Below are 55,464 nucleotides of genomic sequence, written 5' to 3'. Positions count from 1 at the left end.
AGGCCTTCTCGCTGTATGGCGAACTGACCGTGCGGCAGAACCTGGTGCTGCACGCGCGCCTGTTCCATGTGCCGGAAGCCGAGATTGCGGGCCGCGTGGACGAGATGGTGGCGCGCTTTGACCTTGCCGACGCGCTGGACAGCTTGCCCGAGAGCCTGCCAATGGGCGTGCGCCAGCGTCTGTCGTTGGCGGTGGCCATGGTGCATAAACCCGAACTGCTGATCCTGGACGAACCCACCTCGGGCGTCGACCCGGTTGCGCGCGACAATTTCTGGCGCTTGCTGATTGCGCTGGCCAGGCAGGACCAGGTCACCATCTTCATCTCGACGCACTTCATGAACGAGGCGCAGCGCTGCGACCGGATGTCATTGATGCATGCGGGCAAGGTGCTGGTCAGCGCATCGCCCGCCGAAATTACGCGCTTGCGCGGCGCGAAGACGCTGGAAGAGGCGTTCATCGCGTATCTGATCGACGCCGGCGCCGGCACGCAGCCCGAAGCCGGGGCCGAAGCGGCCGATGCCGCGCCCGCCGACGCGCCCGCCCCGGCGCCGCATCACGGCTTCAGCTTCCAGCGCGCCTTGAGCTATATGTGGCGCGAATCGCTGGAGCTGCGGCGCGACCCGGTGCGCGCCACGCTGGCCCTGGTGGGATCTCTGCTGCTGATGTTCGTGATGGGATACGGCATTAGCCTGGATGTGGAAGACCTGCGCTACGCCGTCATGGACCGTGACCAGACCACGCTAAGCCAGAACTACAGCCTGAACCTGTCCGGCTCCCGCTACTTCATCGAGCAGCCACCCATCAAGGACTACCAGGACATGGATGCGCGCATGCGCAGCGGCGAGCTGTCGCTGGCGATCGAGATCCCGCAGGGTTTCGCCCGAGATGTGGCGCGCGGCAAGCAGGCGCAGATCGGCGTCTGGATTGACGGCGCCATGCCACAGCGCGCCGAAACCATCCGCGGTTATGTGCTGGGCATGCATCAGGGCTGGCTGATGCAGCAGGCTCGCGAACGGCTGGGGGCCAACGCCACGCAGCCAGTCAGCATCGAAACGCGGTTCCGCTACAACCCCGACGTGCGCAGCCTGCCGGCGATGGTGCCGGCGGTGATTCCGCTGCTGCTGCTCATGATGCCCGCGATGCTGACGGCCCTGGCCGTCGTGCGCGAAAAGGAACTGGGATCCATCATCAACCTGTACGTCACGCCGGTCACGCGCCTGGAATTCCTCCTGGGCAAGCAGGCGCCCTACGTGGCGCTGGCGATGCTGAATTTCCTGCTGATGACCTTGCTGGCGGTCACGCTGTTCGGCGTCCCCATCACCGGCAGCTTCGCAACCTTGCTGGCGGCCGCGCTGATCTACAACGTGGTGGCCACCGCCATCGGTCTGTTGGCCTCGACGTTCACGCGCAGCCAGATCGCGGCGCTGTTCTTCACCATGATCGGCACGCTGGTGCCCGCCGTGCAGTTCGCCGGCCTGCTTAATCCGGTGTCGTCGCTGGAAGGCGGCGGACGGTTGATCGGGCAGGTCTACCCCGCCACGCACATGCTGACGATCAGCCGCGGCGTGTTCAGCAAGGCGCTGGATTTCACGGCGCTGCAAGGGTCGTTCTGGCCGCTGTTGGCCGCCATCCCGATCATCCTGGGCGCCTCGGTGCTCCTGCTGAAGAAACAGGAGGCATGAATGAGACACCTGGCCAATATCTTCCGTCTGGGCGTCAAGGAGCTGTGGAGCCTGGCGCGCGACCCGATGATGCTGATCCTGATCGCCGTGTCGTTCACGCTGATGATCTATACGGCGGCCACGGCGATGCCCGAAACCCTGCACAACGCGCCCATTGCCGTGGTGGACGAGGACGCCTCCCCGCTATCCGCGCGCATCGCGTCGGCCTTCTATCCGCCGCACTTCACGCCCCCCGCATTCAACACCTCGGCCCAGGCCGATGCCGGCATGGATGCGGGCAAGTACACATTCTCGGTGAACATCCCCCCGAACTTCCAACGCGACGTGCTGGCCGGCCGTCCGGCGGAAATCCAGTTGAACGTGGACGCCACCCGCATGAGCCAGGCGTTCACCGGCAGCAGCTACATCCAGCAGATCGTCACCGACGAGATCAACGAATTCGTCAAACGCTACCGCGCACCCACCGAACTGCCGGTGGAGCTGGCCGTGCGCATGCGCTTTAACCCTAACCTGACGCAGGCATGGTTTGGCGCGATGATGGAAATCATCAACAACGTCACCATGCTGTCCATCATCCTGACCGGCGCCGCGCTCATTCGCGAACGCGAACACGGCACCATCGAGCACCTGCTGGTGATGCCGGTCACCCCCACCGAAATCATGGTGGCGAAGGTATGGTCGATGGGGCTGGTCGTACTGGCCTCCGCTGGGCTATCGTTGACTTTCATCGTGCGTGGCCTGTTACACGTGCCGATCGAAGGGTCCGTGGCGCTGTTCCTGGCGGGAGCGGCGCTGCACCTCTTCGCGACGACCTCCATGGGCATCTTCATGGCCACGCTGGCGCGCAGCATGCCGCAATTCGGCATGCTGCTGGTACTGGTCCTGTTGCCCCTTCAAATGCTGTCCGGCGGCACCACGCCGCGTGAAAGCATGCCGGACTTTGTGCAGCACATCATGCTGGCCGCCCCCACCACGCACTTCGTGGAACTCGGCCAGGCAATCCTCTACCGCGGCGCGGGCTTAAGCGTCGTGTGGCAGCCCTTCCTGGCGCTGGCGCTGATCGGCACAGTCCTGTTCGCGTTTTCTCTGGCGCGTTTTCGCAAGACCTTGAGCCAGATGGCTTGAGACTGATTCGTTACCCCTTACCACTCTCTTAAAAGGACGGATGATGAAGAAGACTACTGCCCCCACGACCCAAGGCATCGCCGGCGCCAATGCCGCTTACTGCCAACGGCTGGCCCAGCTTGCGCAAGAAAGCCAGCAACGCTGGATGGAACTTGGCCGCCGGTTGGCCGACGACAACGCCGCCCGGTACCTGGACACCCTCGGCCCGCTGAAGCAAGGCGGAGATTGGCAACAGATCGCCCCGGCCCTGGGCGAGATCACGCGCAAGCAATGGCAATGCCAGCTGGAAGCCAGCCAGGCCATCACCCACGCCGCGCTCGAAGAGCAGGCAGCGCTGGCGGCCGGGCTGGGCGAGGCCATGAGCGGCTGGTTCAAGAGCGCCACCGGTGCCGGCATGGCCGCCGGCACGTCGCCCCTGACGCAGATGTGGTCCACGATGTCGAACCAGATGGCCGCGGCTTGCTCGGCCATGCGCGACGCCAGCCAGCCGGGTGGGCGCCATGACGGCTAAGCGCACGGCGCTGGTCACCGGCGGCGGCGGCCTGGGGCGGGCCATCGCCCTGGCACTTTCCGACGCCGGCCATGACGTCATCGTCACCTACCACGCCAGCGAAGACGCCACGCGCGCCTGGGTCGACGAAGAAGCGGCCAAGGGACGGCGCTTCGCCATCTATCAGGTGGACGTGGGCGACTACGCCTCGTGCCAGGCGCTGATGCGGCGGCTGGAACGCGACGGCCGCCAGATCGACATCCTGGTCAACAACGCCGGCATCACCCGTGACGCCCGGCTGCGCAAGATGAGCTTCGAAAACTGGTCCGAAGTGATGCACAGCAACCTGGATTCGATGTTCAACATGACGCAGCCCTTATGCGGCGGCATGGCGGACCGCGGCTGGGGCCGCATCGTGAACATCTCGTCCGTGAACGGCAGCAAGGGCGCGTTCGGACAGACCAACTATGCCGCATCGAAAGCCGGGATACACGGCTTCACCAAATCGCTGGCGCTGGAGCTGGCCAGCAAGGGCGTCACGGTCAACACCGTGTCGCCCGGTTATCTGGACACGCGCATGGTGCAGGCGGTGCCCGAGGAGGTATTGAAGGAAAAGATATTGCCGCAGATCCCCGTGGGCCGATTGGGCCAGCCCGAGGAAGTCGCGGCGCTGGTCGCGTTCATCTGCAGCGACCTGGCGGGCTTTATGACCGGTAGCAATGTGGCCATGAACGGCGGCCAGCACATGTATTGACGCCTGGCGGGCGCGCGGCGGTCAAGGCTGGCGCGCGCCCAATTCTTCCACCAGGAAATCCACAAACGCGCGCACCTTCGCCACCATGTGGCGGCGCGACGGATAGACGGCATAGACGTAAGTCTCGACCGGTAGCCAATCGGGCAGCACGGCTTGCAGCGCGCCGCGGTCGAGATCTTCCTGCACATATACGCGCGGCACGAGGCTGACGCCAAAGCCCGCCCGCAACGCATCGCGCACCGCCAGACTGGAACTGACCTTGTACCGCCCATGCACGGGCACGCGTTGCGTCTGCCCCGCGCGCGTGAAGACCCATTCATCGGCGTGGCCCGACAAGGTGAACTGCACGCGCTCCATGCCCCGAACGGCCTCGGGCGACGCCGGCACGCCCACGCGCTTGAAGTAGGACGGCGCCCCGCACAGTACGTGATCCAGCGTCATCAGCTTTCGGGCCACCAGGCTGGAGTCTTCCAGCCGGTCGGTGCCGCGGATCGCCAGATCGAAACCTTCCTTCACGATGTCGACGCGCCGGTCTTCCAGGTTCAGGTCCAGCGACACCTGCGGATAGCGTTCCAGAAACGCGGGAACGGCGGGACAGATGCGAAGCAGGCTCAGCGACATGGGTGCGCTCACGCGCAAGAGTCCGGCGGGTTCGCGCTGCATGGGGCCCAGCGACTGTTCGGCCTCTTGCAGATCATCCAGGATGCGGGCGACCTGCTCGTAGTAGCGCGTGCCGGCTTCCGTCAGGCTCATGCGGCGGGTCGTGCGGTTCAGCAGCCGCGCGGCGACGTGGCGTTCAAGCTCGGCGATGTTCTTGCTGACGGCGGCAGGCGACAAGCCCAGTTGGCGCGACGCCGACGCGAACCCGCCCTGCTCCACGACCTGCCTGAAGACCTTCAACGCCGTTAGATGATCCATTGATTATTCACCTACAGTGAATGATATTGCTAATGGAATGGATATTATCTTATGGCGACGATTCAATTAGTCTGTAGGCCTGAGCCAAACGAGAACGACCATCATGAGCCGCAGTTCCGATCTTCTGCTGACCGCCCTGGCGCCCGCCATCTGGGGCAGCACCTACGTCGTCACCACCTTGATGCTGCCCGCGGACTATCCGCTGACCGTCGCCATGCTGCGTGCGCTGCCGGCCGGCATCCTGCTGCTGCTGGCCGTGCGCCAGTTGCCGCAGGGCATCTGGTGGCTGCGCGCGTTCATCCTGGGCGCGCTGAATTTCTCGGTGTTCTGGGCGCTGCTGTTCGTGGCTGCGTACCGCCTGCCCGGCGGCGTGGCTGCGACCTTGGGCGCAATCCAGCCGCTGGTGGTGATCCTGCTGGCCCGCACGTTGCTGGGCTCGCCGATCCGCAGCCTGTCCGTCGTGGCGGCGCTAAGCGGCCTGGCCGGCGTGGCGCTGCTGGTGCTGACGCCCAAGGCCGCGCTGGATCCGGTGGGCATTGCCGCCGGCTTGGCCAGCGCCGCATCCATGGCGCTGGGCACCGTGCTTAGCCGCCGCTGGCAGCCGCCCGTGTCCGCGCTGACCTTCACCTCGTGGCAATTGACCGCCGGCGGCATCCTGCTGCTACCTGTGGCGTTGCTTGCCGAACCCGCCTTGCCTCCGCTTACCGCCTTGAACGTGACGGGCCTGGCCTATCTGGGGCTGATCGGCGCGGCGCTGACCTATGTGCTGTGGTTCCGCGGCGTCGCAAAGCTGGAACCCGCGGTGGTCTCGTCACTGGGCTTTCTCAGCCCGATTTCGGCGGTGCTGCTGGGCTGGGGCGTGCTGGGCCAGCGCCTCTCCGCCGCGCAATTGGCCGGCATGGCGATCGTGGTGGCCAGCGTGTGGCTAAGCCAGCGCGCCCAGCGGCTTCCGGCCGCCCCGCTCGCCGCGCGGCCATCGCCTTGACCCGCAGCGCGCGAGCGTCAGCCTTCTTGCCGCATGCGGTGCATGGCGACGAGGTTCTTCTTCGTCTCAAGAATGTGTGCTTGAACCAGGCTTGCCGCCAACTCGCCGTCCTGCTTGCGGCAGGCCTCCAGGATGCGGTGGTGATCCGCCTGCGGGCTGTCCATGCCCGCCGCTTGCGACATCACCTCGTAGGTGTAGCGGGCAGTGTTCAGGCCGTACTCCTCGATCAGCCGGCGCAGGCGCGTGTTATTCGCCGGGGCGCACAGAGCCAGGTGGAAACGGCGTATCGCGTCAACCCGATCCGGCACGGAATCCGCTTCGTCGTAGGCGCGTAGCAGGGCTTCCAAGGCTTCCAGGTCGGCCCGCGCCATGTTCGGCACGGCGGCGCGCACCGCATAGCCTTCCAGCGCGATCCGGATGTCCAGCAACTCGCAGATCTGATCCACGTCCATGCGGATGACGACCGCGCCGCGGTTCAGGGGATACGCCACCAGGCCTTCCGTTTCCAGTTGGCGCAGCGCCTCGCGCACCGGGATGCGGCTGGCCTGGAAACGGGCGGCCAGTTCATCTTGCTTGAGCGGCGTGCCCGCAGGCAAGGCGCCGGTCAAGATATCGAAACGCAGCTGATCGCGGATCCGGTGCGGCAAAGCCTGGGCTGGATTGGACGAGCCCTTCTTCTGGGTAATGCTCATGACGATCGGGTGTCTCTGCGGCGAAGGACGACGGCCTGCGCCAAATGTGGGGGTGGCTCCGACGGGCGGGCCCCCATCGTAGCCCAGCGGGCAAGGTGGGCGATTGCCGCGCCTGCCGGCATTCGCAAGCGCGCGCCGCGATAGCGAAATTTGATGATGCGGCGCGCGCTTCCCGGGCATGATCGTTGCTCTTGCCCCACTGGAGACACATCATGAGCAGCAAACCCAGCATCATCCTGGTCCACGGCTTCTGGGGCGGTGCGGCCCATTGGGCCCGCGTCATTCTGGAACTGTCGCGCAAGGGCTATCAGGACCTGCACGCCGTCGACATGCCATTGACCTCTCTGGCGGATGACGCCGAACGCACTCGCAAGATGATCGCGCAGCAGAAGGGGCCCGTCCTGCTGGTGGGCCACTCCTATGGCGGCGCCGTGATCAGCGTCGCGGGCAACCAGCCCAATGTCGCGGGCCTGGTCTATATCGCCGCATTCGCCCCGGATGCCGGTGAAAGCCCCGGCGGCATCACGCAGGAACACCTGCCCGCCGCCGCTCCCCATCTGGCCCCCGATAGCGACGGCTACCTGTGGGTCCGGGCAGACAAGTTCCACGAAAGCTTCTGCCAGGACTTGCCCGCCGACGAAGGGCTGGTCATGGGCATTACTCAGAAGGCGCCGCTGGCAAGCACCTTCGGCGACACCGTCGCCACGCCCGCTTGGCGCAACAAGCCGTCGTGGTACCAGATATCCAGCCAGGACCGCATGATCGCCCCCGAAAACCAGACGCGGATGGCCAACCGGATGCAAGCCCGCAAGGTGATCACGCTGGATGCCAGCCATGCCTCGCTGGCCTCGCGCGCGGCGGAAGTCGCCGGCTTGATCGACGAGGCCGCGCAGGCCTGCGCAAGCTAAGCCCTCGGCAGGGAAGGCTTGCCTTCCCTGCCTGAGCGGATCAGGGGACGCACCCCGCTATCTGTACTGTCTTTTTTGTAACGTCGACGAATCCGAAAAACTGAGCTGGCGGCATTTTTCCTATGAAAGAGCGAGCTATCGCGTGGATTCGCCCTAACTGATCCGCTTTTTTTCTCAGATTCTGAATCTGTACCAATCAGCGCACATATCCTAACTTCGTGGTGCAGGTTCAACACCCGTCTGCGCCTGCCGTCTTGTGACGGAACCCTCGCGCCGGCGACGAAGTCAGGAAGACCGCTATGGATAGCGACGCGCTATTGCTTGCCCGAATACAGTTCGGCTTCACCATTTCTTTTCACATCGTTTTCCCCGCCATCACCATCGGCCTGGCCAGCTATCTGGCCGTCCTGGAAGGCCTGTGGCTGCGGACGCAGAAAACCGTCTATCGCGACCTCTACCATTTCTGGACCAAGATCTTCGCCGTTAACTTCGGCATGGGTGTCGTGTCCGGCCTGGTGATGGCCTATCAGTTCGGCACGAACTGGAGCTTCTTCTCCGATTTCGCCGGCAGCGTCACCGGACCGCTGCTGGCCTATGAAGTGCTGACCGCCTTCTTCCTGGAAGCCGGTTTCCTGGGCGTCATGCTGTTCGGCTGGTCGCGCGTGGGCCCGGGCCTGCACTTTTTCTCGACCGTCATGGTGGCGCTGGGCACGCTGGTGTCGGCCACCTGGATCCTGGCGTCCAACAGCTGGATGCAGACACCCGCCGGCTACGAGATCCTGGACGGCCGCGTGGTGCCCACCGATTGGCTGGCCGTGATTTTCAACCCCTCGTTCCCGTACCGCCTGGCGCACATGGGCATCGCCGCCTTCCTGGCCACTGCGCTGATGGTCGGCGCCTCCGGCGCCTGGCACCTGCTGCGCGGCGACCGCAGCCCGGCCGTGAAGAAGATGTTTGCGATGGCGATGGGCATGCTGCTGCTGGTTGCGCCGCTGCAAGCCGTGGTGGGCGACATCCATGGCTTGAACACCCTCAAGCATCAACCCGCCAAGATCGCCGCCATCGAAGGCCATTGGGAAAACGAGCCGGGCGCGGGCGTGCCGCTGACGCTCTTCGGGATTCCCGACATGGAGCGCGAAGAAACGCGCTTTGCGCTGAACGTGCCGCGCCTGGGCAGCCTGATCCTCACGCATAGCTGGGACGGCCAGTTCCCCGGGCTGAAGTCGTACCCGCCCGAAGACCGGCCCAACGCGACCGTGGTGTTCTGGTCGTTTCGCATCATGGCCGGGCTGGGCACGCTGATGATCCTGCTGGCCGGCTGGGCGCTGTGGACCCGGTGGCGCGGCCGCTTGTATGAGTCGCGTGCGCTGCAGCGGTTTGCGCTGTGGATGGGGCCGTCGGGCATCATCGCGATGCTGGCTGGCTGGTACGTCACCGAGATCGGCCGCCAGCCCTGGATCGTCTATGGCGTGATGCGCACGGCGGATGCGGCCACGCCCCACGGGTTGGGTGAACTGACCCTGACGCTTGCCCTGTTCGTGGTGGTCTATCTGCTGGTGTTCGGCGCCGGCGTGTCGTACATGCTGCGCCTGATCCGCATGGGCCCCAGCCCCGCACCGGGCCACGCCCCGCTGTCCGGCGGACCGGGCGAACCGCGCCAGCCGTCGCGCCCGCTGTCCGCCGCGTCCACCCTGGCGGGCACCGAGCCCGCGCAACGCAAGCATTCAGGAGTCTGAGGCCATGGGCATCGATCTTGCACTGATATGGGCCGTCATCATCCTGTTCGGCGTGATGATGTATGTGGTGATGGATGGCTTCGACCTGGGAATCGGCATCCTCTTTCCGCTGATCCGCGACCGCGATGAACGCGACGTCATGGTCAACACCGTGGCGCCCGTCTGGGACGGCAACGAGACCTGGCTGGTGCTGGGCGGCGCGGGTCTGATGGCGGCGTTTCCGCTTGCGTACTCCGTCATCCTCAGCGCGTTGCACCTGCCCCTGGTCTTCATGCTGCTGGGCCTGATCTTCCGCGGCGTGGCGTTCGAATTCCGCTTCAAGGCCGACGAGCACCATCGCCCGCTTTGGGACCGCGCCTTCGTCTTCGGCTCGGTGTGCGCCACCTTCTTCCAGGGCGTGACGCTGGGCGCCTACATCGAAGGCATCCCGGTCGTCGACCGCGCCTATCAGGGTGGCGCATGGGACTGGATCAGCCCGTTCTCGATCTTCACGGGCCTGGGGTTGCTGGCGGGTTATGCGCTGCTGGGCTGCACGTGGCTGATCATGAAGACCGAAGGCCGGTTGCACCGCCACATGTGCGACATCGCGCGGCCACTGACGCTGGCGCTGCTGGCCGTCATCGCCGTGCTCAGTATCTGGACGCCGCTGGCGCAGCCGCAGATTGCGCAGCGCTGGTTCAGCCTGCCCAACATGTTCTGGTTCTTCCCGGTGCCCGTGCTGGTGGCGGCCGCCGGTTTCGACCTGATCCGGCGAGTGCGCGGCATGCCCGCCGCCGGGCCCTTCATGCTGTCGCTGTGCCTGGTGTTCCTGGCCTACAGCGGGCTGGGCATCAGCATCTGGCCGGCGATCATCCCGCCTGACGTGTCGATCTGGACCGCAGCTGCGCCACCGCAAAGCCTGGGTTTCGCATTAGTGGGAGCCTTGCTGATCATTCCCATTATCCTGATGTACACCGCCTGGTCGTACTACGTCTTCCGCGGCAAGGTCCGCACCGGCGAGGAGTTCCACTGATGAATGCGATGAACAGCCCCTCTCACCCGCTACCGTCGTGGCGCAGCCGGCTGTTGTGGCTGGCGCTGATCTGGGCAGGCAGCGTCGCGGCGCTGGGCGTGACCGCCTACGCGCTGCGCTTGGTCATGCGGGCCATTGGTATGTCGCTGTAAATGCCCCCACGCTGCACACGCTTCGCGTGCTTGCTGCCCCCCGAGGGGGCGCTTTTTACCTTGGGGCGGCCCGGCGGAAAAAAGGGCCCCCACGCTGCACACGCTGCCCGTGCTATCTGAACCGCGCAAATAGGACCTGCCATGAAGCGCTATGAACGGCTGACAGAAGACATCACTGCCTCGATCCGATCGGGCCTGCTGCAAGTGGGCGACCGCTTGCCCTCGGTGCGGCAGACCAGCACCAGCCGCGGGGTCAGCCCGTCTACGGTGTTCAAGGCCTATTACCTGCTGGAAGCGCGCGGGCTGATTCGCGCGCGCGACCGTTCCGGCTACTACGTGCTGCGCGACCCGCATGGCGCCCTGCCCGAACCCGAGGCGCTGTCGACCGCCAGCGCGGGCCGCCACCCCGTGGACGTCAGCGACAACGTGCTGCAGGTGCTGAACGCCACCTTGCGCCGCGACATGATCCCCTTCGGCTCGGCCTTTCCCAGCCCGTCGCTGCTGCCCTACGGCCGACTGGCCAAGTTCATGGCGTCCACCGTACAGCGGCTGGATCCGTGGGGCTCGATCGATGACCTCAGCCCCGGCGATCCGGCGCTGCGCCGCGCGATCGCGCTGCGCTACCTGGCCGACGGCGTGTCCGTGCCGGTGGACGACATCATCATCACCAACGGCGCGCTGGACGCGCTGAACCTGAGCCTTGCCGCAGTCACGAACCCGGGCGACGCGGTGATCGTGGAATCCCCCACGTTCTACGCCGCGCTGCAATCGCTGGAACGCAATCAACTGCATGCCATCGAAGTGGCGACGCATCCGCGCGAAGGCATCGACCTGCAAGCGCTGGAGCAGGCCATCCTGCAGCACCGCCCGCGCGCCTGCTGGCTGATGACGACGTTCCAGAATCCGTTGGGCAGCCTGATGCCCGACAGCAAGAAGGAAGCGCTGGTCAAGCTGTTGACCAAGCACGGCGTGGCGCTGATCGAAGACGACGTCTACGGCGAACTCTACTTCGGCGAAACGCGGCCACGTCCGGCCAAGGCGTTCGACAAGGAAGGCATCGTGATGCACTGCTCGTCTTTTTCGAAGACGCTGGCGCCGGGCTATCGCGTAGGCTGGGTGGCGGCCGGCCGCTACACGCGCAAGATCATGCGCAACAAGCTGACCACCAGCCTGGCCACCGCCGCGCCGACCCAGGCCGCCATCGCGGCCTATCTGGAAAAAGGCGGCTTCGACCGCCACCTGCGGCAATTCCGGCAGACGTTGGCCTTGCAGCAGGGCGAACTGCTGCAAGCCGTGGCCCGCTACTTTCCCAAAGGCACGCGCGCGACCCGGCCGGCGGGCGGCTACTTCGTGTGGGTGGAACTGCCCGCGCATATCGACACGCTGAAGGTGCACCGCGCCGCGCTGGACCATGGCATCAGCATTGCGCCGGGACCCCTGTTCTCGTCGTCGGGCGCGTTCGGCAATTTCCTGCGCTTAAATCACGGCCACCCGTGGAGCGTGGACCTGGAACAAGGTATGGCGACACTCGGCAAGCTTCTGGGCAGTGCGTGATGGGCAAGTGACTAACACGTTCAAGACATGAAATTCCGATTCGTGATGCAGATCGACACCGGCACTGCCGCAGCCATCCTTTAGAGTTTGAGGCCTTTCATTTTCCCGCGGTGCCGCGTCGCGGCCCCAGGCCTATGACCGCCTCATTTCCCCGCGTCAAGTGTCTCAAGCGTGCGTTCGGCCCAGCCGCGCCCGTCAACGAGAACACCTGCGTCAACCAGAACTACGTGGGCATCCCGACCGCCAAGCAGATCCAACTGAAGACCTCGTTGCCGGACAGGAAGCGCGTGCTGATTTCAGCGATGGCGCTGGAGATCAACGGCGACGGGTATCTGCCGCTGCGCGATGCGTAGCAGGCGCGGTAACGCGGACTGAAGTGACCTGTGCGACGCGTTCGCGCAGTTGCGGTACAAGTTCCAGGCCCGGCGCCTATCGCGTTGTCGTCGGGGCGGCAGCGCGCGTCGCCTCGACCTCGCGCATCAGGGAAGCCGCGTCCGGCCGCAGCGGCAGGACAAGCCGGCCCTGCCGGTCGATCGCACCCCACTCGCCGCCCGACATGAAGCTGTGTTCGCCGTCTGGCGTGAAGGTCTTGCGGCAGTCTTCACACACCACGGCCAGGCCCGCGCTGTAACGGTCGACCCATTCGTAAGGGGTGGCCAGCACGCGGTTGAGCTGCGTATCGTAATAGGCCATGCCGCCGGACCAGGGACCGCGCGTCAGGCCGTCTTCGAAATAGTCTGCCATGTTGTCGTAGGTGATGACGGCGGCCGACTTGCCATCGGGCCGAACCCAATACCAGGACCGATTCGTGAACACCGGCGACAAGCCATCGGCGTCGAAATCCATCTGGCCCAACAGGCCGGGGCGGAACACCAACGTGTCACCATCCACGCGCGCGCAATGTTCGGCGGAATTCAACATTCCGCCTTCGTCTTTTTCCGCGATCATGCAGTTCAGGTCGAACGTGACGGCGGCATCCGCCGACGTCACCGTCAGCAAAGAGAACAACAGAGTCGTCAACATGGCGGGCATCCTAGCATGCGAATACGCTCGGCCGGGATAGGCGCGCCATGTTGAAGAAAGGCGGCTTGCGCCCCCCGCGTCAGTTCGCCGTTGCCCCTGAGTCCTTCACGGCTTTCGCCCAGGCCGCGATCTCGGACTGGATGAACGTGCCAAACGCGGCGGTGTTCAGGTTGGAGGCGGCTGCGCCCTCTTCCATCAGGCGCTGCTTGACGGCGGGCGCGGCCAAGGCGCCGCCCAGCGCCGCATTCAGCGTGGACACCACCGCATCCGGCGTGCCCGCGGGCGCGACAATGCCGTGCCACGACACCGCCTGGAAACCGGGCAGGCCGGATTCCGCCATCGTCGGCACATCAGGCATCGCCGGCGACCGCTCGGGCGAAGTCACGGCCAGCGCGCGCAAGGTGCCCGCCTTCACGTGCGGCAACACGCCGGGAATGGTGGTGAACATGAAATCGATCTGACCGCCGATCAGGTCAGTGATGGCCGGGCTGCCGCCCTTGTACGGCACGTGCGTGAACTGCAGCTTGGCCGCGCTCTTGAACATCTCGCCGGCCAGATGGCCCGGGGTGCCGGCGCCCGCCGACCCCATGTTGGTCTTGTCGCCCTGCGCGCGGATGTACGCGATCAGCTCCTGCACATTGGCGGCCTTGACGTTGGGACCGATGACCAGCACGTTCGGCACGGTCGCCAAGAGCGTGACGGGTTTGAAGTCCTTCACCGCATCGTAAGAGATGCGCGAGTACAGCGACGGATTGATGCCGTGCGTGCTGGCGGTAGCCAGCAGCAGGGTGTAGCCGTCCGGCGCCGAGGAGGCCACCTGCTTGGCGGCGATGGTGCCGTTGGCCCCGCCCTTGTTGTCGATGACGATGGTCTGGCCCAGCGTCTTGGCCGCTTCGGCCGCGACCGTTCTTGCCAGGATGTCGGACGTGCCGCCGGCCGAATGCGGCACCACGAGCGTGATGGGTTTGGTGGGGAAGGATTGCGCGTGCGCCGCCGGCAATGCCGGCGACAGACAGGCGGCCAGCGCAACGCGCGCCAGCAGTCGGGTACGGAACATGGAAGTCTCCTGGGTTGTTGTTGAATGCGGCGCCTTCAAAGGACGCCGTCATGCCCGCGCGGGACGGGTCCGGTCAATCGGACCCCAGTTGCAGCTTGTTGGGCTGGCGCTTTTCAATGGACCACTTGAGCAGCGCGGCAGACCGGTAGATGCCGTGCGCGAACTTGCCGTAGGGCAGCGTCAGGAACAGCGCCATCACCACGCCCAGGTGTATCGCCAGCAGCAAGGCCATGGCACTGCCGTCGCGTCCGGCAAGCAGCGCCAGGCCCGTGGCGCTGGTCAGGAACAGCAGCATGATGAAACCGCGGTCCATCGGTTTTTGCGCCGCGTCGCCTTGTTCCGGATGCCGTTTGACGTTCAGCCAGAGCAGCCCCGCCGGCCCGATCAGAAGGCCGATGCCGCCCGCCGTGCCCAGCAGCACCGGCGCGCTTAGCAAGGGATACGGCGCCTGCTGCCCCAGCAGGTAGTGATAGAGCGTCGCCACGCACGTGGCCGCGAAGCACAGCATGAAGCCGTAGAACGTGAAGTGGTGGAAGCGCCGGCGCCACAAGGTGAAGGCGTCGTCCGCGTTGTTGCAGCCTTTGCCGTGCCCGCCATCCAGATAGCGCAGGCGCAGCGCGTCGTGCGCCGCTTCTGCCACCGCGGCGCCGGACGCAGCCCCCGGGCTGACGTTGCGCCAGAAGCGCGTGACCCCCACGCCCAGCGCCAGCATCGAAAAGCCGAACACCACGCCGAACATCAGCGCCAGCGTGTTGTGCGGGAACACGGCGTAGAAGTTGCCGGCCATCGGCGCGTGGAACAGGCCGCCCGCCATCAGCACCGCCAACACCAGGAACAACGCCAGGCCGCCTGCCGTGGCCAAGGACAAGGCCAGGCCATTGCGCTTGTACAACGCCCCCAGCGCAGCGGGCCAGGCGTAGTCGGTATAGGTCTGCACCCGGACGCGGGCCATGGCCTGCGGCACGTTCACCGCGAATTCATGCGGCGGCGCATACTGACAGGCGTGCAGACAGGCGCCGCAGTTGTGGCACAGGTTGGCCAGATAGTTCAGGTCGGCCTTGCCGAATTCCAGGCGGCGGGTCATGGCCGGGAACACCGCACAGAAGCCTTCGCAATAGCGGCAGGCGTTGCAGATCTGCATGACGCGGGCGACTTCGGTTTCGTCGGCGGTCAGCAATTCCGCTTGAGGCTTTGCCTGCTTGCCCAGCCAGCGCACCGGCTGCTCGGTCATGGCAGGCGCGGCCTCGACATGCGGGGTGGAAAAAGACTGCGCCTCGCGGGCCAGGGCTTCAAGCTGCTTCATGGGGTGCTCTTCGCAAGGGTCTGGGCGCGCGCGGCGGCGGCGGCCCGGGTGCCGGCAATGCGGCCGAACGCCGTGCCGATGGACATGCCCACCCCGGCCGTGTAGCCCTTGCCCAGCACGTTGCCGGCCATCATTTCGCCGGCCACGAACAGGTTGTCGCTGGGCACGTCGTTGAACCGCACCGCGGCGGTGTCATCCACTTTCAGGCCCAGATAGGTGAACGTGATGCCGGGGCGCAGCGCGTAGCCGTAGAACGGCGCGGTGTCGATTGGCCGCGCCCAGTGCGTCTTGGCGGGCGTGACGCCCTCGGTATGGCAATCGTCCAGCGCGGTGTGGTCGAACGTGCCGACCCGACAGGACGCGTTGTAATCGCCCAGGGTCTGCGCGAACGTGGCGGGGTCCAGGCCCAGTTTTTCAGCCAGTTCGGGCAGCGTATCGGCCTGCACGCCCGGAAACACCGGCGGCATGAAACGGCCGATGGCCTTGGCGTCGATGATGGAATAGGCAATCTGGCCAGGCTGCATGGCGGTCAGGCGGCCCCAGATGGCGTAGCGCTTGGGCCAGAAATCCTCGCCTTCGTCGTAGAAACGCACCGCATCGCGATTGACCACCACGCCCAGCGACACGCAATCGATGCGGGTACAGATGCCGCCGTCGTACAGGGGCGCTCGCGCATCAATCGCCACGCAATGCGATTGGGACGGGTCGCCGATGCTGTCGGCGCCCGCGTCCAGCATGAATTTCAACAGCACGCCCATGTTGAAGCGCGTGCCGCGGATCAGGAAATTGTCGGCCGGCCATTCGCCGCGCTCGTTCTGGCCCCACGCTTCGCGCAGCCATTCCCGGTTGGACTCGAAGCCGCCCGCGGCCAGCACACAGGCGCGCGCCTCGATGCGTTCGTCGCCGATGCGCGCCGCCTTGAAGCGGCCGTCTTCAAGCTCCAGGGCGTCGACCGGGGCGTTGTAGCGGATCTGCACGCCCAGCGCCTCGGCGCTGCGGTAATAGGCATTCACCAGCGCCTTGCCGCCGCCCATGAAGAAAGCATTGGTGCGCGCCACGTGCAGCGCGCCCGACAACGGCGGCTGGAAGTTCACGCCATGCCGGCGCATCCAGTCGCGGCAGGTAGCCGATTCGCGGATGACCAGGCGCGCCAGATGCTCATTGGTCAGCCCGCCAGTGACCTTCAACAGGTCCTGCCAGTATTCCTCTTCGGGATAGGCGTCGGTCAGCACGTCCTGCGGCGCGTCGTGCATGCAGCGCAAATTGCGCGTGTGCTGCGAATTGCCGCCACGCCATTCACGCGGCGCCGCTTCCAGCAGCATCACGCTTGCGCCGGCCTCGCGCGCCATCAGGGCCGCGCACAGCGCCGCATTGCCCCCTCCCACCACCAAGACGTCCACCATGCCATCGTCCCCGAATCAAGGGACCGACTGTACCCAGCGGGTGGCGGTTGCGATATCAGCCGGGCGTCAATGGGTGTTCACGATTCGTGAAGGGCCACCACCGCCCACTTGCCGTCGCGTGCCAGCGTGCGCGACACGTCCGCCAGCACCAGGCGCGCAGCCAAACCGGCAGGTGACAGCTCGTCGTCGGACAGGCTGGCCAGCAGATTGGGGCGGAACAGGTGGGCATCTTCAATGCGCGCCATGTGCAGCTGGCCGGGCGCAATGCGGGCCGTGGCCGAACTGGGCTGGATCGTGGCGGCGTTGCCCAGCTGTACCACGTCCATCAGCAACGACAGGCCATCGACTTCAGCCACCACGCGCGGCGTCTGCCCCATTTGCTGGAACGCGTTGTTGACCAGCGCTCGCAAGCCGTGCCGGCCGCTGGGCAGCACCAGCGGCAGATGCGCAATGGCGTCCAGCCGCGTCGTGTCGCCGTCGGGCACGCCCGGCATGTCGCGCCGGGCGCAGAGGTACAGCGGTTCGTCCAGGAGCGGCATGATGCTCCAGCGCCGCGCGGACTCGGCGTGAAACACGATGGCCAGGTCCAGCAAGCGGCCGTTGAGCATGTCGGCAAGGTGGCCCGACAGCGCCTCGACCAGATGCAGGCGGATGTCGGGATAGCGCTCGTTCATGGCTTGCAGGAACGGTGCGCCCAGAATGGCCGCCGTGGTGGATGGCAGGCCGACGCTGACGTGCCCGGCCAGCCGCGCCTGCTGGGCGGCCGTCACCGCATCGTCGGCATGGCGCAGGGCCAGTTGGGCCTGGCGGAAAAACGCCAGCCCCGCGTCCGTCGGCACGACGCCGCTGGCGCTGCGCTGCAGCAGCCGGGTCGAGAGTTCGCCTTCCAGCCGGCTGATCTGCTGGCTAAGGGCCGAGGTGACCATGCCCAGGGACATGGCCGCCCGGCCGATGCTGCCCGCCTCGACGACGCGGACGAAGTAACGCAACTGGCGCAGTTCCATGGCGACCCGGGTTCCTGGAAGAATGACAGGGCCGATTGTAGAAGCTCAGTAGCGCGAGTCCTTGGGTTTCTTGCCGTTGGGGAAATCCTTCTCCTTGCCGGCGAAGTCCGGACGCGGCATGTGGGTGAAGTATTCGGCCACGTCCACGGCGTCCTGGTCGGACAGCACGTCGCCCTCGCCCCAGTTGCCGTGCGTGTTCACGCCCATCGGCATGCTGTTGCGGATGAATGCCGCAGCCTTGTACGTGCGCGCGAGACCGGCCCCGATGTTGAACGATTCGTCGCCCCACAACGGCGGGAACACGATGTCGCCCGCGCGGTCCTTCTTGCCTTCGCCATTGGCGCCGTGGCAGGACGCGCACTGCGCCGCATACAGGCCCTTGCCCCGCACCGGATCGGGCACAAGCTTGGTATCGATCGGCCAGGCGTTTTCGATCTGCACCTTTGCGCCATGCGGCACGTCTTGGGCCAGCCACTTCATGTAGGCAATCATCGCCTTCATTTCGGCAGAATCCTTCTCTAGCGGCTTGCCGTTCATCGACCGCATGAAGCAGCCGTTGATGCGGTCTTCCAGCGACACCACGCGGTTCGCGCGCGGGTTGAACTGCGGGAAGGTGTTGACCGTATTGATGTACGGCGCCCCCATCGGCTTCTTGCCTTCCTGCACGTGGCAGCTGTTGCAGTTCATGCTGGCGCCCGTGTTCTGCGGCAGCAGGCGGCGGGTTTCGTTCAAGAGGCGCTTGCCGTAGTTGATCTGGTCCGCGTTGGGTTCGCCGGCGATCTGCGTATCCGACGGGATCGTGTAGTCGGGCAGGCGTTTGCCGTCCTTGTCGATCACCGCGTACGTGTTGCGGGCGCCGGCCTGCGCGCCCGGCGCCGGCGTATCGGGCGCCGCGCTTGCGGCCATCCAACTGCCGGCGGCGATGGCAAGCGCCAACAGCGTGGCGATTCGGGTGTGCTTACTCATGCTTGCCTCCGGCGACGATGTTGGGCTTCTTGCTGGCCAGGAAATCGCGGATATGCGCGACATCGTTGTCGGCGATCGGCGGCGCCTGGTTCGTCCATGCCGTGCGGATGAAATTGATGACGTCGGTGACGTCCTGGTTGCTCAAGTGCCTGAAGCCGGGCATCGCGAACGCCATCGCGTCCGTCTCGTTGGCCGGCATCTTGCCGCCTTCCAGCGTGATCTGGATGATGGACTGCGGGTTCTGCGCGTAGACCGCCGAATTGCCCGCCAGCGCGGGGAAAATGCGCGGCATGCCCTGCCCGTCCGCCCGATGGCAGACCACGCATTGCTCCATGTAGATGACCGCGCCGCGCGAATCGTAGCGGCCATCGCGCAAAGCCGCGGTGGTGGTGTCGGCCTTGGGCGGGAACGCCGCAAGCTTGCCCGCTACCGGAGGCAACTGCTTCAGATAGGCCGCGATGCTGGCCAGGTCGCCGTCCGTGAAGTAGCGCGTGCTGTGCTCGACCACATCGGCCATCGCGCCAAACGCGGCGACCTTGTCGGTGCGCCCCGTCTTCAGGAACATCACGATTTCTTCTGCGCTCCACGATTGCAGGCCTTGCGCTTCGCCGCGCAGGCTCTTGGCGCGCCAGCCGTCGATGACGGCGCCCGACAGGAAGGCGTCGCCGTCGGCCAGCGACAGCGCCTTTTCCTGATAGGCCAGGCCGCGCGGGGTATGGCAGGCGCCGCAGTGGCCGGGGCCTTCCACCAGGTAGGCGCCGCGCACCAGCTTTTCATCGGCGCCGGCCGGTGCCGCGAAGTCGCGCTTGCCGGCGAACAGCAGTTGCCACCAGGCCATGGGCCAGCGCATGTTCAGCGGCCAGGGGATCGTGGAATCGGCGCTGGGCTGGCTGACGGGCTCGACCTGCGACATGAAGTACGCATACAGCGCCTGGATGTCCGCGTCCGGCATGATGGCGTACGACGGGTACGGCATGGCCGGGTACAGGGGCGTGCCGTCCTTGCGGATGCCGAGCTGCACCGCGTTCTTGAAATCAGCGTAATCGTAGTTGCCGATGCCCGACTGCTTGTCAGGCGAGATGTTCGACGAATAGATGGTGCCTACCGGCGTCTGCATCGCCAGGCCGCCCGCGAAGGGCTTGCCGCCGGGCACGCTGTGACAGGCCACGCAATCGCCCGTGCGCGCGATGTAGGCGCCGGCCTCGATCAGGCGCCGGTCCTGGATGTCGACCGATGCGGCCGTGTCCACCTTGCGATTCGCGGTCAGCAGCTGCGCGCCGCCGATTGCCAGGCCTGCGGCCACCAGCAGGCCGGCCACCGCCTTGATCCCGAATTTCCTCATTACTACCCTCCGTATCCGCTGGGCAGCGTGCACGTCGGGGAGTTCGTACGGCCTGTCCAGCTTATGGAGGAAGCTTACGCCTTTCAGTAATAAGCTTATGACCGAAAAGCATAACTTCTGCGGGCTTGTTTGATCTCTCGCAAACCCGCATCAGGCGGCCCGGAAAGGGCCATGCTGCGGCCGCCGGATCAGGCGGCCGCAGCCATCCACATGCCGTCAGGCAGCCGGAATCGTCAGGCCCTTCACCACGGCCGGACGCGCCACAAAGGCTTCCAGCACGCGGGCCACGTTCTTGAACTGCGAGAACCCGACCAGGTCGCCGGCCTCGTAGAAGCCGACAAGGTTGCGCACCCAGGGCAGGATGGCGATGTCGGCAATGGTGTATTCATCGCCCATGACCCAGTCGCGGCCTTCCAGGCGCTGGTCCAGCACGGCCAAGAGGCGCTTGGATTCGGCTACATAGCGGTCGCGCGGACGCTTGTCTTCGTATTCCTTGCCGGCGAACCGATGGAAGAAGCCCAGCTGGCCGAACATGGGGCCGATGCCGCCCATCTGGAACATGACCCACTGCAGCGTTTCGTAGCGCCCCGCCGTATCCGCCGGGATGAACTGGCCCGTCTTGCTGGCCAGATAGACCAGGATGGCGCCGGATTCGAACAGCGCCAGCGGCTTGCCGTCCGGGCCATTGGGATCCAGGATGGCCGGAATCTTGTTGTTCGGGCTGAGCGACAGGAATTCAGGCGAAAACTGGTCCTGCGTATCGAAACTGACGCGGTGCGGCTCGTAGGGCAGACCCAGCTCTTCCAGCAGGATCGACACCTTCACGCCGTTGGGCGTGGGCAGCGAATACAGCTGGATGCGGTCGGGATGCGCGGCGGGCCACTTCTTGGTGATGGCAAACGAATCAAGGGAGGTCATGCGAGGGGTTCTCCAGGGGAGCGGAAACTGCAGCGGGAATTTGCGCGGTAATCCTAGCGCAAATACGGGAAATTCCGCGACATTCCCGGGTTGTCGACCGGGCTGAACGCAAGCTGTCCTAGCCCGCGCGCCGGGCGCACAACCGCCAAAATACCGCCCTGAACGCCACCACGGCCAGTGCGAGGGGCAGCACCAGGTGCCACTGCGCCAGGAACAGCTCGCGCGTCGCCTCGCCCGGCGCCCAGGTATTGCCGAACACCACGGGCGCGGGCGGCGCCAGGTAGAGGGCGATGAGCGCGGCGGCCAGGGTCGCCGCCAGCCGCCCGGCCAGCGACCGGCGCACCGCCTGGAAGCGTTCGGCCAGCATCAGTGCGATCAGCCCGGCCAGGCCTGCCATGACGGCGTCAGCGTAGAAGTCGCGCGGTCCGTACACGTATGGGGCGTCGGGGACCACCCAGCCGTAGGCGTCGGTCGTCAGGATCGAGGTCAGGCAGGCGCCGAAAGACGCCGCGGCGGCGGCCAGCAGCAGCAGGTCACACACACGTAACAGGAGGGTTCGCATTGCGGAAAGGCGTCGTCGCGCGGGTTGAAGATCGGCCGCAGCATGCCACAGGCCGGCCCCGGGCGCAGCCCACGCCACGAGCGCCCGTCCCGCGCTACAGTAAGCAGCCTCCTCTCCTGCCCCGGACGTCCATGCTTGCGCCCCGCCTGCTGCCAGCCTTGCTCCTGACCGCCGCCCTGCTGGGGCCGGCATCGGCCGCCCCGCTGATGGACCAGCGCTACGGGCCGGATGCCGCCCAGATCGCCGACGTCTATCTTCCCGAAACTCCCGCCCCCGGCGGCGCCCCGGTGCTCGTCGTCGTCCATGGCGGTTCGTGGAAGAACGGCGACAAGGCCGCGCCCGAGGTCGTCCAGAACAAGTTGGCCTACTGGCTGCCGCAAGGCTATGTCATCGTGTCGGTCAACACGCGATTAATGCCGCAGGCACGCCCCGAAGCGCAGGCCGAAGACCTGGGCCGCGCATTGGCATGGATCGGCCAACGCGCCCACACCTGGGGCGCCGACCCGGACCGGCTCATCGTCATGGGGCATTCATCCGGCGGCCACTTGCTGGCGCTGCTGGCCGCCGATGAGCCCATGCGGCAACGCACCGGCGCGCGGCCCTGGCTGGCCAGCGTCGTGCTGGACGGCGCGGGGTTCGACCTGCTGGACGTCATGCCCCGCCCGCACGCCCCCTTCTACGACGAGGCCTTTGGCGCCGATCCCGCGCAATGGGCGGCAGCGTCGCCCGCCGCGCAACTGCGCGGCCAGCAGCCGCCTACCCTTTTCGTGTGTTCGACGCTGCGCCCCGATCCCTGCCGCCGATCGCAGCGCTATGCCGACCTACTGAAAGCGCACGGCGGCCAGGCGGAACTGGTGGGCATTGCGCGCAACCACGCCCAGATCAACGCCGACGTGGGCGCCGACAACGACGAGACACGCGCGATCCACGCGTTCATCAAGGCACAGCTGCGTCGATAGCGGCGCCTGGATTCGCCCCGGCGCGCGTTGTCGTGCACAATCCGGCCACGCGAACCTTCCCGCGGCCCCCCAAGCAGTCCCCATGACCCCTTTGCAGCACACCCCGATCACCGCGCTCGTGTTCGCCGCCGCCCTCTGGCTGCTGGCGCCGGGCGCCCACGCCGCCGACACCACCGCGCCTGAAAAATCCACCGTCCGTTCGACGACTCCGCCTGCCGGTATGCCGCAATATGGCGTGGGTACGCACGGCCGCAGCCTGACGCTTGCCTTGCCCGACAGGCAATCCATCGCGCCCGCCCCCAACACGCCGTACCGCCTGTTCCTGACCGGCAAGACCGACGCGATCCAGAACACCCCCAGCAATGACGGCATCCTGCACGGCGTCACCGACGCCCAGGGCCGCACCGCCTGGGTCTGGACCGAGCAGCCGCACGCCGCCACCGACTTCACGCTGATCCGTCGCGTGGGCGACGGCGCGTGGGGCCACTTCTTCCAGCTGAATTCCAGCGGCGACAACGCGCCGCTGCCCGCCTGGCCGTACATCCTGACGCTGCGTCAGCGCTGGGGCGAACAATGGGTCGACCTGGGCTACACCACCCGCCAGGGCGCCACGGCCTACTTCAGCCATGACATGCCAGCAAGCCCCTTATCCCTGTCGATCGAGGGCGCGGTCACCGACAACGCGGCGTGCTTTGCCGAACTGGACGCCATCAGTCTCAAATTCGCGCAGAAGGATGTGGACGGCGCCGAGCAATTGATCAGCGCCATGCGCTGCGCCGACACCCCGCAGCAGCAACTGGACCTGGCCCACCTGCTGTTGATGGTCGGCCAGCAAGACCAGGCCCGGCAATGGGTCCAGCGCGCCCGCCAGTGGCGCTTCCCGGAATCGCTCAAACGCCCCACCAAGGCCGTGCTGCAAGACCGCCTGAACCTGGAACGCCTGCTGGGCATGCCGGAACTTGCACTGGCTGACACGCAGGTGCTGCAGCAACGCCAAGCCAAGCGCGGCCGCGCACGGCAGCCCGACGACCCGGACCTGGCCAACGAAATCGCCTACTACCTGGCGGACTTTCCCGACTTTTTGCCCCAGGCCGAAGCGCAAGTGCGCGAGTCCATCCTCCGCACGGGCGCAAACCCGTACAACCAGGGAACCCTGGGCTGGATCCTGGCGCGGCGAGGCGACACGGACGAAGGCCTGCGCCTGATGCGCGAGTCCTACCGCGAGATTCCGCGCAACGAAGAAATCGTGGCCGACTATGGCCTGACGCTGTGGCAGCACGGCCAGCCGGAACAGGCGGCGCGGCTATGGGATCAGGCACAAGCACAGTGCGTGTGGGGCCGGCGCATGTATGACGCGATGCGCCAGGCGGAATATCCACATCCCTACTTCCAAGCGTCGAGTTCCCCGGCCGTGGAGGGATATCGGCAGCGGTGCGATCGGCCGTGGGCAAAGCGCAAGGGGTGGCGGACGGACGCCGCCCTATAATCGTCCGCATACGCTGCACGCTACGCGCCTGCTGAGGGGCAGCCGCAGGAGACCGCCATGAATTCCCCGTTGAAGCACCTGATCGCCCTGCTTGCCGCCGCTTTCCTGCTTGGCGGCTGCGCCCCCGGCAACAGCGGCCCGCCCCACCCGGGCGCCGTCAACCCCTACAGCAACGGCGGCTTCCATGATGCCGGGCCCAATTACCCGGACACCGGCCGCTAGGCCATCCGCTTAGGCCGCGTCCCGGATCGCCGCGATCACGCTGTTCAGTTCCGCGTCGCGATCCGGTTCATTCGCGCTGGCGTAGCGCGGTTCCGGGTAGGCGGCCAACTGCACTACCACCAGCGCGTGGCGGCGGTCGATGTAGATGCGCTGGCCGGAATGGCCCATGGCCATCATCGCGCCGTCATCGCGCAGCCACCAGCTATAGCCATACGCCGTCAGCCCCAGCGCCTGGCGGCTGGCGGAATGGAAGGCTTCGGGCACCGCATGGGCCACGGCGCCGGCCTGGTCGATCCAGCCTTCGGGCAGCACCCGCTTGCCGCCGATCACGCCGTCGTCCAGCACGAACTGGCCCACCCGGCCCAGATCCCGCAAGGTCATGCCGGCGCGGCTGCCGCCGATCTCCTGGCCGTTTTCGGATTCCAGCGTGTAGAAGGCGTCGAACTCCATCCCGTAGGGCTGCCAGATCTTCTGCGACAGGTAATCGGCCAGCGTCATGCCGGTGGCAGCTGAAAGCAGCGCGCCCAGCAAATAGGTATCGCCCGTGTTGTAGTGCCACACCGCGCCCGGCGCATGCAGCCGCCGGCACGCGCGCAGCAACGCCAGCACGCCGCCCGGCACCTTGTCCGCCAGCGACTTGCTGTAGCGATTCACATCCGATTGCTTGTCCGTGTAGTCCTCGGTCCATTCCATGCCCGATGACATTGTCATCAGGTGCCGCACGGTCACCTGGTCGTAGGCGCAGCCCTGCATGGCGGGCAGGTAGCGCGTGACGGGGTCGTCGATGCTGTGGATGGCGCCGTCCTGCACGGCCGCGCCCACCAGCAGCGACGTCACCGACTTGATGGTGGACATCGTGGACCAGCGGTCGTGCGGCTGCAGGCCCAGGCCGTAGCGTTCCAGCACCACGCGCCCCTCGCGCATCGCCAATAGCCCGGCCACGTTGTTGCGGTCCATGAATTCCGGCAGGCCGCGCTGCACACCATCGGACTCGTACTGCACGCGCGCTTCGGGGCCGCGCTCCAATTCACGCGTCGCCGGGCCACGCGCCACGCTGCGGGTAGCGAACAACTGGTCGACGATGCGGTAGCCATAAGCCTGCAGGCACGGCGGCCACAGCAGGAAGTCTTCGCTGCGGGGCAGATGGACGGCGGGCCGGGCGATGGCTGCGGCGGCGGAAGGAAAAGACAAGTCGGTCATGGGCAAGGCTCGATGCGTGGCGTCCCGCCGGCGATGCAGCGGTGCTGAAGGGATGAGACGGGGATCAATCGTTCTGGATGCCCAGCCGCTTGATGATCGGCCCCCAGGTCGCGGATTCGCGCTGCATGGCTTGCGCCACGGCCTGCCCGCCGAACTCGGCCGGCGGCAGCATGTAGATCTGCGCCATCTGCGCCCGCGCATCGGGGTCGGCCCAGAACTTCTGCGTGGCCTCAGTCAGCCGCGCAAGCACGGCGGGCGGCGTCCCTTTAGGAGCCATCAGGCCGTACCAGCCGTCGCTGGGAAAATCGGTGGCGCCCACTTCATAGATCGTCGGCACATCGGGCAGTTCGGCCACGCGCTGGCTACCGAAGACCACCAGCGGCACCGCCTTGCCCGTCTTGATTTGCGGAATCGCCCCCGAGAGCGCATCCGCCGTCAGATCGATCTGCCCGCCCACCAGGTCCATCATGGCGGGCGCCGCCCCCTTGTAAGGCACGTGCGACATGTCCAGCCCGAAATGCTGCGCCAGGAAGGCCACGTTCAAATGCGTCGAATTGCCCATCCCGGCCGAGCCGTAATTCAAGACGCCGGGCTTGCTCTTGGCCACCTTGACCAGGTCCTGGACGCTTTTGATGCCGCTGGCCGGATTCGTCACCAGCACCTGCGACGTGCCGGCAATCATCGTCACCGGGTCAAAGTCACGCACGGGGTTGTAGGCCAGGGTCTTGTACGAGAACGGGTTCAAGGACATGTTCGACGTGCTGCCGAACAACAGCGAATAACCGTCCGCGGGCTGCTTGGCGACGAAGGCGGCGGCAATGCTGCCGTTGGCGCCCGGCTTGTTCTCAACGATCACCGTGCCACCGATCGCCTTGGACACATAGCTGGCCCAGGCGCGCGCCAATGCATCCGCCGCGCCGCCGGCCGACACCGGCACCACCACGGAAACCGGCTTGGCAGGAAAGCTAGCCTGTGCCCATACCGGCGCGGCCACGGCGGCGCTCAGGCCTGCCGCCACCATGAATCTGCAGAGCGCCCCCCGCAGAAGGCCGATCGAAACGGCCGGGGCAGCAAAACGGGATGACAGCGTCGGGACCATGGCGGCTCACTGAATGGCGGGTGTCGGAATGCGACGGATGAGCAGCGATCTTAGGAGCGCCACTAATTGCCGTCCAATGCATAATCGGCTTACCTTCCATAATCAAAATGAATAATTCTGGCAGGCCGCATGAATCTTCAGCAGTTGGACCACTTCCTGGCCGTCGTGGAAACCCAGTCTTTCAGTCGCGCCGCCGACAAGCTGCACCTGACCCAGCCCGCGCTTAGCCGCAGCATCCAGGCGCTGGAAGAGGAGCTGGGCGGGCCGCTGCTGGAACGCGGCAAGAACAAGACACTGACTGCCCTGGGCGAATTGGCGCTGGCCCGCGCGCGGCGGGTGCGGGTCGAGCTGGCCGAACTGCGGCGCAGCGCCAAGATCCTGGCGAACGTCGAAGCCGGCACCCTGCGCCTGGGCCTGGGCCCTGCCCCAACGGCGATGCTCTCCGTGCACCTGCTGCAGCACATGATGCAGCGCTACCCCGCCATCAAGGTTCAGTTAAGCGGTGGCACCGCCGACATGCAACTGCAGGAACTGCGCGAAGGCGCCGTCGACGCGCTGATCCTGCACCGTAGCCAGGTCCCGCCGGACGACGACCTGAACCTGGACCTGTTCCCGCGCACCCCGCTGGGCTTCGTCTGCCGCGCGGGGCATCCGCTGGAGCACCGCCACGCGCTCAGCTTCGCCGAACTGCGCAAGTACCCGCTGGCGGCCAGCGGCCGCGCGATGAGCAATGACGTGATCCACCGCTTGAATGAATACTTCGGCAACCGCACGCACTTCTACGATGCGATCCAGTATCAATCGAACGATGTGAACGCCCTGGTGGAAGTGGTGCGCCGCACGGACGCCGTGTTCTTCGGCGTGCTGCAGGTGGCGCGCACCCTGCTGGACCGCGGCGAACTGGTGCTACTGCACCTGTCGCCGCCGCTGTCGCTGAGTTCGGAATTCATGTTCGTGACGCTGGACGGCAAAACGCCGCCGCCCGCGCTGGAAAAAATCCGCGACTGGTGCGCCGCGCAGATGGCGGCTTAGGCCTAGCCCGGCTGCGCCAGCAGGCGCTGGATCTCGGCCTCGGTCTCGGCATAGTTGCCTTCGCCAAAATGGCGGTAGACGATCTGGCCTTGCTTGTCGATCAGATAGACCGCCGGCCAGTACTGGTTGCGATAGGCCTCCCACGTGGCATAACGGTTGTCCTGCGCCACCGGGTACGTGATCTTGAAGCGTTCCAGCGCCTTCTGGACGTTGGGCGTCGAACGCTCGAACGGGAACTCCGGCGTGTGCACGCCCACCACGACCAAGCCCTGGTCCTTGTACTTCTGATGCCAGCTGGTGACGTACGGCAGCGTGCGGATGCAATTGATGCAGGTGTAGGTCCAGAAATCCACCAGCACGACCTTGCCACGTTGCGAGGCCAACGTCAGCGGCGGGCTATTGAGCCAGTTTTCAATACCGGTAAATTCAGGCGCGGGGACCGGCGTGGCGGCCGCCTGCGTGGCGGCCGCCTGCGCGGCGCCCGGCACCACCGACGCCGCCAGCGACGTGGCCAGCAACGCGCCCAGCGCGATCTTCTTCATGGAAGCAAACATGGTCGGACTCCTTGGGGTCAGGGGAGAAAGGTCAGTTGAAAAGGTTGCTGATCCAGGCGTAGGCCTGGATGTCGTACTGGAAATAGATGGCGGCCGCGGTCAGGACCAGCAGCACGCCGAAGCCCTGTTGCAAGCGATGCGTGTAGCGCGACAGCCCGCGTACCCGGGCGGCGATGGCTTGGCCGCCATAGGCGATGGCCAGCATGGGAATGCCGGCGCCGATGGCGAAAACCAGCAGCAAGGTGCTGGATTGCGTCAGGTCCTGCGCCTTGGCGGCCAGCACCAGGATCGATGCCAGCACCGGGCCCGCGCAGGGTGTCCACACGGCGCCCAGCGACAGCCCCAGCAGAAAGCCGCCCGCATTCCCGCTACCGGCTCCGCCGGCGCTGAACGCCAGCTGCTGCAACGGTCCGCCAAAGCGCGCGATCAGACGGTCATAGGGCTGCGGCCAGATCCGCACCAACCCGAACAGCGCCAGCAACGCCACCGAGGTGGACCGCACGGCTTCATGCACCGAGGCATTCAGGTTTGACAGCAGGCTGAGCGCGATGCCCAGGCCAGCGAACGCCAGCACGAAGCCGGACACGACAAACAAGGGACGCATCCGGTCAGAACGTTCCAGCGAGGTGCCAAGCAGCACCGGCAACAAAGGCAGCACGCACGGCGACGCGATGGTCAGCATGCCGGCCAGCAGGGCGATGGGGGTGTTGATCAGGTCCATGGGGTGTCCTTTGGAAAGAGGCCCCATTGCACCCGCGGCACGTATCCGGCTTGTGCCCGATTGGCGCAGTTTTTCCTGCTTATGTATCCGCCGCTGGCGCGTATACAGTACGACACACATCCCGGCTCGGGCGGCGCTATAAACCGTTCACTGCAGTCTGTGGAGCCCCTCCGATGAAACGCTTTCTTGCCGTCCTGTTGCTGCTGTTCGGCGGCTTTACCGCCGAAGCCGCCAAGCCATTCCAGTGCCAGCTGATCACCAATTCCCGCCCGCGCCGGGATCCCCTGCCCCCGGTATCATGAACGGCACGCCCTCCCACCCCAGAAAGGCATCCGCAGATGGATCACGTTGATCACGTCATGATCGTCGACGACGATCGCGAAATACGCGAGCTGGCCGGCAACTTCCTGAAGAAGAACGGCCTGGCCGTCACGCTGGCGGCCGACGGCCGGCAGATGCGATCGCTGCTGGAAAGCCTGTCCGTCGACCTCATCGTGCTGGACATCATGATGCCCGGCGACGACGGCCTGGTGCTGTGCCGCGAGTTGCGCAGCGGCAAGCACCGCCGCATTCCCATCCTGCTGCTGACGGCCCGCAGCGACGACATGGACCGCGTCATCGGCCTGGAAATGGGCGCCGACGACTACCTGGTCAAACCCTTCGTCGCGCGCGAACTGCTGGCGCGCATCAAGGCGATCTTGCGCCGCACGCGCATGCTGCCGCCCAACTTCCAGGTGACCGAGCCCGGCCGCGAGATCGCGTTCGGCGACTGGCGGCTGGACACCACCGCGCGCCATTTGCTGGATGCCGATGGCACCATCGTGTCGCTCAGCGGCGCCGAATACCGGCTGCTGCGCGTCTTTCTCGACCATCCGCAACGCGTGCTGAACCGCGACCAGCTGCTGAACCTGACGCAAGGCCGCGACGCCGACTTCTTCGGCCGGTCCATCGACCTGCTGGTCAGCCGCCTGCGCCAGCGCCTGCGCGAAGACGCACGCGAACCGATGTACATCAAGACCGTGCGCAGCGAAGGCTATGTGTTCTCGGCCGCTGTCGACGTCTCGGAACCCGACCAGTGACTGCCGCCGCCCCGCGCCGCTTCCCTTGGCCGGGCACGCTGGTCGCGCGCCTGTTCCTGATCTTCCTCGTCGGCCTGCTGCTGGCGTACGGCCTGTCGTTCGCGTCGTTGTTCTACGAACGCTACAGCACCACCAAAACCATGATGCTGGGCGACTTGGAACGCGATGTCGCCATCGCCATGGACATCCTGGACCGCCTGCCCGCTGCCGAACGCCCTGCCTGGCTGCCTCGCCTGTCCAGCGGCAACCGCGAATACCAGCTGGGCAACGGCGACGCAGACCAACCGCTTGAACTGGATGCGGCCCGCAGCGTCGCGCAGTCCATCCAGGCAGCATTGGGCAACGCCCGCCCCGCGACGATACGGGCCATGGCGGACGACCCCCGCCATATCCAGGCGCGCGTCGTCTTGTCCGATGGGCAGCCCGTGATCCTCGACATCCATCTGTCGTCAATGCGCCCCGCACCATGGCTGGGCGTCGTGCTGGCGGTGCAACTGCTGCTGCTGATCGGCTGCGCCTGGCTAGCCGTGCGCCTGGCGGTGCGTCCGCTGACGCGGTTGGCGCGCGCCGCCGAAGCGCTGGATCCGAACGCCAAGAGTCCCCTGCTTAGCGAACACGGCCCCGCCGAAGTCGCGCATGCCGCAGTCGCCTTCAACGCCATGCAAACGCGCATCGCTGCCCACGTGGCCGAACGCATGCAGATACTGGGCGCCATCTCGCATGACCTGCAGACGCCGATCACCCGCATGAAGCTGCGCACGGAATTCATGGACGCCTCGGTCGACCGCGACAAGCTGGCGCAAGACCTGAACGAAGTGGAGCGCCTGGTCCGCGAAGGCATCGACTACGCGCGCAGTGCCCACGGCAAGGTGGAAACGCCCGTGCGCGTGGAGCTGGCCGCGTTTCTGGAAAGCCTGGTCTATGACTACCAGGACACCGGCAAGGCGGTCAGCCTGTCGGGCGACAGTGCCGGGCCGCTGTCGACACGTCCACACGCCTTGCGCCGCGTGCTGGGCAATCTGATCGACAACGCCCTGAAGTTCGCGGGTGCGGCAGAAGTCCGTGTGGACGCTGCCGAAGGCGGTCCCGTGTCGATCTTCGTGCTGGACCGGGGGCCTGGCATTCCCGCGCATGAAATGGATGCCGTGCTGCAACCCTTCTATCGCCTGGAAAGCTCGCGCAACCGCGACACGGGCGGCACCGGCCTGGGGCTGGCCATTGCGCAGCAATTGGCGGAAGTCCTGGGTGCGAAGCTGATCCTGAGCCCCCGCGACGGCGGTGGCCTATCCGTTGAACTGCGCATCGCCCGCTAGCGGCGACCCTGCCCCAGGAGCTCCCCATGAAACGCCTCTTCGCCACCGCTCTACTGGTAGCGACATCCACGGCGGGCGCAGCGCCCGCCAGCACGGTTGAAATCCTGTCGACCGGGCAGCAATTTGCCGAAGGCACTATCTTCGTCGGCTCGACGCTCTATTACGTGGACTACGGCCGGTCGGCCGTCTACCGCCTGGAGGACAAGCAGCCCCGGCAAGTCTGGCGGCAGGCCGGCAGCGGCGCCAACGGCTTGGTCCAGGACGGGGAAGACCTGCTGGTGGCGGGCTACGACAACGGCACCATCGTGCGCATCAGCCAAACGGGAGACACCCTCGCCGTCTATGACCACGACGACGCGGAACGCCCCTTTGTCCTGCCCAACGATCTGGCGTCGGACGGGCGCGGCGGCATCTACTTCACCGCATCGGGCGACGAGGGCGACACGCTGGGCAAGGTCTACTATCTGGCGCCGGGCGAACTGCCGCATGAAGTCGCCGGCGGTATCCACAACGCCAACGGATTGGTGGTCTCGCCCGACGGCAAGACGCTGTATGTGGCGGAGAGCAGCACCGACCGCCTCTTCCGCTTTGATATCGGCGCCGGTGGCACCCTGTCCCACAAACAGGAATTCCTGGCGCTGGATACCGTGCTGGCCGATGGCGTCAATCCGCGCCATACGCCCGACGGCGTCCGCATCGACCCGCAAGGCCGGCTCTTCGTCAGCCTGTATCACGGAGGCGGTTTCGCCGTATTCGCACCGGACGGCAAACTGCTGGCGCGGGTGGACCTGCCCGGTCAACATCACGCGACCCTGGCCTTGACGCCCGATGAAAAGTTCGTGGAAGGCACCATCGCCAACGACAGCGAGGTCGACGGCTACCTTGGGGCGTTGTACCGCGTCGCCAATCCCGTATCAGGCGGCTGACAGCGCGCCCGACTTCAAGAGGGGCGCCAAGATGCCCGCCGTGTAGACCCGCGCCACCTTCTCCAGAAACGCCGTGAAGTCGGTCTTGGCGGCGTGGTCGGCGCGATCGGAAATCACGCGCATCACCGCAAACGGAATGCCGAACTCATAGCAGACCTGCGCCATCGCCGCGCCTTCCATCTCGACGCACAGCGCATCAGGCAAGCGCTTGCGCAATGCCTGGGCCTCGTCATTGTGGCTGACGAAGATGTCGCCGGTCGCGATCAACCCCGAATGGACCTTGGGCTGCGCAAGCGTGGCGCCCGCGGGATCGCCCGCTGCCCCGTACCGCCGGACGAAGTCCTGGGCGCTGTCGTGTAGCAGCTTGCTCAGGGCGGCATCCGACTCGAACTGCACCCGGCCCAACAAGGGGATCTCGTGTTGGCCGAACAGCGGCCGGGCGTCCATGTCGTGCTGCATCAAGGTATTGGCCACCACCACGTCGCCCACGTCCACATCCGGATGCAGGCCGCCCGCCAACCCCGTGAAGATCACCTTCGACACCTGGAACTCCCGGATAACGATAGACGCCGTCGCTGCCGCCGCCACCTTGCCGATACGGCTGAGGGCGATGACGCACGGCGTACCCCACAACGTACCCACGTGAAAATCGCGCATCGCGATACGGTGAATCGTCGCGCCCGGGTCCATCGCCGCCAGCAGGTCAGCGATTTCTTCGTGCAACGCGCCAAGGATGGCGAGACGTTCCATGGTGTCCTTTGAGATGTCTGGCGACACGGCTGACTGCCGCGCAGGGGGAACATACTTTAAACGGCGTCTGCGTATCAACAGGCGGTGATGTGCGTTCTATGTGTTGCGTTCTTCGTTCTGTGTGGAGTGCGCGATCTGCGGTGCTCTGTACCCCAACGTATCCAACGGGCCTGGTGATACACGGCAATGCAGTGCCGCTACCCAAGCGACACACACCGGATACAGGCACTTGTTGCAATGCAGGCTCCATTCCAACCCCGCGGTCACGCCGCGGCATCACCGGGAGCCATCATGGCCAAGAAACTTGAAGAAGTCCTCTACACCGCCAACACCCACACCACCAGCGGGCGCGACGGCACGGGCCGCAGCAGCGACGGCGCGCTGGACGTGCAACTGAGCCCGCCCGGATCCGGCAAGCCGGGCACGAATCCCGAACAACTGTTTGCCGTGGGGTATTCCGCCTGCTTCATGGGAGCAATGAAACGCGCGGGAGCCGCGAATGGCATCGCCGTTCCCAAAGATGTCGCCATCGACGCCAGCGTGTCGCTGGGCAAGGTCGATAACGGCGAGAACTTTGCGCTGGGCGTGGTGCTGGCGGTGTCGCTGCCCGGCTTGGAGGATGACCAGAAGCGGCTGCTGGTGGAAGGCGCGCACCAGATGTGCCCGTATTCGCGCGCGATCAAGGACAACGTGGACGTGCGGTTCGAGATTATTTAAGACAAAAAAAAACCCGGCGATTTCTCGCCGGGGACGTCCCTGCACACACAACACAGCTTGCTCAGTTCGGGAACACCTTGATCTGGTCGCTCTTCAGCACGTCCGGCGTCAGGCTCTTGTCGATCCAGGCCATCGAGGTGTCCTCCACGCCCGGGGTGACCAGTTCGGCCGGCACGATGGTGATGTCGGCCAGCACCTTGAACGGGTACTTGTCGCTCTTCTTGGTCACGCCGAACAGTTGCGCTTCCAGGCCCTGCCCGTCGGCGCGGTGCATCTTGACGTCGCGGCCGTAGCCCTTGAAGGTCACGTCATGCATGGCGGCTGCCACTTGTTCCGGGCTGGGCCAGGCGCCGCCGTTGTCCTTGATGGCTTTTTCGTAGCCGGCTTTCAGGCCCTGGATGGCTTGCACCATGTGGTAGACCGAGTAGATCGGGTAGGCGCCAGTCTTGTCGTGGAATTTCTTCACGAAAGCCTGGTGCTGCGGATCGTCCTTGGTTTCCGGATGCAGGAAGTAGTGGTCGCCACGAGCGCCCACGTACACGCCTTCAGGCAAGGCGTTGCCCAGGCGTTCCAGTGAGCTTTCGGCCAGCGACAGCACGAAGGTGGAGTTCTTGAACAGGTTGCGCTGGGACGCCTGGCGCACGAAGTTGTCCAGGTCGCCGCCCCATGAGGTGGACACGATGACGTCCGGGCGCAGCGCTTGCAGGCGGCTGATCTCGGTGGAGAAGTCGGCGGCGCCGAACTTGGGGAACATCTCGGCCACGACCTTGACGTCCGGCTTGAACTTCTTCAACGCGGCCAGGAAGATGTCGCGCGAATCGCGGCCCCAGGCGTAGTCCTGATTGACGATGGCGATGGTCTTGAAGTCGGGCTTGACCTTCATCAGGTACAGGACCTGGGCGACCATTTCCGTGGTGGCGTTGGCCTGGGTGCGGACGACGTACTTGTATTTCTTGCCTTCCAGCGCCTTTTCCGTGCCGCAGTCCCACAGCACGTTCAGCACCTTCAGGTCTTCGGCCACAGGTGCGACGATGTTGCAGTGGCCGCTGGAGATGGCCGACAGCATGACGCGGGTGCCGCCTTCTGCCAGGCGGCGGTACTCGGACAGCAGCTTTTCACCGCCGCCGCCTTCGTCGATGTAGCTGGGCACCAGTTTGACGCCGTCGATGCCGCCGGCGGCGTTGATGTCCTGGATCAGGATCTCGGCCGCGTCGCGGGCTGGCACGCCGAACACCGATGCCGACCCCGACAGGAAGGTCGAGATACCGATGTTCAGTTCCTTGGGCTTGTCGGCGGCGCCCGCAAGCGCCGTGAAGCCTGACAGCAGGGTGGCGCCCAAGAGGGCAGCCAGTCTTGAGGTTTTCATGGTCTTGTCTCCAGTGTTGTAGTCGGGTCTATGCCCTTAGAAAACGATGGCGTCGCGCAGGCTGCCGCCGGTAGCGAGGTGATCGAACCCCTCGTTGATCTGGTCCAGCGAAAAGGATTTGCCCATCATCCGGTCCACCGGCAACTGGCCGGCCTTGTACAGGTCGATATACCGGCTGATGTCGATGGCGGGTACGCCCGAGCCCAGGTAGCTGCCGCGGATGTCGCGCTCTTCGCCCACCATCTGCGACAGCGACAAGGGGAAGCTGAATTTGGGGTTGGGCAGGCCCGACGTGACGGTGGCGCCGCCGCGGCGGGTCAGTTTGTAGGCGGTCTCGAACGCGGGTACGGCGCCGGCCATGTCAAAGCCGTAGTCGACGCGGCCGCCTGCCAGGTCGAAGAGGTCGTCGTCCGTCTTCACCTGTTTGGGGTTGACGATATGAGTTGCGCCCAGCTCCTTGGCCAAGGCCAGCTTTTCGTCGCTGAGGTCGACCGCGACTACGCGGCGCGCACCGGCGGCCACGGCCGCCAGCAAGGCGCTTAATCCCACGCCGCCCAGGCCGACGATGGCGGCGGTGTCGCCGGCCTTGATGCGCGCACGGTTCAGCACGGCACCGGCGCCCGTCAGCACGGCGCAACCGAAGAGCGCCGCTTCGCGATGGCTGAGTTCAACGTTGACCTTCACGCAGGACCGGCGCGACACCACCGCGTATTCCGCGAAGCAGGACACGCCGGTGTGGTGGTTGATGTATTCGCTGCCGATGTGCAGGCGGCGGTCGCCACCCAGCAGGGTGCCTTGGGTGTTGGCGGCGGCGCCCGGCTCGCACAGCGCAGGCCGACCTTCCATGCAAGGGTTGCAGCAGCCGCAGCTGGGCACGAACACCATGGCGACGTGGTCGCCCGGCTTCAGGTCCGTGACGCCAGGGCCGGTTTCCACGACCTCGCCGGAGGATTCGTGGCCCAGCACGATGGGCACGCCGCGCGGGCGGTCGCCGTTGATCACCGACAGGTCGGAATGGCACAGCCCCGCCGCCTTGATCTTCACCAGCACTTCGCCCGTGCCGGGCGGATCCAGTTCGATCTCGGTGATGCTCAATGGCCGGGTCTGGGCGTAGGGGCCTTCCACCCCTACGTTACGCAACAACGCCGCTTTGATTTTCATGCGCCTGACACTCACGGTAGAGAGAAGACGCCCCGGCCTGTGCGGGGCCTGTCGAAAACGATCAGACGGTACGGCCGCCGTCCACGGGGAATTCCACGCCGGTGATGAATTCCGCCGCGTCGCTGGCCAGGAATAGCGCCGCCGCCGCCACGTCCGACGGCTGGCAGAAGCGGCCCAGCGGAATGGTGGAGACGAACTTGGCGCGGTTCTCGGGCGTGTCCGGCAAGCCCATGAACAGTTCGAACATGCCGGTAATGCCCATCACCGGGCAGATGGCGTTGACGCGGATGCCGTCGGGGCCCAATTCCACCGCCATGGACTTCGACAGCACATTGACGGCGCCCTTGGACGCGTTGTACCAGCTGAGGCCCGGCCGCGGACGGATGCCGGCCGTCGAGCCCACGTTCAGGATCACGCCGCGCTTCTGCTTGCGCATCACCGGCACGACTGCCTGGGCCATGTGGTAGATCGACTTCACGTTGATGTCGAACATGCGATCGAACATGGCCTCGTCCACATCCAGCATCGGCTGGTTCTTGTGGGTGATGGCGGCGTTGTTGACAACGATGTCGACCGAGCCGAACTTTTCTTGGCAGACGCGCACCACGTTGTCGATGTCGGCGCGGCTGGACACGTCGGCCTTCACGGCCAGCGCGGCGGCGCCGACTTCGGCCGCCACGCGGTCGGCGGCTTCCTTATTGATGTCGGCGATGACGACCTTCGCGCCTTCCTTGGCGTACAGCCTGACGATGCCTTCGCCGAAACCGCTACCGCCGCCCGTGACGATAGCGACCTTGCCTTGCAACTGACTCATGACTTGTCTCCGGATAGCTTGGCGATCACTCGCCATAGAATTGGATGATCGTTTTGGTCGTGCTCATTTCTTCCAGCGCGATAAAGCCCTTCTCGCGTCCGTGGCCGCTTTTCTTGACGCCGCCAAACGGCAGTTCCACGCCGCCGCCCGCGCCGAATCCGTTGATGTAGACCTGGCCGCACTTGATGCCGCGCGCGATGCGTTGCTGGCGCCCGCCGTTCTCGGTCCAGACGGCGCCCAACAGGCCGTAGTCGGTGGCGTTGGCCAGGCGGATGGCGTCGGCCTCGGTATCGAAGGGCAGCGCCACCAGCACGGGTCCGAAGATCTCTTCGGTCAGCAGCGTGCTGTCGTGCGACGGGGCGCTGAACAGCGTGGGTTTGACGAAGTAGCCGCCCGTCGGCACGCCGTCGGCGATAGCGCCTTCGGCCGCCACCTTCAGGCCGTCCGCCAGGCCCTTGGCGATGTAGCGGTTGACGCGGTCGAACTGCGCCTTGTTGACCACAGGGCCGCAGGTCAGGTCCATGTCCGGGGTGCCAGCGCGCACCTTGGAAAACTCCTCGGCCAGCGCCTTCATGAAATCGGCGTAGATGCCCTTCTGCACCAGCAGCCGGCTGCCGGCCGTGCAGGTCTGGCCTGCGTTGTGGACGATGCCTTTCACGATGGCGGGGATGGCCAGCTTGTAGTTCGCGTCGTCGAACACGATATGGGCGGACTTGCCGCCCAGTTCCAGCACGCACTTGACCGCGTTGACGGCGGCGGCCTGCTGGATCAGCACGCCGACCTCGTTGGAACCCGTGAAGGTGATGAAGTTGATGTCGGGATGGCGCGACAGGCTCGCGCCCGCCTCTTCGCCCAGGCCTGTGACGATGTTCAGCGCGCCGGCCGGAAAGCCCACTTCCAGCGCCAGTTCGGCCACGCGGACGATCGACAGGCAGGCGTCTTCGGCAGGCTTGACCACGCTGGCGTTGCCCATGGCCAGCGCCGGGGCGACGCTGCGGCCGAACATCTGGGCCGGGTAGTTCCACGGGATGATGTGGGCGGTGACGCCCAGCGGTTCACGGATCAACTGGACCGAATAGTCCTTCTGGAACGGGATGGTCTGGCCGTGCACCTTGTCGGCCGCGCCGCCGTAGAACTCGAAGTAGCGCGCCAGCACGGTGATGTCGGCGCGGGCGGTGGACATCGGCTTGCCGGTGTCGCGCGATTCCAGTTGCGACAGTTCTTCGTGGTGCGCCAGCACGGATTCGCCCAGGCGCAGCAGCAGGCGCCCGCGCTCAAGCGCCGTCATGCGGCCCCAGTCGCCCTCCAGCGCGGCGCGTGCGGCCTGCACGGCGGCGTTCACGTCGGCCTGTTGGCCGCGCGGGATGGTGGTGAACACCTTGCCGTCCACCGGCGACACCACGTCGATGGTGCGTCCGTCTGCGGCATCGGCCTGGCGGCCGTCGATAATCATCTGCGTCATGGAAAGTCTCCGGGTATTCAATTCAAGGTGATCGAGCCGCGCTCGATCGTCCATATCTGGTCGGGGATGTCGCCAAGCAACTTCACGTTGGACTCGGTGATCACCACGCATAGGTCGGGTTGCAGCTCTTTCAACCGCGCCAGCGCTTCCGTGTAGTCACGCGCCAGCTTCGGGGCCAGGCCCTGGAAGGGCTCGTCCAGCATCAAGAGGCGGGTGCCGACCATGATGGCGCGTGCCAACGCCACCATCTTTCCCTGGCCGCCCGACAGCGCGGACCCGGACCGGCCCAGCATCGGCGCAAGCTGCGGCACCACCTTCAGCACCGTGGCGATACGCGCGGCGATCTCGGCCTTGGACTGACCCTGCACTTCGCACGGCAGGTTCAGGTTTTCTTCCACCGTCATGGTCGGAAAGATCACGCGGTCTTCGGGCGCGTAGCCCACTTTCAACGCGGCGCGCTTGTGGCCGGGCAAGGCGGTCAGGTCCGTGCCGTCGAAGGCGATCTTGCCGGACTTGATCCGAGTCAGGCCCATGATGGTGCGCAGCAGCGTGGTCTTGCCCGCGCCGTTGCGGCCCACGATGCCGATGGTCTTTGACGATTCGAAGCTGGCGCTGACGTCGCGCAGGATGCGGTTGCCCGCCAGGTCGACATTGATGGCCGATAGATTCAACATGGTTCAGGCCCCCAGCACTTCGCTTTTGATCTGCGGGTTGTTCAAGACCTCCGCCGGTGTGCCGTCGGCGGCCACCTTGCCCGCAATCCAGGCCGCGACCCGGGTGGCATAGCGCGACACGATGTCCACATCGTGCTCGACGAACCAGCTGGTCACGCGGCGTTCGTCCAGCGCATGCATCACGGTTTCCATCAGCGCGAACTTGTCTTCGGACGCGACCCCGCTGGTGGGTTCGTCCATGATCAGCAGCTTGGGCTGCAAGGCCAGCGCCATGGCCACATCCAGCAGCTTGCGCTTGCCTTCGGGCAGTTCGATGGACGCTTCGTCGGCTTCAGGCAGCAGGCCCACCAGGTCCAGCGTGGCATCCACTTCCTTTTCGTCGATGGTGCTTTCCAGCGAACGGAACCAGCTGAGCTCCTTGTTGCGGCGGGCGGCGGCGATCTGCACGCACTGGCGCACCGTGTGCTCGGTGAACAGCTGCGGCAGCTGGAACGACCGGCCCAGCCCCAGGCGCACGATCTTGCGCGGCGCCATGGCGGTAACGTCGCGCCCGTCGAAATACACCTTGCCCTTGGACGGCGCCAGGTAGCCCGTGCAGATGTTGATGAAGGTGGTCTTGCCGGCGCCGTTCTGCCCGATCACGGCCAGCCGTTCGCCTTCGTGCAATTCGAAATCGATGTTGTCGGCCGCGACGACGCCGCCGAAGGCCAGATACAGGCCGGTGGTTTGAATGAGGGGTTTCATCTTCAGTTCCTCACCGAGGCTTGCGCATTGGCCTGGACCCGGGCCGCCACGGTGTCGTTTGCGCGTGCCTGCGCACGGGCCAGGTCCCGCTTCTGCGTGGCGACGCGCTTCATGATCTGGCCCACGAATCCGGTGGGGAACATGAAGATCACCAGGATCAGCGTCAGGCCCAGCAGGAACTGCCACAGGCCGGGGAAGTACGCGGCAGACACCAGCTTGACCGTTTCAAAGCCCACAGCCCCCAGGAATGCACCCGCCGCATGGCCGGCCCCGCCCAGAATGGTGATGAATACGAACTCGCCCGAACGCAGCCACGAACCGATCTCGGGGGTGACCAGGCCCTGCATCAAGGCCAGGATGGCGCCCGAGAAACCCACCACCACGGCCGATAGCAGGTAGCCCTTCCACATGATGAAGTACGCGGAAAAGCCCAGGTATTCGATGCGCGTTTCGTTCGTCTTGATGGCCGAGAGGGCCTGGCCGCTACCCGACCGGAAGTAGCGCTGCACCCACCAGGCCAATGCCATCGACAGCACCAGCGTCAGCACCAGCAGCGCACGTTCGAACGACTCGCGCTCCATCAGGACGCCGGCCATGGAGGGGCGCACGATGCGCAGGCCGTCCGAGCCGCCCGTCAAGGTGTAGAGCTTGCCCAGCAGCGCGAACAGCACCATGCTCAGCGCCAGGTTCAGCATGCCGAAGAAGATGCCGCGGTAGCGCACCACGAACAGGCCGATCACGATGGCCGCCACGAAACTGGCTGCGACGCCCGCCAGGATCAGCACCAGCGCATCGGTGCCCGGCATGGCGCGCGCCAGGAAGGCCACGGTATAGGCCGAGATGCACGAATACATTGCATGGCCGAACGAGATCTGGCCAGCGCGGGCCATCACCGACACACCAAGCGCGGCAATGGCGTAGGTCAGGCCGATGACGATCGGCGTGATGGTCCAGGAATAGGTATAGCCAAGGAATAGCGTGACCAGCGCGGCCACGAGGCTGAGGACGGCAACTTTCATCAGATCCTCCGGGCCTGGGCGACGGTGAACAGGCCATGCGGCCGGATGATCAGCACCAGCACCATGATGATGTATGGCACTGCCACTTCCAGTTCAGGCGCGGCGTACACGGCGATGGCGCGGATGATGCCGATCAACAGCGCGGCGATCAGCGCGCCGGTGATCTGGCCCAGCCCTGCGGTGGCGACGACGGCGAACGACAGCACCGTCATGTCCGTGCCGGCGCCCGGCACCAGCGACGTGGTGGGGGCCGCCAGCGCGCCACCCAGGGCGCCCAGGATGGTGGCGATCACAAAGGTGACGTAGCCGATCTTCTTGGCGTTGATGCCCAGCGACGTCGCGACCTCGCGGTTGTGCGTGGTAGCCACCGTCTGCTTGCCCAGCTTGGTGTGACGCAGGAAGAACTCCAGGCACACGTAGGCCAGCACGGCCGTCACCGGCACCACCACCAGTTGGTAGGTCGTGTAGGTGATGTCGCCGATTTCGATGTTGCCCAGCCGGTTGACGACTTCGCTGGCACTGTAGGGCTGCGCGCCCCACAGCAGGCGCTGGATGTCTTCCAGCATCAGGAAGCCGCCGAAGGTGATCAGCAGCTTGAGGATGGGGTCGTAGTTCTGGGCCCGGCGGATCAGCACGAATTCCATGATGCTGCCCAGCGCCAGGCCGACGGCGATGGCGGCCACGAACAGGGCGGCGAACAACAGGATGGGGGAGTCGGTCTTCGGCGCCAGGAACATGACGAGGCTTGCCGCGGCATAACCGCCGAAAGCATAGAAGGCGCCGTGGGCGACGTTCAGGATGCCCATCACACCGAACACCAGGGTTAACCCCATCGACACCAGAAACAGCAGACTGGCGTATGCCACGCCGTCCACCAAGGCGAGAGGCAGTAGATCCAAGGTCAAGCGTCTTCTCCCAATACGCTAAGCACCTGCCGCAGCCGTGGACGCGTTGCCGCGGCAACGTGGATCCCCTGCACGGCGGTACGGGCATGTCGCCCTGGACGCGCCTGGCGCGCCCTTGTCTCGTTATGGACCTTGCCGTGCTTGTCTCCGATGCGACGCGGAGCAGGCCGGAAGGCGTTTATGTGGACGGTTCCGCCGGCGGTTGACGTCGCCGATTCGTACCCGTCCGATAATGGAATCGAAGTATAGGTACGCCCCTATTCAGCGCCTATTTATCTTTGTGCAAGCCGGGTTTCACAAGCGATAGAGTGGGTCCAGACTACGGGCTTTCCGCACCCGGGTTTACCTGAAGCATCGCCGCCATCGGCGCCCGCGTCTGGTAGTCGGGGATGATGCGGATGTGCGGCTCATCAGGCAATTGCACATAACGGCCTAGCCCATCCGGCGCAAGCGCACCCACCGCCATTCGGGCGAGCCCCGCACCGCCGGCATCGCGGATGTCGATCCGCAATTGGGGCGGGTTCAATCCATACGACTGATCGTCGTGAGGCGTCAGGACGCGGTCGCTGCGGGCTTGTGAAAACAGGGCCAGGAACGCTGCGGCATTAAACGCCGCCGCGCGGTCCGCCGGCGCTGCCGCCCAGCCTTGACCGCCGCGCGTCAACGTCACTGCGGCAGCGGGCGTGGCCAGCGTGACTTGCACGGCGTCTCCAGCGTCCCAGGAATACAGCCGCGCCGGCTTGCCGGCGTCATCGTGCAGATGCGTGTGGCCGCCGTGTCCGGCCGGCGCCTCGGTGGCCTCGTGCCACTGCCAGGCCGACAGCCCCACACCGGCCGCCAACAACAGCGGCCACAGGGCACGTGTCGGCTTCATCGGCGCCTCCACCACAATACGAGTCCGGTCATCAGCGCCAGCAAGGGCAAGGCCACCGTGCTGGTCCAGAACACCGTGCGCATCTGCCGGTTGGTAAGTTCGACGCGGCGGCCTTCGTAGTGGCGGGGCCGGATCGTCAGCAGCGCATCCTGGCCCGCCAGCAGCGTCACCGCGCTGGTGAACAGCGCGCCATTGCCCAGCGTGGCGAAATGCCGGTTGGTGGCAAAGTCGCTGTCGCCTGCCACCAGCAAGGTCGGGTGCGCGGCCCCGTCCGCGCTGGCTGCCTGCGCGTTGCGCGTGGCCAGCGCGATCAGGGTGTAGCGCGAAGGCGCTTGGCCAGGCAGATGCGCCTGGCTGGACGTTTGCGCCAAGGGGGTCACGACGACACCCTTGGGCAGGCTGTCGCCAGCCGGCTCCAGGCCCCCTGCGCCGGGAAAGAAGCTCAAGGGCAAGCCGCGCGTCATCTTGTGGCGGGTGTAGTCGCTGACAGCGGGGCTGCCCGGATCATTGCGGTAATGGCTGCCCGGATCCGCCAACGCCCCAGGCGGCCGCGCGATGCCGAAGTCGGCCAGCAAGGCGTCCAGGCCATGACGCGTGTCCGGCTCAAGCAACAGCAGGGTCTTGCCGCCCGCGGCCGTCCAGTCGCGCAGCGCCTGCGCGTCATCGTCGCCAAATGGCGTGCGCGGTCCGGCCGCCACGACGACCGCGCAGGCAGGCAGCGCTTGCGCCAGGCTGCCGGCATTCACGCCGCGGGTGGCAAACCCCAAGGTCTGCAAGGCGTTGCGGGCCATCGCCATACCGTGCTGTTCGTGGACTTCGACGCGGGCCACCAGGTTTTCATCGTCGCCGTGGTCTTCCAGGTCGTCCAGCGACGTCAAGCTGTCCAGCATGGCTTCGCGGTGCCCCTGCGTGAAGCAGACCGTTTGCGCGCCGCGCTGGCTGATGCGGATCAACGCATTGGTGAAGTCGGTTTCCGTGCCGCCGTTGATCGTCAGCTTGCGGCGATCGGCCGTCAGCACGGCGCTACCCGCGAACTGGATGCCAGCTTCGCGCGCCTCGGCCGGCCGCAGCGCCGGGTCCACACCGCGCACCCGGATCAGCGGATTGGCATGCTCGTACTGGCGCAGCAGTTCCAGCGCATCGACCATGCTTTTGTTGCGCAGGTCGTAGAACCACGTCACCTCGACGGGCTGCTTCACCTGGCGCGCCACCTCGATGCTTTCCGGCGCCAGGCTATAAAGCCGTTGCGCGGTCAGGTCCACGCGCCCCAGGTTGCGGGCCGCCCACAAGTTCAGCGCCAGCAGCAGTGCGGCCACCGCTAACACCGGCAGCCACAGCGACAGGCGCTTGCCCGCACGGCTCCATTGCGCACGCGGCATCATCGCAGCCTCCAGCGCTTCAGATTGACGGCCGCAATCATCAGCGCCAGCACGGCAACGCTGGCCAAGGTCAAGGTTGCCGGCCCAGGCAACACGCCCCGGATGAAGTCCACGTGCTGCGCCGACAGCGACAACGCCTGAAAGAACGGCGACAGCGCCGGGAACGCATCGAGCGCCGCGGGATAGTCGATGAACCACAGCAGCACCAGGATGCCCCAGGTGGCGCTGGCCGCCACGATCTGGTTGGTGCAGGCGCTGGATACCGCAATGCCGATCGCCAGGAACAGCGCCCCGTAGAGGAACACGCCGATATATCCGCCCAGGATCGGGCCATAGTCAGGCTGCCCGTACCAGGCGAGCGGCAACACGGCGGCGGTCGTGCCCGCCAGCATCAGCGCCAGCACGGTCAGCCCTGCCGCGTACTTGGCGGCCACCAGCGCCGCATCCGACAGCGGCAGGGTCAGCAGCAGTTCCAGCGTGCCCTGGCGCGCTTCTTCCGCGAACGCCCGCATGCTGACCAGCGGCATCACCAGGATCAGCAAAATCGTCATGTTGTGGAACGCCGTCACCATCTGGCCGGTGCTGACGAAAAACAGGTTGAAGCTGAACAGGTAGCCCGACAAGGCCCAGAACACAGCCACCACCACCAGCGCCACCGGCGACCCGAAATCCGTGCGCAGCTCTTTCCGGTACAACGCGGCAAACCCTGTCATGCCCGTCTCCGCATCAAAGGGTCGTTGGGCGCCAACGCGGCCAGCAGGCGAGTTTCCACCGCGTCGTGCAGGGTCAGCACGGCACGCAGTTCGGCGTGCGCCAGCGCAATGCGCAGCACCGCGTCGCAGGTGGCGCCGCCCGCGTCCGTATCCCAACTGATGCGCCACTTGCTCAGTTCGCCGTCCAGCGGGACGGCATCCACGCCGCGCACGCCCGGGCAGGCCGACAAGGCGGCATGCAGGGCGGCGTGGCGGGCCGCCGGCAAGGCCAGTTGCAATTGCAGGGCCGCCTGCACCCCGCCCAACACCGTGTCTTCTACCAGCCGGCCCTGGCGCAGGATGGCGATACGGGTGCAGAGCGCCTCCACTTCTTGCATCAAGTGACTGCTGAACACGACGGCGCGGCCTTCAGCGCAACGGCGGATCATGGCGCGCGCCTCCACGATCTGCACCGGGTCCAGGCCATTGGTGGCCTCGTCCAGCAGCAACACCGGCGGGTCGTTCAGCACCGCCTGCGCCAAGCCCACGCGCTGGCGCTGGCCCTTGGAGAGCCGGCCGATTACCGTGCGCGCCACCCCTTGCAGATCAAAGCCGTCAATGGCGCGCTCGATGGCCTGGCGGCGCGCACGCGCCCCGCCCGCCACTTTGACGCCCGCCCCGAACTCCAGGTACTGCGTCACCGTCAGCGTGTCGTACAGCGGTGCGCGTTCCGGCAGATAGCCGATGTCTGCGTTGCCACGTCCCGGCGCCGGCTCGCGCCCGCGAATCGTGATGCGGCCGCTGTCCGGCGCATAGAACCCCGCCATCAGGCGCAAAGTCGTGGTCTTGCCGCTACCGTTCGGTCCCAGCAGGCCTACGATTTCGCCAGGCCTGACCGACAGGCTTAGCGAATGCAGGACCTGGCGGGGCCCGAACGACTTGCAGACCTCGTGCAAGGCAACTGCGGGCTGCATGGCGTGGCCCGTCAGTCGAAGACTTTCGTCTTGGCGTTCTGCGCGTGCTGCTCCGCGTCATGGCTATACCAGAGCTGGCCCTGACGCGCATCGCGGATCTGCTTCAAGCGGTCGATGGCCTGCATGGACGCCGCCGTGTTCCAGGTGATGCCGGGAATCACGCCTGCTTCGTTCTCGCCCGTATAGATGGCATCCGCCGCCAGCAGCACCGTGCCCGTGTTTTTCAGTTTCACCTGCAGGGACTGGTGGCCTTGCGTGTGCCCCTTCGTGTCCAGCAGCACGATGGTGCCGTCGCCGAACAGGTCGAAGTCGCCTTCCACCTGGATGAAGTCGTAGTCGCGCGTGGTGTCGAAATCCTTCATCACATAGGCGGCGCGCTGGAACTTTTCGGGCCACCAGGCGGCGCGCAGTTCGGCCTTCTGCACGACGTGCCTAGCCTTGGGGAACATCTTGATGTTGCCGGCGTGGTCCAGGTGGAAGTGCGAGTAGACGACGTACTTCACGTCGCTGACGTCAAAGCCGGCGGCCTTCAACTGGCGGTCCACGACTTCGTCGCGTCCCTGGATGGAATTGAAGGCGCCGCACAGGCCCTGCCCCCAATAGTTGGCGCAGTTGCCGTCGGCGGTGGCCTGGTTCATGCCGGTGTCGAACAGCACCAGCCCGCGCGGATGCTGGATGACATAGGCCGGCACGGGGATCTTGATCTTGGTGCCCACATCCACCATGGCGGTCATGAAACCCTTGTCGAGCTCGATCTTGCCGACCGAAAGCTGCATCAGCTTGATGTCCGGCGGCGCATCGGCGGCCTGCGCGCCACCCGCTGCCATCACTGCCACCGCGCCCACTGCACCTACCGCACCCAAAAACGACTTCCAGCTCTTGCTCATTGTTGTCTCCTCGGACCAACAGGGGGAGCCGACGCCTGATGGCGGCAGCCGATAGCAAGCAACCCGGTGTGTCCCGGATTTCTATTGATAGGGGTGTGCTGTGCGGGGCTGACTGCCGGACGGATAAGCTCGCCGGCCGAGACGGCGTCTTGGTGGCCGTTGACTCTGTTGCGCACTCTGACGCAGCGCCGAAGGACTGCCAATTAAGCTTTCATTAAGCTGGGTTTCACGGCGCCTGAACTGGGAGGAACCCCTAGACGCCAGGCAGTGGCCGTCCAACCCATTGGACGTGACCGGGTCGGCACAACGGTGCCATCCCATGTCACACTGCGGCGGTATCCATTGCCCTGAATTCCACCGCATCATGAACCAGCCCTTCACCCCTCCCAGCTACCGCAGCGCGCCTGACGTGAACTGGGCGACAGCAGACCTGTGCGACAGCTGCCTGGATCAGCCCACCGCGGGGCTGCGCGTCCTGCCGCCTGTGTTCCGCCCCTATGGCGCGCCGACGTGGTATTTCGGCCAGGTGGTGGCGGTGCCTTCGCCCGTGGCGGACGGGGCTCTGTCGCTGGCCAGTTTGCTGGCCGAACCCGGATACGGGCGCGTGATGGTGGTGGACGGTTTGGGCAACGCGGGCCACGCAATCCTGGGGGACCGGATGGCGGGCATGGGCGCGCAGAACGGATGGGCGGGCGTGCTGATCAACGGCTACGTGCGCGACACCACCGTCCTGGCGCGCATGCCGCTGGGCGTGCATGCGCTGGGCGCGGTGCCCAACCGGGCCCGGACGCTGACGACGGCCGCCGCCGGCGACCAGGTGCGGATCCAGGGCATCGACATCCGCACGGGAGATTGGCTCTACGCCGACACGGACGGCATCATCGTGCTGTCTTGCCGTCACACGGCGCTGGCAACGGAATAAGCCTTCAGGCCGCGTACCCGGCCTGCAATTCCGCGAACGACATCAGCTTGCCCGCCAGGGCGCTGGCCATGACGGTAGGCGGACTGCCCAGCCACACGCTGCCCGGGCCGGAACGGCCGGGGAAGTTCCGATTGATGGCACTGATGGTGACCTGATCCGGATCGGTGGATGACCCCGGGCCACAATTGGCACAGGCGCCGCACGACGGTTGCAGGATGCGCGCGCCAATGGCGGCGAAGGTCCGGTCATACCCTTGCGCCACGCAATAGTCGCGCACGGCCGTGGTGCCGTATTGCAGATAGAGCGTCACGCCGTCTGGCAGCGTCAGGCCGCGCGCCACGGCCCAGGCCAGCACGTCGTGATATGCATCGAAATCTTCACGCTTGCCGGCGGTGCAAGAGCCTCCGTAGGCGATATCGATGCGCGGCCGGGCCTGCAGACTGGAAAGCGGGATGCCATTGCCCGGATCCCCCGGCGCCGCCACCAGCGGCGACAGGGCCTGGCAATCCACGCGCAAGGTGGCCGCATAGACGGCATCGGGATCGCTATGCATCCAGGGCTCGATCACCACGTCCACGCCGCGGCGTTCGCGCAGGAAGCGGACGGTTTCGGCGTCGGGCGCCACAATGCCGGTCAGCCCGCCCAACTCGGCCGTCATATTGGTCAAGGTGGCGCGTTCGTCGACGGACAGGCCCGCAATGGCGTCGCCCGTAAATTCGAACACCTTGCCTACCCCGGCGCCGGAACGGATCTCGGGCAAGGCCAGCAAATGCAACACGATGTCCTTGGCCGTCACCCCCGGCGGCAAGGCACCCGCAAGGTCGACGCGCAGCGACGCCGGCATCGTCAGGCGCACCGCGCCCGTCACGAAGGCGTTGGCCATGTCGGTTGTACCGACACCGAACGCCACGCATCCCAGCGCGCCGCTATGGGGCGTATGCGAATCGGTGCCCACCACCACCTGCCCCGGCAGCGCGTAATGTTCGGCCATCATCGCATGCGAAATGCCCGCCACGTTGGCCCCAGGATCCTGCGCGGCTTCGGACTCGGTCAGGGTGCGGTGATGCCGCAGTTGGTAGGCGTCGACGAAATCGCGCTGCGCCTGGCACATGACGCGGACGTTGGGCACGATGCCGGCCCTGACGTGGTTGGGGCTTTCCTCGACGTACGAGGTATGGTCTTCGAACACCACGATGCGCGCCGGATCGACCAGCCGCAGCGGACGGCCAAAACGCGCGTGCAGCATGTGCGCGGCCATGCCGGTGTAGTACTCGTGGATGAAACGCCAATCCGCCCGGAGAAACACCCCCGCGCCTTGCTGCGCGTCGCGGGGGGTAACAGGCGTTTCCAGCAAATGGCGCCGGATGATTTTCTCGAAAAGCGTGCGCGGCGCATCCCCTTCTGTTGCCTGGGCTGGCCCCTTGTCACCAGCCCGCCCCTGCCCCACGTCTTGCAAGTGCGCCTGCCCGAACGCCAGCAAGCCGCCCGCCCGCACGATGGCGGCTGACAAGGCGTCGCGGCCCGCCACGATCTCGTCCACGGTGATCGACTCGCCGCGCTGCAGGCGCGCCACCAGGCCCAGATCGGTGCTGGTGTACAAGCCGATGTTGTCTGCATTCTGCCGATAGATGCGTTCAAAGCTCTCGGCGATGACCAAGCGCACGCCGGCCGATTTTTCGGCCATGGGGCTGTGTTCACGCGACGAGCCCTTGCCGTAGCGCTTGCCGGCCACCACCACATTGACGCCGGCCCGCTTGATCGCATCGATGCCGATGGGGCGCGCCGTCCCCGCCGTAAGACCGGTGTAGGGATAGCGCCCCAGCTTCTCGTCGAAATGCGTCAGGATCGGCACCGGCGTGATCTCGTCGGTGGAAATGTCGTCGCGCAACGGGACGGCAGACGGTGATCCGCTGGCGGCCCCGTCCAACTGCGCAGCGATGCCGGCAGGGTCTTGCGACAAGAACAGCAATCGGGCGGGTGCATCAAGCACGCCAGCCGGTAACGCCACAGCAGCAGTCATAACCTGTCCAATCCTTATTCCGCCGTCACCGCCGCCGCCTTGACCAGCGCCTGGCTCTTGGTGATTTCCGCGTTCAGTGTCTGCACCGCCTGTTCGGTGCTGCTGCCCTGCGCCACGAAGCCCTGCGGCGACAGCGTCTTCAGCACGGCCGGGTCAGCCATGGTCCGTTGGGTAGCGGCCTGCAACGTTCGCACCAGATCAGCCGGCAGCTTGGCCGGGCCGATCAGCGAGATCCAGGCGTCGTACGAATAGTCCTTCACCCCGGACTCATCCAGCGTGGGCACGTCGGGCAGCGCCGCCACGCGCTGGGGCGTGCTCACGGCCAGCGCGTGCAGCTTGCCGGCCTGCACCTGCGCCAGCACCGACGGCACGGCCAGGAACGCCACCTGGATCTGGCCGGACATGACATCCGTGATCAACGCGTTGCCGCCGCGGTACGGGATATGCATCATGTCCACGCCCGCTTTGGATTTCAGCAGTTCCCCTGCCAGATGCAGCACGCTGCCATTGCCCGACGACCCGTAGTTGATCTTGCCGGGTTGCGCGCGGGCGGCAGCCAGCAGGTCGCCGATCGTGCGGTACGGCGAGTTCTCGGCCACGACCATGACCAGCGGCGTCGTGCCGATGACTGAAATCGGCGTGATGTCCTTCACCGAGTCGTACGGCATGCTCTTGTACAGGCTGGGGTTGATGGCGTGGTTGGACGATACGATGGCCAGCGTGTAGCCGTCGGGCTTGGCGGCCACCAGCTGGCGCGTGCCGGGGATGCCCGCCGCGCCCGCCAGATTCTCGACGATCAGGGGCTGCGCGAGCGTCTTGCCCAGGTTTTCCGCCACCACGCGGGCGACGACGTCGGCGGTGGACCCCGGTGATGTCGGCACGATCAGGCGGATAGGATGGTCGGGGTAGCCCGCCGCCTGCGCGGACGCCGCGGGCAGCAAGGCGCTGAATGCAAGCGTACAGCTCGCCAGGAATCTGGTCGGGGTGTTCATGTTGTCTCCGTATCGTCGCAGCGGGATCTGTCTGCCCCGGCTTGGGCTGCGCCCGCGAGTCACGTCAAAGGCGCGCTTTGACTATAAGGAGCCGGCAGCGATTGCCGAAGTGTCGTCTCGGCAAGCCAGCCATCTCGAATGGAGATGCCGGATCAGCCTTGCTGAGCCAGGAACTTGACCAGCGTTGCCGCGGTAGCCGACAACTGGCTTTCGTCAGGGAATACGATGCAAAGCTGCCGCCGCGCCCACTCGTCGGACAGGGGTCGCACCACGACGTCCAGCGATTGCAGATAGAGTTCGGCAACTTGCTGCGGCATCACGGCGATGCCAAGGCCCGCATGCGTCATGCGACACAGCGCGTCCAGGCTGGCCACGCGGATCTTCACCGCCAGGGTCGCGCCCAACTCCTGGGCTTGCGCCGCCAGCAACTGTGTCAGCGCGCTGTTTTCGCGCAGGCCCACAAAGGTCTCGCCCGCAATATCCTGCAGGCTCAGCTGCCGCGCGGAGGCTTTGGGATGCTGCGACGGCAGCATTACCGCCAGCCGGTCGCGCCGGTAGGGCAGTTGCGTAAGACCCTCGGCGCCCGCGATGCGGTTGCAGATGCCGAAGTCCGCGGCGCGCTCGCGCACCAGGCGCAGCACGTCGGGGCTGTGCTGCTCTTCCAGATCGATGTCCACTTCGGGAAACAGGCGTTGAAACGCCGCCACGTCTTCGGGCAGGAACTGCACGATGGCCGACAGATTGGCGACCACCCGCACATTGCCCTTCACCCCTGCATAGAAGCGCGACAGCTCCGCCCCCATGGACTCGACGTCGCCGATGATCTGCTGCGCATGTCGCAGCACCGTCTGGCCGGCGGGCGTGACGGTCACGCCGCGCGTATGGCGCTCGATCAACGGCAGCCCCACCAATGACTCCAACTCCGCAATGCGCCGGCTGACGGCGGACGGCGCGATGAACTCGCGTTCGGCCGCCCGCGCGATGCTGTTCTCTTGGCAAACGGCCACGAACAGGCGAAGCGAGGTCAGATCAAGTTTGCGCAGGAGGTTTTCCATGGCCGGGCGGATAGAGACGCGGGGTGATCCGCATTGACGGGGGATCGTACACCAGCCGATCCCCGTCACCGTGCCCTCCCTTCCTACGCCGCCAGCGAATCCTGCTGCGGATGGCGGTAGCGTTGCAGCAGCCCCTCCTGGCGTGCCTGCGCCTGGCCCACGCTTTTCTCCTTCACATGCCCATATCCGCGGATCGCATCCGGCAGATTGGCCAGCTCCAACGCAGCCTCCCGGTTATCGGCGTTCAGCGTTTGCGAGAACTCGGCAGCCAGCGCCAGGTAGTCGGCCGCCAGCTGGCGTTCCATGCGGCGTTCGGCGGTCTTGCCGAACAGGTCCAGCCACGTGCCGCGTACCCGCTTCATCGGCGCCAGCATGCGAAACGCCACGCCCATCCACGCCCCGAACGCACGCTTCTGCAAGCGGCCCTGCGTGTCGCGGCGCGCGAAGGCCGGCGGCGCCAGGTAGTAGCGCACGCGATAGTCGCGCCCGGGTTCGCCTTCAAATTGCGCTTGCAACTTGGCCTTGAAGGCGGGGTCGGTGTACAGGCGCGCCACCTCGTATTCGTCCTTGTAGGTCATCAACTTGGCCAGGTTGCGCGCCACCGCGCGCGTCACCTCGTATCGCTGCCCTTCGGGCATGGCGGATTCCCGCGCACGCACTGCGTCCACCGCCGCGCGGAAACGCGCCGCGTAAGCCGCGTCCTGGTACGCGCCGACGTGCCCCGCCAGCCGCTGGATCAACCCGTCCAGCGATTCCGGCAACGCCACCACTTGCGCGGCCTTCTTTGGACGCAGCGCCTCGACGCCGCGGTGCGCGGCCTGCCGGCCCAGTTCGAACGCGGCCAGGTTCTTGTCCACGGAGACGCCATTGATCTCGATGGCGCGGCGCAGGCTGTCGCGGCTGAGCGGCAGGCCGCCCTTTTGCCATGCATAACCCAACAGCAGCGGGTTGGCGTAGATGGTGTCGCCCAACAAGGCCTCGGCCAGCGGCCCCGCGTCAAGGAAGTCGCAATTGCCGCCCGTGCTTGCGGCAACCGCGGCTTCCGCCTGCGCGCCGGGAAAGCGCCAGGCCGGTTGCGACAGGAATGCCGCCGTCGGTGCCGCCGCACTGTTCACCACTGCACGCCCATGATCCGGCCGCAACCGCGACAGCACCTCGGGCGACGCCGATACCAGCGCGTCGCAGCCGATGACCAGGTCGGCCTCGCCCAGCGCCACGCGGGTGGCGTGCAGGTCTTCCGGCCGGTTGGCCAGCTGCACATGGCTGAGCACGGCGCCGCCCTTTTGCGCCAGGCCCGCCATGTCCAGCACGGTGACGCCCTTGCCTTCGATGTGGGCGGCCGCGCCCAGTAAGGCGCCGATCGTCACAACCCCGGTGCCGCCCACGCCCGCGATCACGACGCGATACGCGGCGCCCCCCGCGATGGACGCGGGCACCGGCAACGGCGCGTCGGGCAATGGTGACTCGCCCGCGCCCGACCGTGCCGGCTTGCGCAGCACGGCGCCTTCGGCCGTCACGAAGCTGGGGCAGAACCCTTCCACGCAGGAAAAGTCCTTGTTGCATGAGGATTGGTTGATGCGGCGCTTGGTGCCCAGCGGCGTGTCCAGCGGTTCGACCGACAAGCAGTTGGACTTGACCGAGCAATCGCCGCAGCCTTCGCACACGGCATCGTTGATGAAAGCGCGGCGCAGCGGGTCGGGGTAGTCGCCGCGCTTGCGGCGACGCCGCTTCTCGGTCGCGCAGGTCTGGTCGTAGATCAGCACCGTGGTGCCTTCGATGTCGCGCAGCGCGCGCTGCACGTCGTCCAACGCCTTGCGGTTATGCACCTCGATCGCGCCGGGCAGCGCCGCCGCCCCCGTGTACTTGTCGGGCTCGTCCGTGACCACCACGGTTTTCACGACCCCCTCGGCCTGCATTTGCGCCGCGATCTGCGGCACCGTCAGCACGCCGTCCACCGGTTGCCCGCCCGTCATGGCGACGGCGTCGTTGTAGAGGATCTTGTAGGTGATCGACGCGCGCGCCGCCACCGCCGCGCGGATCGCCAGCAGCCCCGAATGAAAATAGGTGCCGTCGCCCAGGTTGGCGAAGATGTGCCGTTCGCTTGTGAAATCCTTCTGCCCCAGCCACGCCACGCCCTCGCCGCCCATCTGGCTGAAGGTATCGGTGTCGCGATTCATCCACATGGCCATGTAATGGCAGCCAATGCCCGCCACCGCGCGCGATCCTTCCGGCACGCGGGTAGACGTATTGTGCGGGCAGCCTGAACAGAACCAGGGCTTGCGCTCTTCCACCAGCGTGGGCCGCGCGGCTTCGCGTTCCTTGGCGTCGATGACGGCCAGGCGCGCAGCGATGCGGGCCCGCAATTCATCGGACAGATCAGCCTTGTCCAGCCGAGCGGCGATGGCGCGCGCGATCAGCGCGGGCGATAGCTCGTAGCGCGCCGGCAGCAGCCAGCCACCGCGCGGCGTGGACCATTCGCCGCCACCGTGCTCGCGTTCGTCGAACTTGCCGTACACGCGCGGACGTACGTCATCGCGCCAGTTGTAGAGTTCTTCCTTCAGCGCATATTCCAGGATCTGGCGCTTCTCCTCGACGACCAGGATCTCTTTCAGGCCCGTGGCGAACTCGCGCGCGCCTTGTGCGTCCAGCGGCCAGATACAGCCGACCTTCATGACGCGGATGCCGGCTTCGGCACAGGCCGCTTCGTCCAGGCCCAGGTCGTTCAGCGCCTGCCGCACGTCCAGATAGGCCTTGCCCGCGGTCATGATGCCGAAGTTCGCGCGAGGCGAATCCAGCACCACCCGGTTCAGCTTGTTCGCGCGCACATAGGCCAGCGCGGCATACCACTTGTGGTCCAGCAGCCGCGCCTCTTGCGCCAGCGGCGAATCCGGCCAGCGGATGTTCAGCCCGCCTTCGGGCAGCGCGTCCTCGGGCAGCACAATCTGCACGCGCGCCGGGTCCACGTCGACCGAGGCGCTGGATTCCACCACATCCGTCACACACTTCATCGCCACCCACAAGCCGGTGTAGCGGCTCATGGCCCAGCCGTGCAGCCCGTAGTCCAGGTATTCCTGGACGTTGGACGGATACAGCACCGGGATGCCGCTTGCGATCAGCACGTGTTCGGACTGGTGGGCCACGGACGAGGATTTCGCGGCGTGGTCATCGCCCGCCAGCATCAGCACGCCGCCGTGGGCGGAGGAACCCGCGGAGTTGGCGTGCTTGAGCACATCCACCGACCGGTCCACGCCCGGCCCCTTGCCGTACCACATGCCGAACACGCCATCGCGCGTGGCGCCCGGGAACAGGTTCAGTTGCTGCGTGCCCCACACCGCCGTCGCGGCCAGGTCTTCGTTCACGCCGGGCTGGAACACCACGTCGTGCGACTTCAGATGCTTCTTGGCCTTCCACAGCGCCTGATCCAGGCCGCCCAGCGGCGAACCCCGATAGCCCGAGACATAGCCGGCCGTGTTCAGGCCGGCCTGCTGGTCGCGCAGCTTTTGCAACAGCGGCAAGCGCACAAGCGCCTGGGTGCCGCTCAGGTAGATGCGGCCGGTCGTCTGGGTGTACTTGTCGTCGAGCGTCAGGCCATGGGTATCGGCCACGCCAGGGGGTAGTGGGGCGTTCACGCGTTTGTCTCCTGCCGGGTGCGGATTTGAGTGTTTTCCGCAGTGTAGGAACGCCGCTCGTTATCGTATATTCATAGTTTCAGGTAGCAGGTATTCGAAAATCAGATGGCAAACGACGTCACCCTGCGGCAGCTGCGCTACTTCGCGGCGGCCGCCCGCACGGGCCGGTTTTCCATGGCGGCGGCCGACGAGCATGTCTCGCAGTCCGCCGTCACCAATGCCGTGCTGGCGCTGGAAGCGCAGTTGGGCGT

Annotated in this window: 55 protein-coding genes (2 of these 55 only partly in view); 22 read left to right on the top strand and 33 right to left on the bottom strand. The window is 66.1% G+C overall.

Annotated elements, in window-relative coordinates:
- The 4 genes in view from rbbA to phbB are tightly spaced (at most 40 nt apart) and all read left to right on the top strand, a layout consistent with a single transcriptional unit that may run on beyond the window.
- Window positions 1–1,682 carry the 3' portion of a ribosome-associated ATPase/putative transporter RbbA gene (gene rbbA / locus AC3WMU_RS14965; protein ID WP_006226166.1) on the top strand. Its footprint begins 1,057 nt before the window's first position, so 1,682 of the gene's 2,739 nt are visible here — the last part of the coding sequence; its start codon lies beyond the left edge, outside the window; the stop codon is at window positions 1,680–1,682.
- Window positions 1,683–2,807 carry an ABC transporter permease gene (locus AC3WMU_RS14960; RefSeq protein ID WP_006226165.1) on the top strand — a complete coding sequence of 375 codons (1,125 nt, stop codon included), beginning with the start codon at window positions 1,683–1,685 and terminating at the stop codon, window positions 2,805–2,807.
- A 40-nt stretch (window positions 2,808–2,847) separates the two neighbouring features.
- Window positions 2,848–3,318: a hypothetical protein gene (locus AC3WMU_RS14955; protein WP_006226164.1), complete on the top strand. Its 471-nt coding sequence runs from the start codon at window positions 2,848–2,850 to the stop codon at window positions 3,316–3,318.
- Window positions 3,308–4,051, top strand: coding sequence for an acetoacetyl-CoA reductase (phbB, locus tag AC3WMU_RS14950; protein WP_006226163.1), 744 nt, complete (start codon window positions 3,308–3,310; stop codon window positions 4,049–4,051). Before AC3WMU_RS14955 ends, phbB begins: the two co-directional genes overlap by 11 nt.
- Window positions 4,052–4,072: 21 nt before the next feature.
- Here the strand turns inward: phbB and AC3WMU_RS14945 are convergent, their stop codons facing one another.
- Complete coding sequence (locus AC3WMU_RS14945) at window positions 4,073–4,969, bottom strand: LysR family transcriptional regulator (RefSeq protein WP_006226162.1); 897 nt, start codon at window positions 4,967–4,969, stop codon at window positions 4,073–4,075.
- A gap of 103 nt (window positions 4,970–5,072) precedes the next feature.
- Between AC3WMU_RS14945 and AC3WMU_RS14940 the strand changes: the two genes are divergently transcribed.
- Window positions 5,073–5,954, top strand: a complete 882-nt coding sequence (locus AC3WMU_RS14940; RefSeq protein ID WP_424922748.1) for an EamA family transporter — start codon at window positions 5,073–5,075, stop codon at window positions 5,952–5,954.
- 17 nt (window positions 5,955–5,971) lie between these two features.
- On the opposite strand, the gene AC3WMU_RS14935 is transcribed toward AC3WMU_RS14940, so the two are convergent.
- Window positions 5,972–6,646: a GntR family transcriptional regulator gene (locus AC3WMU_RS14935; RefSeq protein WP_006226160.1), complete on the bottom strand. Its 675-nt coding sequence runs from the start codon at window positions 6,644–6,646 to the stop codon at window positions 5,972–5,974.
- Between the two features lie 212 nt (window positions 6,647–6,858).
- On the opposite strand from AC3WMU_RS14935, the gene AC3WMU_RS14930 reads away from it, so the two are divergent.
- The 6 genes from AC3WMU_RS14930 to AC3WMU_RS14905 all read left to right on the top strand — a co-directional run bounded on the left by AC3WMU_RS14930 (window position 6,859) and on the right by AC3WMU_RS14905 (window position 12,361).
- A complete protein-coding gene (locus AC3WMU_RS14930; RefSeq protein ID WP_006226159.1) occupies window positions 6,859–7,554 on the top strand; it encodes an alpha/beta hydrolase in 696 nt (231 codons plus the stop codon).
- Between the two features lie 299 nt (window positions 7,555–7,853).
- Window positions 7,854–9,290: a cytochrome ubiquinol oxidase subunit I gene (locus AC3WMU_RS14925; protein WP_088590698.1), complete on the top strand. Its 1,437-nt coding sequence runs from the start codon at window positions 7,854–7,856 to the stop codon at window positions 9,288–9,290.
- 4 nt (window positions 9,291–9,294) lie between these two features.
- A complete protein-coding gene (gene cydB, locus AC3WMU_RS14920) occupies window positions 9,295–10,302 on the top strand; it encodes a cytochrome d ubiquinol oxidase subunit II (protein ID WP_006226157.1) in 1,008 nt (335 codons plus the stop codon).
- An 8-nt stretch (window positions 10,303–10,310) separates the two neighbouring features.
- Window positions 10,311–10,454, top strand: coding sequence for a DUF2474 domain-containing protein (locus AC3WMU_RS14915; RefSeq protein ID WP_492282814.1), 144 nt, complete (start codon window positions 10,311–10,313; stop codon window positions 10,452–10,454).
- 141 nt (window positions 10,455–10,595) lie between these two features.
- Complete coding sequence (locus tag AC3WMU_RS14910) at window positions 10,596–12,008, top strand: aminotransferase-like domain-containing protein (RefSeq protein ID WP_006226155.1); 1,413 nt, start codon at window positions 10,596–10,598, stop codon at window positions 12,006–12,008.
- A gap of 134 nt (window positions 12,009–12,142) precedes the next feature.
- The gene (locus AC3WMU_RS14905; protein WP_492282586.1) at window positions 12,143–12,361 is read left to right on the top strand and encodes a hypothetical protein; all 219 of its coding nucleotides are present in this window, start codon (window positions 12,143–12,145) and stop codon (window positions 12,359–12,361) included.
- 76 nt (window positions 12,362–12,437) lie between these two features.
- On the opposite strand, the gene AC3WMU_RS14900 is transcribed toward AC3WMU_RS14905, so the two are convergent.
- The 9 genes from AC3WMU_RS14900 to AC3WMU_RS14860 all read right to left on the bottom strand — a co-directional run bounded on the left by AC3WMU_RS14900 (window position 12,438) and on the right by AC3WMU_RS14860 (window position 21,586).
- Window positions 12,438–13,031, bottom strand: coding sequence for a hypothetical protein (locus AC3WMU_RS14900; protein ID WP_492282585.1), 594 nt, complete (start codon window positions 13,029–13,031; stop codon window positions 12,438–12,440).
- Between the two features lie 79 nt (window positions 13,032–13,110).
- On the bottom strand, window positions 13,111–14,088 hold the full coding sequence (locus tag AC3WMU_RS14895) for a Bug family tripartite tricarboxylate transporter substrate binding protein (RefSeq protein WP_492282584.1): 978 nt from the start codon (window positions 14,086–14,088) through the stop codon (window positions 13,111–13,113).
- A gap of 73 nt (window positions 14,089–14,161) precedes the next feature.
- Entirely contained in the window at window positions 14,162–15,391 is a 1,230-nt protein-coding gene (gene tcuB / locus AC3WMU_RS14890) for a tricarballylate utilization 4Fe-4S protein TcuB (RefSeq protein WP_492282583.1), read from the bottom strand.
- Window positions 15,388–16,794 (bottom strand): FAD-dependent tricarballylate dehydrogenase TcuA, encoded by a 1,407-nt coding sequence (tcuA, locus tag AC3WMU_RS14885; RefSeq protein ID WP_424626289.1) that lies wholly within the window; start codon window positions 16,792–16,794, stop codon window positions 15,388–15,390. Before tcuA ends, tcuB begins: the two co-directional genes overlap by 4 nt.
- Window positions 16,795–16,871: 77 nt before the next feature.
- A complete protein-coding gene (locus tag AC3WMU_RS14880) occupies window positions 16,872–17,798 on the bottom strand; it encodes a LysR family transcriptional regulator (protein ID WP_427939683.1) in 927 nt (308 codons plus the stop codon).
- A gap of 45 nt (window positions 17,799–17,843) precedes the next feature.
- A complete protein-coding gene (locus AC3WMU_RS14875) occupies window positions 17,844–18,764 on the bottom strand; it encodes a c-type cytochrome (RefSeq protein WP_424626290.1) in 921 nt (306 codons plus the stop codon).
- Complete coding sequence (locus tag AC3WMU_RS14870) at window positions 18,757–20,106, bottom strand: c-type cytochrome (protein WP_427939681.1); 1,350 nt, start codon at window positions 20,104–20,106, stop codon at window positions 18,757–18,759. Before AC3WMU_RS14870 ends, AC3WMU_RS14875 begins: the two co-directional genes overlap by 8 nt.
- A gap of 216 nt (window positions 20,107–20,322) precedes the next feature.
- A complete protein-coding gene (locus tag AC3WMU_RS14865) occupies window positions 20,323–21,024 on the bottom strand; it encodes a glutathione S-transferase N-terminal domain-containing protein (protein WP_006226146.1) in 702 nt (233 codons plus the stop codon).
- Window positions 21,025–21,142: 118 nt separating this feature from the next.
- On the bottom strand, window positions 21,143–21,586 hold the full coding sequence (locus AC3WMU_RS14860) for a hypothetical protein (protein WP_427939679.1): 444 nt from the start codon (window positions 21,584–21,586) through the stop codon (window positions 21,143–21,145).
- 131 nt (window positions 21,587–21,717) lie between these two features.
- Between AC3WMU_RS14860 and AC3WMU_RS14855 the strand changes: the two genes are divergently transcribed.
- The 3 genes from AC3WMU_RS14855 to AC3WMU_RS14845 all read left to right on the top strand — a co-directional run bounded on the left by AC3WMU_RS14855 (window position 21,718) and on the right by AC3WMU_RS14845 (window position 24,253).
- Window positions 21,718–22,545, top strand: coding sequence for an alpha/beta hydrolase (locus tag AC3WMU_RS14855; protein WP_424625390.1), 828 nt, complete (start codon window positions 21,718–21,720; stop codon window positions 22,543–22,545).
- Between the two features lie 82 nt (window positions 22,546–22,627).
- Window positions 22,628–24,031, top strand: a complete 1,404-nt coding sequence (locus AC3WMU_RS14850) for a tetratricopeptide repeat protein (RefSeq protein WP_424625389.1) — start codon at window positions 22,628–22,630, stop codon at window positions 24,029–24,031.
- A gap of 57 nt (window positions 24,032–24,088) precedes the next feature.
- Window positions 24,089–24,253 carry a hypothetical protein gene (locus tag AC3WMU_RS14845; protein WP_006226141.1) on the top strand — a complete coding sequence of 55 codons (165 nt, stop codon included), beginning with the start codon at window positions 24,089–24,091 and terminating at the stop codon, window positions 24,251–24,253.
- Window positions 24,254–24,262: 9 nt separating this feature from the next.
- Here AC3WMU_RS14845 and AC3WMU_RS14840 read toward each other — a convergent pair whose 3' ends face one another.
- Both AC3WMU_RS14840 and AC3WMU_RS14835 read right to left on the bottom strand, forming a co-directional pair.
- Window positions 24,263–25,453 carry a serine hydrolase domain-containing protein gene (locus tag AC3WMU_RS14840; RefSeq protein ID WP_424625388.1) on the bottom strand — a complete coding sequence of 397 codons (1,191 nt, stop codon included), beginning with the start codon at window positions 25,451–25,453 and terminating at the stop codon, window positions 24,263–24,265.
- A 64-nt stretch (window positions 25,454–25,517) separates the two neighbouring features.
- On the bottom strand, window positions 25,518–26,474 hold the full coding sequence (locus tag AC3WMU_RS14835) for a Bug family tripartite tricarboxylate transporter substrate binding protein (RefSeq protein ID WP_006226139.1): 957 nt from the start codon (window positions 26,472–26,474) through the stop codon (window positions 25,518–25,520).
- 207 nt (window positions 26,475–26,681) lie between these two features.
- Here AC3WMU_RS14835 and AC3WMU_RS14830 point away from each other — a divergent pair, with 207 nt between their 5' ends.
- Window positions 26,682–27,584, top strand: coding sequence for a LysR family transcriptional regulator (locus AC3WMU_RS14830; RefSeq protein ID WP_006226138.1), 903 nt, complete (start codon window positions 26,682–26,684; stop codon window positions 27,582–27,584).
- A 2-nt stretch (window positions 27,585–27,586) separates the two neighbouring features.
- Here the strand turns inward: AC3WMU_RS14830 and AC3WMU_RS14825 are convergent, their stop codons facing one another.
- Together AC3WMU_RS14825 and AC3WMU_RS14820 are read right to left on the bottom strand one after the other, a co-directional pair.
- Window positions 27,587–28,138, bottom strand: a complete 552-nt coding sequence (locus AC3WMU_RS14825; RefSeq protein ID WP_424625387.1) for a thioredoxin family protein — start codon at window positions 28,136–28,138, stop codon at window positions 27,587–27,589.
- Window positions 28,139–28,169: 31 nt separating this feature from the next.
- Window positions 28,170–28,859 (bottom strand): cytochrome c biogenesis CcdA family protein, encoded by a 690-nt coding sequence (locus AC3WMU_RS14820; protein ID WP_492282582.1) that lies wholly within the window; start codon window positions 28,857–28,859, stop codon window positions 28,170–28,172.
- 173 nt (window positions 28,860–29,032) lie between these two features.
- Here AC3WMU_RS14820 and AC3WMU_RS14815 point away from each other — a divergent pair, with 173 nt between their 5' ends.
- The 4 genes from AC3WMU_RS14815 to AC3WMU_RS14800 are packed head-to-tail and all read left to right on the top strand — an operon-like array spanning window position 29,033 to window position 32,177.
- On the top strand, window positions 29,033–29,161 hold the full coding sequence (locus tag AC3WMU_RS14815) for a hypothetical protein (RefSeq protein WP_267880229.1): 129 nt from the start codon (window positions 29,033–29,035) through the stop codon (window positions 29,159–29,161).
- A gap of 36 nt (window positions 29,162–29,197) precedes the next feature.
- Window positions 29,198–29,938 carry a response regulator gene (locus AC3WMU_RS14810; RefSeq protein ID WP_006226135.1) on the top strand — a complete coding sequence of 247 codons (741 nt, stop codon included), beginning with the start codon at window positions 29,198–29,200 and terminating at the stop codon, window positions 29,936–29,938.
- Window positions 29,935–31,251, top strand: coding sequence for a sensor histidine kinase (locus AC3WMU_RS14805; RefSeq protein ID WP_492282581.1), 1,317 nt, complete (start codon window positions 29,935–29,937; stop codon window positions 31,249–31,251). The genes AC3WMU_RS14810 and AC3WMU_RS14805 overlap by 4 nt, the downstream gene beginning before the upstream one ends.
- A gap of 26 nt (window positions 31,252–31,277) precedes the next feature.
- Window positions 31,278–32,177 carry an SMP-30/gluconolactonase/LRE family protein gene (locus tag AC3WMU_RS14800; RefSeq protein WP_492282580.1) on the top strand — a complete coding sequence of 300 codons (900 nt, stop codon included), beginning with the start codon at window positions 31,278–31,280 and terminating at the stop codon, window positions 32,175–32,177.
- Here the strand turns inward: AC3WMU_RS14800 and AC3WMU_RS14795 are convergent.
- Window positions 32,166–32,927: a 5'-methylthioadenosine/adenosylhomocysteine nucleosidase gene (locus AC3WMU_RS14795; RefSeq protein ID WP_492282579.1), complete on the bottom strand. Its 762-nt coding sequence runs from the start codon at window positions 32,925–32,927 to the stop codon at window positions 32,166–32,168. The two genes, AC3WMU_RS14800 and AC3WMU_RS14795, sit on opposite strands and share 12 nt — an antisense overlap.
- Before the next feature lie 291 nt (window positions 32,928–33,218).
- Between AC3WMU_RS14795 and AC3WMU_RS14790 the strand changes: the two genes are divergently transcribed.
- Window positions 33,219–33,644: an organic hydroperoxide resistance protein gene (locus AC3WMU_RS14790; protein ID WP_492282578.1), complete on the top strand. Its 426-nt coding sequence runs from the start codon at window positions 33,219–33,221 to the stop codon at window positions 33,642–33,644.
- A gap of 61 nt (window positions 33,645–33,705) precedes the next feature.
- Here AC3WMU_RS14790 and AC3WMU_RS14785 read toward each other — a convergent pair whose 3' ends face one another.
- The 13 genes from AC3WMU_RS14785 to AC3WMU_RS14725 all read right to left on the bottom strand — a co-directional run bounded on the left by AC3WMU_RS14785 (window position 33,706) and on the right by AC3WMU_RS14725 (window position 46,595).
- A complete protein-coding gene (locus AC3WMU_RS14785) occupies window positions 33,706–35,010 on the bottom strand; it encodes an ABC transporter substrate-binding protein (RefSeq protein ID WP_035212249.1) in 1,305 nt (434 codons plus the stop codon).
- 36 nt (window positions 35,011–35,046) lie between these two features.
- Entirely contained in the window at window positions 35,047–36,171 is a 1,125-nt protein-coding gene (locus AC3WMU_RS14780) for a zinc-dependent alcohol dehydrogenase family protein (protein ID WP_280026717.1), read from the bottom strand.
- A gap of 61 nt (window positions 36,172–36,232) precedes the next feature.
- Window positions 36,233–36,985: a glucose 1-dehydrogenase gene (locus tag AC3WMU_RS14775; protein WP_492282577.1), complete on the bottom strand. Its 753-nt coding sequence runs from the start codon at window positions 36,983–36,985 to the stop codon at window positions 36,233–36,235.
- Window positions 36,986–37,010: 25 nt separating this feature from the next.
- The gene (locus AC3WMU_RS14770) at window positions 37,011–38,447 is read right to left on the bottom strand and encodes an aldehyde dehydrogenase family protein (RefSeq protein WP_280026715.1); all 1,437 of its coding nucleotides are present in this window, start codon (window positions 38,445–38,447) and stop codon (window positions 37,011–37,013) included.
- A gap of 17 nt (window positions 38,448–38,464) precedes the next feature.
- A complete protein-coding gene (locus AC3WMU_RS14765) occupies window positions 38,465–39,121 on the bottom strand; it encodes an ABC transporter ATP-binding protein (RefSeq protein WP_492282576.1) in 657 nt (218 codons plus the stop codon).
- A 3-nt stretch (window positions 39,122–39,124) separates the two neighbouring features.
- A complete protein-coding gene (locus AC3WMU_RS14760; protein WP_006222332.1) occupies window positions 39,125–39,865 on the bottom strand; it encodes an ABC transporter ATP-binding protein in 741 nt (246 codons plus the stop codon).
- A gap of 2 nt (window positions 39,866–39,867) precedes the next feature.
- A complete protein-coding gene (locus AC3WMU_RS14755) occupies window positions 39,868–40,884 on the bottom strand; it encodes a branched-chain amino acid ABC transporter permease (protein ID WP_006222333.1) in 1,017 nt (338 codons plus the stop codon).
- Complete coding sequence (locus AC3WMU_RS14750) at window positions 40,884–41,789, bottom strand: branched-chain amino acid ABC transporter permease (protein WP_006222334.1); 906 nt, start codon at window positions 41,787–41,789, stop codon at window positions 40,884–40,886. Before AC3WMU_RS14750 ends, AC3WMU_RS14755 begins: the two co-directional genes overlap by 1 nt.
- A gap of 319 nt (window positions 41,790–42,108) precedes the next feature.
- Window positions 42,109–42,663, bottom strand: a complete 555-nt coding sequence (locus AC3WMU_RS14745) for an electron transporter SenC (protein ID WP_492282575.1) — start codon at window positions 42,661–42,663, stop codon at window positions 42,109–42,111.
- Complete coding sequence (locus AC3WMU_RS14740) at window positions 42,660–44,045, bottom strand: GldG family protein (protein WP_492282574.1); 1,386 nt, start codon at window positions 44,043–44,045, stop codon at window positions 42,660–42,662. Before AC3WMU_RS14740 ends, AC3WMU_RS14745 begins: the two co-directional genes overlap by 4 nt.
- On the bottom strand, window positions 44,042–44,755 hold the full coding sequence (locus AC3WMU_RS14735; RefSeq protein ID WP_006222337.1) for an ABC transporter permease: 714 nt from the start codon (window positions 44,753–44,755) through the stop codon (window positions 44,042–44,044). The genes AC3WMU_RS14740 and AC3WMU_RS14735 overlap by 4 nt, the downstream gene beginning before the upstream one ends.
- Window positions 44,752–45,708: an ABC transporter ATP-binding protein gene (locus tag AC3WMU_RS14730; RefSeq protein ID WP_006222338.1), complete on the bottom strand. Its 957-nt coding sequence runs from the start codon at window positions 45,706–45,708 to the stop codon at window positions 44,752–44,754. Before AC3WMU_RS14730 ends, AC3WMU_RS14735 begins: the two co-directional genes overlap by 4 nt.
- 11 nt (window positions 45,709–45,719) lie before the next feature.
- Window positions 45,720–46,595 (bottom strand): N-acyl homoserine lactonase family protein, encoded by an 876-nt coding sequence (locus AC3WMU_RS14725; protein ID WP_088590758.1) that lies wholly within the window; start codon window positions 46,593–46,595, stop codon window positions 45,720–45,722.
- A gap of 364 nt (window positions 46,596–46,959) precedes the next feature.
- Between AC3WMU_RS14725 and rraA the strand changes: the two genes are divergently transcribed.
- Window positions 46,960–47,517, top strand: a complete 558-nt coding sequence (gene rraA / locus AC3WMU_RS14720; protein WP_492282573.1) for a ribonuclease E activity regulator RraA — start codon at window positions 46,960–46,962, stop codon at window positions 47,515–47,517.
- A 4-nt stretch (window positions 47,518–47,521) separates the two neighbouring features.
- On the opposite strand, the gene AC3WMU_RS14715 is transcribed toward rraA, so the two are convergent.
- The 4 genes from AC3WMU_RS14715 to AC3WMU_RS14700 all read right to left on the bottom strand — a co-directional run bounded on the left by AC3WMU_RS14715 (window position 47,522) and on the right by AC3WMU_RS14700 (window position 55,213).
- A complete protein-coding gene (locus AC3WMU_RS14715; RefSeq protein ID WP_035212254.1) occupies window positions 47,522–49,537 on the bottom strand; it encodes an aconitase family protein in 2,016 nt (671 codons plus the stop codon).
- A gap of 14 nt (window positions 49,538–49,551) precedes the next feature.
- Entirely contained in the window at window positions 49,552–50,529 is a 978-nt protein-coding gene (locus AC3WMU_RS14710; protein ID WP_088590761.1) for a Bug family tripartite tricarboxylate transporter substrate binding protein, read from the bottom strand.
- A 152-nt stretch (window positions 50,530–50,681) separates the two neighbouring features.
- Complete coding sequence (locus AC3WMU_RS14705) at window positions 50,682–51,584, bottom strand: LysR family transcriptional regulator (protein WP_006222343.1); 903 nt, start codon at window positions 51,582–51,584, stop codon at window positions 50,682–50,684.
- Window positions 51,585–51,667: 83 nt separating this feature from the next.
- Window positions 51,668–55,213, bottom strand: coding sequence for an indolepyruvate ferredoxin oxidoreductase family protein (locus AC3WMU_RS14700; RefSeq protein ID WP_492282572.1), 3,546 nt, complete (start codon window positions 55,211–55,213; stop codon window positions 51,668–51,670).
- Window positions 55,214–55,318: 105 nt separating this feature from the next.
- On the opposite strand from AC3WMU_RS14700, the gene AC3WMU_RS14695 reads away from it, so the two are divergent.
- On the top strand, window positions 55,319–55,464 hold the start of the coding sequence (locus AC3WMU_RS14695; RefSeq protein WP_280026704.1) for a LysR substrate-binding domain-containing protein. The gene runs 760 nt beyond the window's last position; the window shows 146 of its 906 coding nt (coding positions 1–146); it begins with the start codon at window positions 55,319–55,321; its stop codon lies beyond the right edge, outside the window.

Source organism: Achromobacter sp. FW305-C-13, from assembly GCF_058783475.1.
This window is presented reverse-complemented; position numbering and strand designations above follow the sequence as displayed.

Bases quoted from the DNA above. Each gene is read 5' to 3' on its own strand.
- AC3WMU_RS14775 (WP_492282577.1), bottom strand. From the start codon at position 36,985: ATGAGTCAGTTGCAAGGCAAGGTCGCTATCGTCACGGGCGGCGGTAGC.
- AC3WMU_RS14830 (WP_006226138.1), top strand. From the start codon at position 26,682: ATGAATCTTCAGCAGTTGGACCACTTCCTGGCCGTCGTGGAAACCCAG.
- AC3WMU_RS14820 (WP_492282582.1), bottom strand. From the start codon at position 28,859: ATGGACCTGATCAACACCCCCATCGCCCTGCTGGCCGGCATGCTGACC.
- rraA (WP_492282573.1), top strand. From the start codon at position 46,960: ATGAACCAGCCCTTCACCCCTCCCAGCTACCGCAGCGCGCCTGACGTG.
- AC3WMU_RS14865 (WP_006226146.1), bottom strand. From the start codon at position 21,024: ATGACCTCCCTTGATTCGTTTGCCATCACCAAGAAGTGGCCCGCCGCG.
- AC3WMU_RS14910 (WP_006226155.1), top strand. From the start codon at position 10,596: ATGAAGCGCTATGAACGGCTGACAGAAGACATCACTGCCTCGATCCGA.
- AC3WMU_RS14710 (WP_088590761.1), bottom strand. From the start codon at position 50,529: ATGAACACCCCGACCAGATTCCTGGCGAGCTGTACGCTTGCATTCAGC.
- AC3WMU_RS14790 (WP_492282578.1), top strand. From the start codon at position 33,219: ATGGCCAAGAAACTTGAAGAAGTCCTCTACACCGCCAACACCCACACC.
- AC3WMU_RS14835 (WP_006226139.1), bottom strand. From the start codon at position 26,474: ATGGTGGCGGCAGGCCTGAGCGCCGCCGTGGCCGCGCCGGTATGGGCA.
- AC3WMU_RS14875 (WP_424626290.1), bottom strand. From the start codon at position 18,764: ATGAGTAAGCACACCCGAATCGCCACGCTGTTGGCGCTTGCCATCGCC.
- AC3WMU_RS14735 (WP_006222337.1), bottom strand. From the start codon at position 44,755: ATGACAGGGTTTGCCGCGTTGTACCGGAAAGAGCTGCGCACGGATTTC.
- AC3WMU_RS14765 (WP_492282576.1), bottom strand. From the start codon at position 39,121: ATGTTGAATCTATCGGCCATCAATGTCGACCTGGCGGGCAACCGCATC.
- AC3WMU_RS14705 (WP_006222343.1), bottom strand. From the start codon at position 51,584: ATGGAAAACCTCCTGCGCAAACTTGATCTGACCTCGCTTCGCCTGTTC.
- AC3WMU_RS14785 (WP_035212249.1), bottom strand. From the start codon at position 35,010: ATGAAAACCTCAAGACTGGCTGCCCTCTTGGGCGCCACCCTGCTGTCA.
- AC3WMU_RS14855 (WP_424625390.1), top strand. From the start codon at position 21,718: ATGCTTGCGCCCCGCCTGCTGCCAGCCTTGCTCCTGACCGCCGCCCTG.
- AC3WMU_RS14755 (WP_006222333.1), bottom strand. From the start codon at position 40,884: ATGAAAGTTGCCGTCCTCAGCCTCGTGGCCGCGCTGGTCACGCTATTC.
- AC3WMU_RS14780 (WP_280026717.1), bottom strand. From the start codon at position 36,171: ATGAAAATCAAAGCGGCGTTGTTGCGTAACGTAGGGGTGGAAGGCCCC.
- AC3WMU_RS14770 (WP_280026715.1), bottom strand. From the start codon at position 38,447: ATGACGCAGATGATTATCGACGGCCGCCAGGCCGATGCCGCAGACGGA.
- phbB (WP_006226163.1), top strand. From the start codon at position 3,308: ATGACGGCTAAGCGCACGGCGCTGGTCACCGGCGGCGGCGGCCTGGGG.
- AC3WMU_RS14760 (WP_006222332.1), bottom strand. From the start codon at position 39,865: ATGAAACCCCTCATTCAAACCACCGGCCTGTATCTGGCCTTCGGCGGC.
- AC3WMU_RS14810 (WP_006226135.1), top strand. From the start codon at position 29,198: ATGGATCACGTTGATCACGTCATGATCGTCGACGACGATCGCGAAATA.
- AC3WMU_RS14800 (WP_492282580.1), top strand. From the start codon at position 31,278: ATGAAACGCCTCTTCGCCACCGCTCTACTGGTAGCGACATCCACGGCG.
- AC3WMU_RS14930 (WP_006226159.1), top strand. From the start codon at position 6,859: ATGAGCAGCAAACCCAGCATCATCCTGGTCCACGGCTTCTGGGGCGGT.
- tcuA (WP_424626289.1), bottom strand. From the start codon at position 16,794: ATGGTGGACGTCTTGGTGGTGGGAGGGGGCAATGCGGCGCTGTGCGCG.
- AC3WMU_RS14730 (WP_006222338.1), bottom strand. From the start codon at position 45,708: ATGCAGCCCGCAGTTGCCTTGCACGAGGTCTGCAAGTCGTTCGGGCCC.
- AC3WMU_RS14870 (WP_427939681.1), bottom strand. From the start codon at position 20,106: ATGAGGAAATTCGGGATCAAGGCGGTGGCCGGCCTGCTGGTGGCCGCA.
- AC3WMU_RS14925 (WP_088590698.1), top strand. From the start codon at position 7,854: ATGGATAGCGACGCGCTATTGCTTGCCCGAATACAGTTCGGCTTCACC.
- AC3WMU_RS14740 (WP_492282574.1), bottom strand. From the start codon at position 44,045: ATGATGCCGCGTGCGCAATGGAGCCGTGCGGGCAAGCGCCTGTCGCTG.
- AC3WMU_RS14880 (WP_427939683.1), bottom strand. From the start codon at position 17,798: ATGGAACTGCGCCAGTTGCGTTACTTCGTCCGCGTCGTCGAGGCGGGC.
- AC3WMU_RS14895 (WP_492282584.1), bottom strand. From the start codon at position 14,088: ATGTTCCGTACCCGACTGCTGGCGCGCGTTGCGCTGGCCGCCTGTCTG.
- AC3WMU_RS14715 (WP_035212254.1), bottom strand. From the start codon at position 49,537: ATGACTGCTGCTGTGGCGTTACCGGCTGGCGTGCTTGATGCACCCGCC.
- AC3WMU_RS14795 (WP_492282579.1), bottom strand. From the start codon at position 32,927: ATGGAACGTCTCGCCATCCTTGGCGCGTTGCACGAAGAAATCGCTGAC.
- AC3WMU_RS14940 (WP_424922748.1), top strand. From the start codon at position 5,073: ATGAGCCGCAGTTCCGATCTTCTGCTGACCGCCCTGGCGCCCGCCATC.
- AC3WMU_RS14840 (WP_424625388.1), bottom strand. From the start codon at position 25,453: ATGACCGACTTGTCTTTTCCTTCCGCCGCCGCAGCCATCGCCCGGCCC.
- cydB (WP_006226157.1), top strand. From the start codon at position 9,295: ATGGGCATCGATCTTGCACTGATATGGGCCGTCATCATCCTGTTCGGC.
- AC3WMU_RS14915 (WP_492282814.1), top strand. From the start codon at position 10,311: ATGAACAGCCCCTCTCACCCGCTACCGTCGTGGCGCAGCCGGCTGTTG.
- tcuB (WP_492282583.1), bottom strand. From the start codon at position 15,391: ATGAAGCAGCTTGAAGCCCTGGCCCGCGAGGCGCAGTCTTTTTCCACC.
- AC3WMU_RS14905 (WP_492282586.1), top strand. From the start codon at position 12,143: ATGACCGCCTCATTTCCCCGCGTCAAGTGTCTCAAGCGTGCGTTCGGC.
- AC3WMU_RS14725 (WP_088590758.1), bottom strand. From the start codon at position 46,595: ATGAGCAAGAGCTGGAAGTCGTTTTTGGGTGCGGTAGGTGCAGTGGGC.
- AC3WMU_RS14960 (WP_006226165.1), top strand. From the start codon at position 1,683: ATGAGACACCTGGCCAATATCTTCCGTCTGGGCGTCAAGGAGCTGTGG.
- AC3WMU_RS14845 (WP_006226141.1), top strand. From the start codon at position 24,089: ATGAATTCCCCGTTGAAGCACCTGATCGCCCTGCTTGCCGCCGCTTTC.
- AC3WMU_RS14945 (WP_006226162.1), bottom strand. From the start codon at position 4,969: ATGGATCATCTAACGGCGTTGAAGGTCTTCAGGCAGGTCGTGGAGCAG.
- AC3WMU_RS14860 (WP_427939679.1), bottom strand. From the start codon at position 21,586: ATGCGAACCCTCCTGTTACGTGTGTGTGACCTGCTGCTGCTGGCCGCC.
- AC3WMU_RS14850 (WP_424625389.1), top strand. From the start codon at position 22,628: ATGACCCCTTTGCAGCACACCCCGATCACCGCGCTCGTGTTCGCCGCC.
- AC3WMU_RS14955 (WP_006226164.1), top strand. From the start codon at position 2,848: ATGATGAAGAAGACTACTGCCCCCACGACCCAAGGCATCGCCGGCGCC.
- AC3WMU_RS14900 (WP_492282585.1), bottom strand. From the start codon at position 13,031: ATGTTGACGACTCTGTTGTTCTCTTTGCTGACGGTGACGTCGGCGGAT.
- AC3WMU_RS14825 (WP_424625387.1), bottom strand. From the start codon at position 28,138: ATGTTTGCTTCCATGAAGAAGATCGCGCTGGGCGCGTTGCTGGCCACG.
- AC3WMU_RS14935 (WP_006226160.1), bottom strand. From the start codon at position 6,646: ATGAGCATTACCCAGAAGAAGGGCTCGTCCAATCCAGCCCAGGCTTTG.
- AC3WMU_RS14745 (WP_492282575.1), bottom strand. From the start codon at position 42,663: ATGAAGCCGACACGTGCCCTGTGGCCGCTGTTGTTGGCGGCCGGTGTG.
- AC3WMU_RS14815 (WP_267880229.1), top strand. From the start codon at position 29,033: ATGAAACGCTTTCTTGCCGTCCTGTTGCTGCTGTTCGGCGGCTTTACC.